Origin of the sequence: Methylobacterium tarhaniae (genome assembly GCF_001043955.1) — a bacterium.
GTDB lineage: Bacteria > Pseudomonadota > Alphaproteobacteria > Rhizobiales > Beijerinckiaceae > Methylobacterium > Methylobacterium tarhaniae.
Window position 1 is genome coordinate 1 of the sequence record NZ_LABZ01000026.1, and the last position, 56,562, is coordinate 56,562.

The following is a 56,562-nucleotide window of genomic DNA, read 5'->3' on the forward strand; positions in this document are numbered from 1 at the left end:
GGCCAAGGGGGCTTCGGAGGCCAAGGGGGCTTCGGAGGTCAAGGCGGCTTCGGGGGGCCCGGCGGGCCGGGTGGGTTCGGCCGACCGGGTGGCGAGGGGGGCGGGGGATTCGGGGGCGGAGGCCGTCGCTGAGGTGAATCGGCCGAATCGTCGGGCACCGCGACCCGGCCGTCAGGGCGCGAAAAAGCTTGGCCGTTGTGTCCGTGCCGCCACACCGCACTGCGAAACCTGGGTATCCGACGGCTCAGTTAACGGCCAAGTCGGGGGATGGAACGGCCAAGTCTCTTTCCCGCCGCATTTGAAACCGAGCAGGGTGGGCCTTCCCGTCGGTGCGGCAGCGCACCGGCTCCCTCCAGCAGGTTTTTGCATGCGCAAGCGCCTCCTCATCGCCGTCGCCGTCGCGGCGCCGCTCCCGGCCACGGCCCAGGTGAGCCCCGTTCGCGACAACATCGACGCGCTGATCGAGGCGCATGCCCGGGCCAACGGCGTTCCGGCGAGCTTCATCCACCGGGTGGTGAAGCGGGAGAGCGGCTACAATCCCCGCGCGGTCGGCCGTGGCGGAGCGATGGGCCTGATGCAGATCAAGCACGGCACCGCCCGGGCCCTCGGCTACAATGGCCCGGCCTCCGGCCTGCTCGATGCCAAGGTCAACCTGACCTATGGCGTCGCCTACCTCGCCGGCGCCTACAAGACCGCGCACGGCAACGAGGCCCAGGCCTACAGCTATTACGCCAGGGGCTACTACTACGCCGCCAAGCGGGCGGGCATCCGCACCGACGTGGCCGAGCTCGAGGCGCCGCCGGTCCGGGAGCTTCCCACCAACCCCCTCAACAAGTTCCTCGGCAGCGTCTTCGGCAGCCGCCAGGCCAGCACGACGGCCACCGCCTCCGCCGACCCGTCGGTCGTCGCCCTGTCGAGCGCCGTCGCCCAGCCCGGTGCCGCACCCCAATACACGCTGCCCCCGCCGGCGGCCCCGCAGGCTCCGGCCGCCTATCAGCCGGTCGCGGCGCAAGTGCAGGCGCCGGAGGCCGCGCCCGCCGCCGAACCGGTCGTCACCGTGCCGCTGCCGCCGGTCCGCCCGGCCTCCCTGGCGTTCCACGCCGCCCCGACCCCGCCGGCCGGTCCGGCCCTCGCCTATGCGGGCAATGCGGCCGTTGCCGGCCTGCCCTTCCCGACCTCCGGCCAGACGGTCAGCCTCGCGGCGAACCCGCCGGCCGGATCGGCTCCCGCCGCCCCGCCGGCCGCGACGACCCAGGTCGCCGCCCTGGCTCCGGCCGCCGCGCCGGCCGAGCCCGCGGTCGAGGCCGGCCCCGCGACGCCGCTGCCGCCGCGACGCCCGGTGGAGTTCCGCCACTTCGTCCTGCGCAAGCCCGCGCCTCCGGTGCCCCAGACCGCCGCGGCGACGCCCGAGCCGGCCGCCGCCGCGGTCAGCCAGTAGGCGTCGCATGATTTCAGGCTGATGGCGTCAGGCGATCCTGCCGGATCGCTTTCGCCATGCGAAAATCGGCCTCGCTCCAGCATGTGACGCCTACGGCTTGACCGCGCGGGCGGGTGATACGGCCGCCGGCCATATCAGACCAGCGCCCTCATGCATCGCCACGTCGATGCATGAGCGTTCGGCGCATCAGCGCCTGGCGCCTGCGGCGCAGACCCATTCGGGCTTAGCCAGCGCCTTCGAACAAGTCTGTTCGAGGGCGCCGCGGGATCAATCCTCCCCGACGAACAGGGCCCGCGCCTGGGCCGGCGTCGCGACGGCGATCCCGATGGCGTGTGCGAGGGCGGCAAGGCCCGCGACCTGCGCGGCGTTGTCCGGCGCCAGGCTCCCGTCAGGCCGCCAGAGATTGTTCTCGAACCCGACCCGTGCGTGCCCGCCGAGCGCCGCCGCGGCGATCAGGCAGGCCGCCTCCCTCGGCCCGAAGGCGCACAGGGCCCAGGGCAGGTCGAGGTGGTGCTCGGAATTCCAGGCGGTCAGGAACGGCAGCAGGTCCGCCGGGTCGGAGCGCTGGCCGACCGCGTAGCGGCCGAGCACGAACAGGACGCTCGCCCGTTCCAGCGGGATCAGACCCCGCGCCGCCAGTCCCTGGAAGCGGGTGACGTCGCCCGCATCGTACAGGATGTGCTGCACCAGCACCCCGGCCCGGGCCTGCTCGGCCAGGAAGGCGGCGGCGGCGCCCTCGTCCTCGGGCTCGGCGAAGAGCTCGCGCAGGGCGACCGAGAACGCCTCGGGTTTCAGCGCCCGCATCGCCGCCATCTGCTCGGCCGGGCTGTAGAGGCCCACCGCCTCGGTGGTGACCTGGCAGATCATCTCCGGCCCCGCCTCCCGGCGCACCGCCGCGAGCGCCGCCCGGTAGCGGTCGAGGTCGAGGGTGTGGCGGGCCTCCGCGTCCCGCACGTGCAGGTGGATCATCGCCGCGCCGGCCTCGCGGCAGCGGGCGGCGTCCAGGCCGATCTCCCGCGGGTCGATCGGCAGGGCGGGGTGGTCGGCCTTGGTGCGACGGGCACCGTTGGGCGCCACCGTGATGACGAGGGGGGATGCCATGCGTGTCTCGGTTTCGTCTCTCGCTTCTTGCTCTCGATTCCTGGTGGGCCATCCCGGTCGCGCGACGCCGCATCCTGCACCGCCCGCACCCCGCCGCCCAGGCGGCCATGCGTCCTCGGGCATGCGTCCTCGGGCATGTGTCCTCGTCAGATCGGACGATCCCGCCGGGAGCGCCGGTGCAGCGCGAGCACCAGGAGGGCGATGCCGAGGACCGTGACGACGCCCGACGCCGTGAGGATGCGGCGGATCAGGGGGGTGTAGATCCCGCTCTGCGGGTCGTAGCCGTAGCAGAGCAGCACCAGCCGGTCGGCAAGGCCGCCGACCCGGCCCTCGCCGGCCTCGACCAGGGCGAGGCGCAGGTCGCGGGCGGTCATCGCCAGGGGCGACAAGGCCCGGGCGACCCGGCCGTCGCCGGTCAGCACCAGGGCGCCGGCCGGATGGGCGTAGGATTCCGTGTCGCGGTCATACGCGTAGGCGTAGCCGAGGGCCCGGGTCACCGCCTCGACCGGTCCCGGCGCCCCGGTGAGCACCGCCGCGCTGGCGAGGAGGGGACCCTGGCCGAGCTGCCCGGCCACCATGGCGCGGGCGGTGCCGGCATCGGCCCGCGGATTGAGGCCGAGCGTCACCAGCCGGTAATCCGTTCCGGGCGCGAGGCCGGTGGCGGCGAGCGCCGTGCCCGCCACCGCGAGCATCGGGTCGCAGACGTTGCGGCAGGCATAGTCGAGGGGCATCAGCAGGGTAGGGCGCCCGGAGAGGGCTTCCCCGAGGCTGAGGCGCCGGCCGTCGGCGCTGTCCGTGAAGGCGGTATCGAGCGGCGCCCGCGCGCCGGGGGGCGGCGCCAGCCCGACGCCGGAGAGGTCCTTCGGCGTCAGGCCCGCCCCGGCAGGCCCGGCCAATCCGGCGAGGAGGGCCGCGAGGCCGAGGCGAGCAGGCGTTGTGCCGAGAACTCTCATGGCTTGCGTCGAATGGCTTGCGTCGGAGGCCCGGACCCCGCACCTTCGCGGGAGATAGGGCGGCCGCGCCTCACGGGCCTGGCGGACAAGAGGCCGCAGCAGCGACAGGGGCCGGGATGGACGAGATTCGCGACGCCGCGCAGCTGCGCGACCATATGGGCCCGGTCAGCCGCCTGGCCGAGGGCAAGGTGCTGACCCGGCTCGACGGGCATGCCCGCGCCTTCATCGCGCTCTCCCCGTTCCTGGTGGTCGCCACCGCCGACGAGCAGGGCTTCCCCGATGCGAGCCCGCGGGGCGACGCGCCGGGCTTCGTCCAGGTGCTCGACGATGCCACCCTGCTGGTCCCGGACCGGCGCGGCAACAACCGCGCCGACAGCTTCGGCAACCTGCTCGCCGCGCCGGGCATCGGCCTGATCTTCCTCGTGCCCGGCCTCACCGAGACCCTGCGGGTGAACGGCACCGCCCGCATCACCACGGATTCCGCCCTGCTGGCGCCGCTCGCGGCCCAGGGCAAGGTGCCGGCCACCGGGCTCGTCGTCACGGTGCGCGAGGCGTTCTTCCATTGCGGCAAGGCGGTGATGCGCGCGCGGCTGTGGGACCCTGCCGCCCAGGTGCCGCGCGAGAGCTTCCCGAGCCTCGGCCGCGTGCTCGCCGAGCAGACCGGGGCGATCGGCGTCGCCGAGGCCGAGCGGCTGATGGAGGAATCCTACCGGACCCGTCTCTATTGAGGCCTCTCGCGCCGACCGTGTCCGCTCGCCCCCATCCGCGAGCCGTGCGCGCGACGGAACCGGCGCCGCCGTGATAGTGTATCATACGGCGGCGCCCGTGCGGGTGCGTCCGCCGAGGTGAGGGACGATCGATGACAGGACAGGGGAGGCCCGGTCCCGTTCGGGTTCTCGTGGTCGAGGACGAGTACTTCATCGCTGACGACATCTCCCGGGCCCTGACCCGGCACGGCGTCGAGGTGGTCGGCCCGGTGCCGACGGTGCAGGAGGCCCGGGCGCTCCTGGCGTCGCAGACGCTCGATCTCGCGGTTCTGGACATCAACCTGCGCGGCGAGCTCGTCTACCCGCTGGTCGCCGAGCTGACCCGGCGCGGCGTGCCCATGGTCTTCGCCACCGGTTACGACAACGCGGCGATCCCGCCCGAGCACGGATCGATCCCCGCCTGGTCCAAGCCCTTCGACTACAACGTGCTGGCCGGCATGCTGCCCGTGCGGCGCCGCGCCTGAGACCGGACGTCCGTCGTCCCGGCGGCCGGCCACCGGTCGCGGCGGTGAAGCCGTGTCCCATCCGCGCGGGCGACGCCGACGGCTCCCGTCGCGGAGCGATCGGCCGGCGGTCGCCTGACGCCGTGTTTTGACGCACCGCAGCGGAACCGTCACGCTGCCACCCTGTTCTGCATCGGAGCGATCTCTGCCCCAGCGGCAGCACAGGAGACGGACTGAATGGCAGCAGAGAAGGAAACGAAGGCCTTTCCGGCCGCCGCGAGCACGCGGGTCCCGTTCGCGCTGGCCCTGTCGGCGCTGGCCGGATGCGCGGACTCGATCGGGTTCCTCGAATTCGCGCAGCTGTTCATGTCGTTCATGAGCGGCAACACCACCCGTCTCGGTGTCGCCGTGAGCCTGAGCGATTGGGGCAACGTCACCCGGGTCGGCAGCACCATCGCGCTGTTCTGCTTCGGGGCCTTCCTCGGCACGCTGCTCGCTGCGGCCGTCGGCTACTGGCGGCTCGCGGTGCTGCTCGGCCTCCAGGCGTTCCTGCTCTGCGTCGGCCTCGCCTTGCCGCGCGGGCCCGAGGAATTCCCGTTCCACGCCTACCCGATCGTGCTGGCGCTCGGCATGCAGAACGCCGTCCTCCAGGACGAGGAGGGGCGCAGCCTGGCGCTCACCTACGTCACCGGCGCGGTGGTGCGCTTCGGCACCGGTCTCGCCAACCTGCTGCTCGGCCATCCCGCGCCGTCCTTCTGGATCCAGGCCCCGCTCTGGGCCGCCCTCACCCTCGGGGCGATCGTCGGCGGCCTCCTGCACAGCCGCTTCGGCGAGAGCGCCTTCCTGGTCCCCGCCGTTCTGGCCGCATTGCTCGCGGTGATCGCCCTGGCGATGACGCTGGTCCACGGCGACGGGCCGCTCGTCTCCGGCACCAAGTCGCCGACGCCGGACGCCGCGGCGACGGCGCCGCCGGTGGTGTGACACCCGCCGGAGCGGCGCACGCCGCCCCGGCAAAGATTACGCACAGTTCATCGGGCGGAGACGACGGCGTAAGCCGGCGAGGTCCATAACGGCAGCGTCGCCGGACGCGGCGGCGCCCTCCTCCCCCCAGGGCGCTGCCGCGCTCCAAGGCCCCGAGGGCCGAGGCGCCGGGTCGTCATCGTCGCCCCCCAGACGACCCGGTGCACCGTGCCACGGCAGGCCGAGCCTCCGGCTCGGCCTGCCGACCCCCGGCGGCGATGCCCGGCGTGCCGCGCCTCCTCCAAAGAGGATCCTCCAAGAAGATCCTCCAAGAGGATCCTCTTTGGATGACCCCCGGAGAGCGGCGAGCCGGGCGGGGCCTGCCGGGTCCAGGGCGCCAGGATCCCGGCGAGGGAACCCTCCCGCGCGCCGGGGATCTGCCCTAGAATGTCCGATATGCGCCTCCTGATCATCGAGGACGACCGTGAGGCGTCCGCCTACCTCTCGAAAGCCTTCCGCGAGGCCGGCCACGTCGCCGACACCGCCGATGACGGGCTCGACGGCTACGCCCTGGCGCGCGAGGGAACCTACGACGTCCTGGTCGTCGACCGCATGCTGCCGAAGCTCGACGGGCTGTCGCTGATCCGGTCCTTGCGCGAGCAGGGCGTCGAGACGCCGGTGCTGATCCTCTCGGCCCTCGGCCAGGTCGACGACCGGGTGAAGGGGCTGAAGGCCGGCGGCGACGACTACCTGCCCAAGCCCTACGCCTTCTCCGAGCTGATGGCCCGCATCGAGGTGCTGGCCCGCCGCCGCGGCGGCGGTTCCGGCGCGGAGGCGACGAGCTACCGCGTCGGCGACCTCGAGCTCGACCGGCTGTCGCACCGGGTCGCGCGGGCCGGCCAGGAGATCCCGCTCCAGCCGCGGGAATTCCGCCTGCTCGAATACCTGATGCGCCATGCCGGCCAGGTCGTCACCCGCACGATGCTGCTCGAGCACGTCTGGGACTACCATTTCGACCCGCAGACCAACGTCATCGACGTCCACGTCTCCCGCCTGCGCGCCAAGGTCGACAAGGGCTTCGAGCGCCCGATGATCCACACGGTGCGGGGTGCCGGCTACATGGTCCGCGCCGGCGGCGAGGCGTGAGCGCGGCCGGAACGGGAGCGACCGACGGGGTGCTGGCGCGCCTCGGGGCGCTCTTCCGCACCACCGCCTTCAAGCTCTCGCTGGCCTATCTCCTGGTCTTCGCCGCCTTCGCGTTCTTCGCGCTGGGCTACGTCGCCTGGAATGCCCGGCGCGTCCTCGACGACCAGATCGTCTCGACCATCGAGGCCGAGATCAACGGCCTGTCCGACCAATACGCCTCGGGGGGCATCCGCCGCCTCGTCAGCGTGGTGGAGCGCCGCTCGCGCGAGCCCGGCGCCTCGCTCTACCTCGTCACGACCCCGGCCGGCGAGCACGTGGCCGGCAATGTCGAGGCCCTGCCTCCGGGAACGCTCGCCGAGCCGGGCCAGACCGAGACGCCCTATGCCCGCAACACCGACGGCGACCGGCTCGACCACCGGGCGATCGTGCGCATCTTCACCCTGCCGGGAGGCTTCCGCCTGCTCGTCGGCCGCGACGTCGAGGAGCGCGACCGCCTGCGGGCGGTGATCGGGCGCGCCTTCGCCTGGTCGCTGATGCTAGTGGTGGGCTTAGGCTTCCTCGGCAGCTGGTTCATCGCCCAACGCGTGCTCAAGCGCGTCGACCACATGACCGAGATCACCCGCGGCATCATGGCGGGCGACCTCGACGGGCGCCTCACGCTCGCCGGCACCGGCGACGAGCTCGACCGGCTGGCGAGCAACCTCAACGCGATGCTCGACCGCATCGGCGAGTTGATGCGCGGCATGCGCGAGGTCTCGGACAACATCGCCCACGACCTCAAGACCCCGCTCACCCGCCTGCGCAACAAGGCCGATGCCGCGCTCCGCGAGGGGCGCGACCCGGACGCCCTGCGGGCGGCTTTGGAAGCCAATATCGAGGAGAGCGACAACCTGATCCGGGTGTTCAACGCCCTGCTGATGATCGCGCGCCTCGAGGCCGGCAATGCCCGCGAGGGGCTGGCGGAATTCGACGCCGGGGCGGTCGCCCTCGAGGTCGCGGAGCTGTACGAAGCAGTGGCGGAGGAGCGCGGCGTTGCCCTGAAGACCGAGGTCGAGGACGGCCTGGTGCTGCACGGCAGCCGCGAACTGATCGGACAGGCGATGGCGAACCTGATCGACAACGCCCTGAAATACGGGCAGAAAACCGACCTGTCGGCCGAGGCGCCGGTGGTCTGCGTCGCGGCGGGGCGGGAGAACGGCGACGTCGTCCTGTCGGTCGCCGACCGGGGCGACGGCATCCCCGAGGCCGAACGCGGCCGGGTGCTGGAGCGCTTCGTGCGGCTCGAGACCGCCCGCACCCGGCCGGGCTTCGGCCTCGGCCTCAGCCTCGTCAACGCCGTCGCCCGCCTGCACCAGGGCAGCTTCGCCCTGGAGGACAACGCGCCGGGCCTGCGCGCCTCCCTGCGGCTGCCGGCCCTGCGCGACCAGGCCCCGCGGGAGGTCGCGGCGTGAGCGGGCCGCTTCGCGCGCGCCTGACCCGGGCGCCCCGCCTCGCCGAGCCGGAACGGGCCCGCGCCCGTCTCGACGAGCTCCTCGCCGAGGCGCCGGACCTCGCGCCCCTTCTCGGCGTCGACGGCCCGGCCCGCGACCTCCTCCTCGGCCTCGCCGACCATTCGCCGTTCCTGTGGGGTCTCGCCGCCCGCGACCCGGCCCGGCTGGCCGGCCTGCTGGAGTGCCCGCCCGAGGACGCGAACGCCGCGATCCTGGCCGACCAGCGCGGGGCCGGACTCGCCGGGGGCGACGTCGCCAGGACGCTCCGCCGCAACCGGGCCGCCCACGCGCTGCTGGTGGCGCTGACCGATATCGGCGGCGTCTGGTCGCTGGAGCAGGTGACGGCGGCGCTCTCCGATTTCGCCGATTCCTCGGTGAGCGCCGCCGTCGACGCGGCCCTCGTCCAGGCCGCCGGCACCGGCCGGTTCCGTCCGCCGGACCCGGCCCGGCCGCAGGAGGGATCGGGCCTGATCGTGCTCGGCATGGGCAAGCTCGGGGCCGGCGAGCTGAACTATTCGAGCGACGTCGACCTGATCGTGCTGTTCGATCCCGAGGCCGCTCCCCTGCGCGAGGGGGTCGAGGCGACGCCGTTCTTCAGCCGGATCGCGCAAACTGTGGCCAAGCTGCTGCAGGAGCGCACCGCCGACGGCTACGTCCACCGGGTGGATTACCGCCTGCGGCCCGATCCCGGCTCGACGCCGACCGCCCTGTCGCTCCCCTCCGCCTATACCTACTACGAGACGGTGGGGCAGAACTGGGAGCGTGCCGCCTTCATCAAGGCCCGGCCCGTCGCCGGCGATCGCGAGCGGGCCGACGGCTTCCTCGCCGAATTGCGGCCCTTCATCTGGCGCAAGTACTTCGACTTCGCCTCCATCGCCGACGTTCACGCGATGAAGCGGCAGATCCACGCCGTGCGCGGCCACGGCGCCATCGCGGTGGCCGGCCACGACATCAAGCTCGGCCGCGGCGGCATCCGCGAGGTCGAGTTCTTCGTCCAGACGCAGCAGCTCGTCTTCGGCGGCCGGCGCCCGTCGCTGCGCGGCCGGCGCACCCTGGAGATGCTGGCAGCCCTCCACGACGAGGGCTGGATCACCGCGGAGGCGCGCGACGAGCTCTCCGACGCCTACCGCTTCCTGCGGACCGTCGAGCACCGGCTGCAGATGGTGGCCGACGAGCAGACCCAGCGCCTGCCGGACGAGGCCCCGAAGCTCGCCCGCTTCGCCCGCTTCCTCGGCTTTTCCGACGAGGCCGCCTTCGGGCAGGCGCTGACCGCCGAGGCGCGCCGGGTGCAGGGCCATTACGCCCTCCTGTTCGAGGCCGAGCCGGACCTCGCGGCGGAGGTCGGCGACCTCGTCTTCACCGGCGTCGAGGACGACCCCGAGACCCTGGCGACCCTGCGCCGCCTCGGCTTCCGGAACCCCGAGCGGGCGACCGAGACGGTGCGGGGCTGGCATTTCGGCCGCCGACCGGCGGTGACGAGCCCGCGGGCGCGCGAGGTGCTGACCGAGCTGGTCCCGGCCCTGATCCAGGCCCTGTCCGGTACCGCCGACCCGGACGGGGCGCTCGCCGCCCTCGACCGCGCCTTCGGGCGGATGCCGGCCGCGGTCGAGCTTCTCACCATCCTGCGCTCGCACGAGCGGCTGCGGCTGCTCTTCGCCGACCTCCTCGGCACGGTGCCGCGGCTGGCCGACACGGTGGCCTTCAGCCCCCACGTCCTCGACGCGGTGATCGACCCCGCCTTCGTGGCGCCGGTGACCGAGGCGGATGCGCTCGCCGAGCAGTTCCGCACCGGCCTGGGCCGGCCCCGCGACCTCGAGGATTTCCTCGACCGCAGCCGCGACGCCGCCCGGCAGCTGCGCTTCGTCACCGGGGCGCGGCTCCTGTCCGGCATCCTGCCGCCCTCCGGTGCCGGCCGCGCCTATGCGGGCATCGCCGAGGCGGCCGTCGCCATGGCGCTCCAGGCGGTGGAGGCGGCCTTCGCGGAGGAGCACGGGCGGGTGCCGGGGGGCCGGTTCGCGGTGCTCGGCCTCGGGCGTCTCGGCTCGCGCCAGCTCACCGCCGATTCCGACCTCGACCTCGTCGTCCTGTACGATTTCGACCAGGGGCGGCGCGAGAGCGACGGCAAGCGCTCCCTCGACGCGGCGGTGTACTACAACCGCCTGACCCAGCGCCTCGTTGCGGCCCTCACCGTGCCGACCCGGCGCGGCCGGCTCTACGAGGTGGATTTGCGCCTGCGCCCGAGCGGCGGCCAGGGCCCGATCGCCAACCAGTGGCAGCGTTTCGCGGCCTATTGGCGCGAGGAGGCGGCCCTGTGGGAGCACATGGCGCTGACCCGGGCGCGGGCCATCGCGGGCGACGCGAGCCTGATCCGCGAGGCCGACGAGGTCGCCGCCTCGGTCCTGCGCCAGCCCCGCGACGCCGGCTTCGTCGCCGGGGAGGTGCGGGCGATGCGCGCCCTCGTCGCGCGCGAGAAGGGCGATCACGGCCCCCTCGACCTGAAGCTTGCCCCGGGCGGGCTCCTCGACCTCGATTTCCTGAGCCAGGCCCTGGTCCTGTCCCATGCGAGCGCGCATCCCGACCTCGTCGGCCTCGACGCGCCGGGGGTGCTGGAGCGCGCCGGTGCCCACGGCCTCGTCGAGGCGGGGCTCGCCGGCCGCCTCGTCACCGCCTACCGGCTCCTCGACGACGTGCATCACTGGCAGCGCCTGATGGTCGAGGGCGATTTCGGCCGTACCGCCCCGCCGGCGGCCCGCGCCCGCCTCGCCACGGCCCTCGGCCAGCCCGACGAGGCGGCCTTGATCGCGCAGCTCGCCGAGACCCGGACCGGGGTGCGGGAGGCGTTCGCGGCGATCCTGGGATGATTGTTCTGGCGCGGTTTCCCCTCTCCCGCGTGGGAGAGGGGACAGGGGTGAGGGTGGCGCGGGTTCCAGATAAGCCACCGAGCATCTCGGCGCCGAGATGCAGCGATTCCTGGCGACCGTGCGGGCGGCCTGAGGGCCGCGTCGTCCGGCTCGTCGGTTGCGCCCCGGTCCCGCCTCGCCGGGCGCGTGATTCGAGCGCAAGAAGCGGGATGAAGTGCCACCCCCCGGAGCCTTAAGGCTCGGTCCAGGAGGTGACCGCATGACCGCGTTCCGATGCATTCCCATCGCCACCGAGACGGCCGAGCGCTTCCGGGCGACCGGCATGGACGACCGCGGCAACCCGATCCGGCGGGTGGTCGCGACACCGGGAGGCGGCTTCCCGTGCCGGCACTGCCTGCGCCTGGCCGAGCCGGGCGAGGCGATGCTGCTCGGCTCCTACGACCTGCCGAAGCCGCTGGGGATCTACTGGACGCCGAGCCCGATCTTCCTGCACGAGGCGCGATGCCCCCGCGCCGAGGCCCTCGATGCGGTCGCGCCGATCGTGCGGGCGAACCCGCTCGTCTCGGTTCGCGCCTACGATGACCTGCACCAGTGCCTCTACGACCTCGGCCATGCCTGCGCCGGCGCGGAGGTCGACGCGCCCCTCGCGCGTGCGCTCGACGATCCCCGCACGGCCTTCGTGAACATCCACACGGCGCGGCCGGGCTGCCTGCTGGTCCGGGTCGAGCGGAAGCTGGTCGCGGATGAGGCCTGCGGACAATAGTACCGCGGCGCCGTCGAACAGACTCGTTCGAAGGCGCAGGCTCAGTCCGGAGGGGTCTGCGCCGCAGGCGCCAGGGGCTGATGCTCCGAATGCTGATGCATCGATCTGTCGTTGCATCAGCGCGCGGGCAGAAGACTTGCCGAGATCCGCGCGGGTGGCCCCGGCGCGGTTCTGACCGGAGCGGGTGCCGGTTACGCCTCGATCTCCGCCGCCGCGTCCCGGGCCTCGGCCGCGTCGTTGAGGCCGGGCCGCGGCAGGCGCACCAGCACGATCGTGCCGGTGCCTTCCTCGGAGCGGATGCGCAGACCCCCGCCGTGGAGCTCGGCGAGCGAGCGGGCGATGGCGAGGCCGAGGCCGGAGCCCTTGTAGCTGCGGGCGAAGTTGGTCTCGACCTGCTCGAACGGATAGCCGAGCTTCGGCAGGGCCGCCTTCGGGATGCCGATACCGCTATCCTCGACGAAGATGTGGACCGAATCGAGGGCGCGGCGCGTGCGCACCGCCACCCGGCCGGCCTCGGGAGTGAACTTCACGGCATTCTGGAGGAGGTTCACCAGGATCTGGTGCAGGGCGCGCTCGTCGGCCATCACCAGGGTGCCGGCGCTCATCTCGACGCTGACGGTGAGTCCCTTGGCCCGGGCCGGCTCGGCGATCAGCTTGAGGGCGCGCTCCAGCGCCTCGCTCACCGCCACCGGCTGCTTGGCGAGCTTCACCCGGCGGGCGTCGATCCGCGACATGTCGAGGATGTCGTCGATCACCGACAGCAGGTAGTGGCCGCTGGAGCGGATGTCGCGGCAATACTCGCGGTACTTCTCGGAGCCGAGCGACCCGAACACCTCGCTCTCCATCACCTCGGCGAAGCCCAGGATGGCGTTGAGGGGGGTGCGCAGCTCGTGGCTCATATTGGCCAGGAACTCGGACTTGGAGCGGTTGGCGCTCTCGGCCTGGGCCTTCTGGTCGAGGTAGCGCTCGGCCAGGTCGGCGAGCTGCTGGGTCTGGATCTCGAGGGTCCGGCGGGAGCGCTTGAGGTCCGCGATGGTGGCGATGAGCTGGCGTTCCGATTCCACGAGCCGCTCCTGGTGCCGTTTCAGGGCCGTGATGTCGGTGCCGACCGAGACGTAGCCGCCGTCCTTGGTGCGGCGCTCGCTGATCTGCAGCCAGCGCCCATCGGCGAGCTCGGCCTCGAAGGTGCGGGCTCCCGCTTCCGGGAACTCGCCGGCGGGGATCTCGCGCCGCACGGTCGGCAGGGCGGCGCGCCCCATGATGGCGTCGTAGCGGCGGCCGGGCTGGGCCTCGTCGGAGGTCAGGGCGTGCAGGCGTCGGAACTTCGAGTTGCACAGGACCAGGCGGTTCTGGGCGTCCCAGAGCACGAAGGCCTCGGACACCGCCTCGACGGCGTCGCGCAGGCGCATGTCGGCGGTGGCGGTGGATTCGGCGAGGCGGCGCTGCTCCGAGATGTCGATGACGATGCCGACGAGGTGCCGGCCGTTATCCTCCAGGTCCTGCACGATCTCCGCCCGGGCCTTGAGCCAGACCCACTCGCCCCCGGCGGCGCGGATGCGGAACTCGTGGTCGACGGTGGTGTCGCGGGCGGCGAGCTGGCGGGCGAGGCCGTAGAGATCGGTGTCGTCCGGGTGGACGAGGGCGTTGACGTCGCCGAAGGAGAGGAATTCCTGCTCCCGCACGTAGCCGAGGAGCTGGTACATCGAATCCGACCAGTAGATCCGGCCGCGCGGGATGTCCCAGTCCCACAGGCCGCAGCGGCCGCGGCCGAGGGCCGTGTCGAGGCGCTGGCGCACCTGCTCGCAGACCCGGTCGACGGCCCGCGCCCGGTCGGCCTGGAGCGCGTAGGCGAGGCCGGTGCAGACCACCACCAGCGTCACGGCGCCGACCAGCACCGCGGCGATGCGCGCCCGCCCGGCCCAGATTGCCGTCACCGAGTCGAGGGTCTGCACCACCGCGACCTGCGCGATGCCGACACCGCCCGGCACCGCCCGCACCGTCGCCAGCGCCCGCTCGCCGCTGCCGAGCACCACCGGGAGCACGCCGGCGCGCTCGCCCATGATGCCGAGCACATGCACCTCGCCGACGAGTTCGGTGAAGCTGCGCGGCAGGCCGGGCTGCTCGGGCAGGGCGGCCAGGATCGCGTCGTCAGCGCCGACCAGGAGGATGCTGCGGCCGGCCGGCAGGCCGCCGGGCGGCAGCAGGCGCACCAGGCGCTCGCGCAGGGCGGCCGGGGCCATCACCTCCGGCGCCGCCGCGCCGGCGGAGCGGGCGAGGGAGGTCGGCAGCGTTCCGGCCATCAGCCGGGCCACCAGGTCGATGTCGCGCCGCGCGTCGCCGACCACCTCCTCGCGATGGCCGGAGAGCTGCAGGGCCGTGACGATCCCGAGGCAGAGAAGAAACGCACCCAGCATCGCCGGGACGGCGAACCGGAGCCAGGATTCCGCATGGGCAAGGCGCTGGTGCGCGGCTTTCGAAACCCGGCTGATCCCGAGAATCGTCGCGGCACGCGCAGAGAAGGGGGCGGGATCCGCCTCCAGCATACCCAAACCCCCAACGGAACAGAAAGACAGATGCCGCGGAGGTTCCCGGCAGGCCCCCGAATCGAGCCTCAATCTGGCATTTCCACAAGCATTTTGTCCAGCGCTTCGCGTCTCGGAAATGAAGTGTTAACCAGTGATCGAAACGCCGGACAAATTCGCGGAATGCGCGATTCTGCTAGTTCGTACAGAGGTTTGTGCATTATCTCACCGGCGCGAGCGATCGCCCGGCGATGTCGCTGACGTCGGGGGAGAGGCCCGGGGTTTCGGCCACCCGCCGCAGGGCGGATTCGGCCTGCCGGCGGCGTCCGTCCTCGACCATACGCCAAGTATTGAAAGCAGTTAGCAGCCGCGCCGCGACTTGGGGATTTTTTCCGTCGAGGGCCAGCACCACCTCCGCCGTCAGGTCGTAGCCGGCCCCGTCCGGGCGGTGGAACTGGGTCGGATTGTTGAGGCTGAAGCTCGCGATCAGGGAGCGGACCCGATTCGGGTTGCCAAGGGAGAAGGCGGGGTGGCGCATCAGCCCGCGGACCCGATCGAGGGTGCCGGGCTCCGGGATCATCGCCTGCAGGGCGAACCACTTGTCGAGCACCAGGGGCTCGTGCCGGGAGGCCTCGCCGAAGCGGGTCAGCGCCGCCTCCCGGGCCTCGCCCGGCACCAGGCTCACGGTGGCGAGCGCGGCGAGGCGGTCTGTCATGGTCACGGCGGAATCGAGCTGGGCGACGGCCAAGGCCGTGCCGGTCTCCGGATCGGCCGCGGTCACGAGGTCGAGGGCGGCGTTGCGCAGGGCCCGCCGGCCGGCGCTGGCGGCGTCGGGGCTGAAGGGCGCGCCGGGCGCCTCGGCCAGCGCGTCGCGCAACGCGAGCAGCCGGGGCCCGAGGTCGCGGCCGAGCTGGACCCGCAGCGTCTGCCGCGCGCGCCAGATCGCGTCGGGATCGACCTCGGCGCCGATCGCCTGGGCGATCTCCTGCTCGCCCGGCAGCGTCAGGACCAGGGCCGCGAAGGCGGGATCGGCCAGGGCCTCGCCGTCGAGGAAGGTCGCGAGGGCACGGGTCAGCGCCTCGCCCTCCGGCCCGGCCCCGGGGCCGAGCGGCGCGCCGGCCCTCGCGCGGCCGACCAGCACCTCCATGGCGAGGCTCTGGGCCGCCTGCCAGCGGTTGAAGGCGTCGCCGTCATGGGCGAGCAGGGTCAGGCGCTCGTCCCGCGTGAGCGCGTGCTCGACCTTCACCGGGGCCGAGAAGCCGCGAAACAGCGAGGGCACCGGCGGCGCCGTCACGCCGGTGAAGACGAGGGTGTCCTCCGCCGTCTCGAGCACGAACACCCCGTCCCGCACCCGCTCGCTCACCGCCTCGACGGGGCCGCCGCCCGGGGCGACGAGTCCGAGGACGACCGGGATCACCAGGGGACGCGGCGCGGCCCCGGCGGCGGCCTCGGTGGCGATCACCGGCAGGCTCTGGCGGAAGGTCAGGGTGTAGGTCCGCGCGGCGGCGTCGTGGCGGCCCGACACCGCGACGGTCGGCGTGCCGGCCTGCTCGTACCAGCGGGAAAAGGCGGTGAGATCGCGCCCGCTCTCAGCCGCGAAGGCGGCGAGGAAATCCTCCACCGTGGCGGCCGTGCCGTCGCAGATGGCGAAGTAGCGGTCCATGCCGCGCCGGAAGGTCTCGGGGCCCAGGAGGGTGCGCAGCATCCGGACGATCTCGGCGCCCTTCTCGTAGACCGTCGCGGTGTAGAAGTTGTTGATCTCGCGATAGGCCTGCGGCCGCACCGGATGGGCGAGCGGGCCGGCATCCTCCGGGAACTGGCGGGCGCGTAGGGTGCGCACCTCGGCGATGCGGTGGACCGGGCGCGAGCGCTCGTCGGAGGAGAATTCCTGATCGCGGAAGACCGTCAGGCCCTCCTTGAGGCAGAGCTGGAACCAGTCGCGGCAGGTCACCCGGTTGCCGGACCAGTTGTGAAAGTATTCATGGGCGATGATCGCCTCGATGTTGGCGTAGTCCGCGTCGGTCGCGGTGTCGGGACTGGCCAGCACGTACTTGTCGTTGAAGATGTTGAGGCCCTTGTTCTCCATCGCGCCCATGTTGAAGTCGGAGACCGCGACGACGTTGAAGACGTCGAGGTCGTAGGCGCGGCCGAAGGTGCGCTCGTCCCACGCCATCGAGCGGGCCACCGCGTCGAGGGCGAAGTCGGCGCGGCCCTCCTTGCCGGGCTCGACATAGACGGCGACCTCGACGCTCCGCCCCTCCATAGTGGTGAAGCGGGAGCCGACCCGGCCGAGGCGGCCGCCGACGAGGGCGAACAGGTAGGCGGGCTTCGGATGGGGGTCGTGCCAGACCGCGTAGTGGCGGGTCAGGCCCAGCTCGCCCGCCGCCACCGGGTTGCCGTTGCCGAGCAGCACCGGCGCCTCGTGCCGCTCGGCCTCGATCCGCGTGGTGTAGACCGCCATCACGTCCGGCCGGTCGAGGAAGTAGGTGATGCGCCGGAAGCCGTCGGCCTCGCACTGGGTGCAGTAGACGCCGTTCGAGCGATAGAGCCCCATCAGCTTGGTGTTGGCACTCGGGTTCACCTGCGTCTCGATCTCGAGCACGAAGGGGCGCTGGGGAGGCTGGTGCAGGGTCAGCGCCCGGGGCGTGACCGCGATCGCGCCCGGCCCGGTCGGCTGCCCGTCGAGGGCGATCGCCAGCAGGGTCAGCTCGTCGCCGTCGAGGACGAGGGGCGCCCCGGGCTCACCGGCCGGGTTCGGCCGCAGGGCCAGCGTCGCGGTGACCCGGGTCTCGGTCGGATGCAGCCGCACGTCGAGGTCGACGCGGTCGATCAGGTAATCGCTCGGGCGGTAATCGGCGAGGCGAACGATCGTCTGCATGGGGTCCCTCGGCGGTCTCGCGGGGCGGGGGCGGGATTGAGCCTTTGCACGGCCGCCGGCCGCAGCGCAACGCGGGATCGGGCCCTCCCCGCCGGTCGCGCGGCGCCCTAGCTACGGTGCCGGATCCGGCGCCGCGTCAGCGCGCCTCGAACGAAGGATGGAGCGCCATGGAATACCTGCACACGATGGTCCGCGTCGCCGATCTCGACAAGGCGCTCGACTTCTACTGCAACAAGTTCGGCCTCCAGGAGGTGCGCCGCACCGAGAGCGAGAAGGGCCGCTACACCCTGGTGTTCCTGGCCGCCCCGGGCGACGCCGCGCGGGCCAAGGACACCAAGTCGCCGCTCCTGGAGCTCACCTACAACTGGGATCCGGAGGAGTATACCGGCGGACGCAACTTCGGTCATCTGGCCTATCAGGTCGACGACATCTACGCGACCTGCCAGAGGCTGCAGGATGCCGGCGTCACCATCAACCGCCCGCCGCGGGACGGCCACATGGCCTTCGTGCGCTCGCCCGACGGCATCTCGATCGAGATCCTCCAGAAGGGCGGGCCCAAGCCGCCGCAGGAGCCCTGGGCCTCGATGCAGAATACCGGCAGCTGGTAGCCGCCGGCGGGCGGGCCCGAGGCGGCCCGCCCCCCTCGCGGATCTCAGGCCCCGGATCTCAGGCCCAGGATCTCAGGCCTCTGCGGTCGGGGTGATACCGAGCTCCGCCAGCTTGGCGTGGATCGCCGTGACCGGGCGCTTGAGCTTGAGGCTCATGACCGAGGCCGGGACGCCCTCCCGCACCATGGCCTTGAGCTGCTGCACGGTCTCCAGGGTCCAGCCCGCCTCGATGTTCTCGCTCATCAGGGTTGCCTCCGTTCTCACGGCCGCGTCGGGGCGGCCTTGAGACCGGCAGGTAGGGAGGGCGGACCGGGCGGCAACCCGGGCCCCGCGCCCGCCACGGGTCACCCCGGCCTTGACGCCGCGTCCCTGCCGTCGCACATCGGCGCCGTCAGCCGGCCGGGCGGCCGCTCCGGTCCTGTCTGCGGGTTCGCCCGCGCGCGGGATCGGGGAGGAAAGTCCGGGCTCCATGAAGAGACGGTGCCGGATAACGTCCGGCGGGGGCGACCCCAGGGACAGTGCCACAGAGAGCAGACCACCGCGCGGGTTCTCACGAACCCTCCGCGGCCAGGGTGAAAGGGTGCGGTAAGAGCGCACCGCGGACGCGGCAACGCGGACGGCACGGCAAACCCCACCGGGAGCAAAACCGAATAGGGGCGGCACGCGCGAGCGATCGCGCACGGCCTTCTTCAGGCCCGTCGCCCGGGTTGGTTGCTCGAGGCGGCCGGCAACGGCCGTCCCAGAGGAATGGCCGCCACGTCCGGGGGATCCTCGCGGATCCTTCGGGCCATACAGAACCCGGCTTACAGGCCGGCTGATCCCCTTTTCTCGACGCATGGCGACAGGGCCGGCCCAGCTGAGATCACGCGGGCGCGAGGCATTCCCGAGGTAGAGCCCGCGCCGGCGGCCGAACAGGCAGGCCCGCCTCGACTTTCCGGTGACGCACCGGCTCATCACAAGCCTTCGTTAACCTTGCTGGTCTCTGATGGCACAGGGGCGGGTGCTGCCCGCCGCGTGTCCTCGCGTTGACGACCCCAGAGGCCCATGATACCCCGAGCCACCCCGTCCACGGCGATTCCCGCATCGGCGGCCGCAGCCTGCTCGCGCAGGCATGATGGTCGCGCGTCGATGCCGGGCGTGGGCAAAGCGGCGCCCTGGCGCCGACCCCGGCCGGCCTCGGCCCGGCTCGTGCGGACAGCGGAGCACCATGGATCGTCACGCCTCAAGGCGCGCCCGCCGCGCGGGATGGGCATTCGTCTCGGTCGAGTCGGGGCGCCGGTCGTGACCGAGGCCGCTCCCCACATCCCGGTCCTGCTGGACGAGGTCCTCTCCGCCCTGCGCCTCGGCGCCGGTCCGGCGGCGGTGATCGACGGCACCTTCGGGGCCGGCGGCTACACCCGGGCGATCCTGGCGGCGGATCCGCGCAACCGCGTGCTCGCCATCGACCGCGATCCCACCGCCATCGCGGCCGGCCAGGCCCTGGTCGAGGCGGAGGCCGGGCGCCTCGTCCTGGTGCAGGGCCGTTTCGGCGACCTCGACGCGATCGCGCGCGACACCGGCTTCGCGGAGGCCGACGGCGTCGTCCTCGATATCGGCGTGTCGTCGATGCAGCTCGACCAGGCGGAGCGGGGCTTCTCGTTCCGCCACGACGGCCCCCTCGACATGCGGATGGAGCGGGCGGGCGAGAGCGCCGCCGATCTCGTCAACGAGGCCTCCGAGGCCGCGCTGGCCGACGTGATCTACCATTACGGCGAGGAGCGCCGGGCCCGCGCGGTGGCCCGCGCCCTGATCGAGGCGCGCCGGCGCGGCCGCATCGAGACCACGGCGGCTCTGGCAGAGGTCGTCGCGAGCGTCGTGCGGGCCGAGCCCGGCAGCGGCATCCACCCGGCGACCCGGACCTTCCAGGCCCTGCGCATCGCGGTGAACGACGAGCTCGGCGAATTGCAGCGGGCGCTGCACGCGGCCGAACGCACCCTGCGGCCGGGCGGCCGCCTCGCGGTGGTCACCTTCCACTCGCTGGAGGACCGCATCGTGAAGCAGTTCTTCTCGGCCCGCAGCGGCCGGGCGGTGGCGGCCTCGCGCCACCTGCCGATGGCCTCGCAGCCTGCGCCCCGCAGCTTCACCCTGGCCACCAAGGGCCCGGTCGCCGCCGGGGAGGCCGAAGCCTACGCCAATCCCCGGTCCCGCTCGGCCAAGCTGCGCGCCGGAGAGCGCACCGACGCCCCCGCTCCGCCGCCGCTCACGGCGCTCGAGGCCCTGGCCTCCCTGCCCGAGCCCCAGACGCGGGGAGGGCGCCGGTGATCCGCCTCCTGCACCTTCTGGCGATCGCCGGGCTGATCGCCTCGGCCGTCTACGCCTACTCGATCAAGTACGACACGCTCTACCAGGCCGAGCAGGTCGCCAAGCTGAAGACCCGCCTGCGCAAGGAGCGCGACGCGATCGCGGTGCTGCGCGCCGAGTGGCAATTGCTCACCCGGCCCGACCGGCTCCAGGGCGCGGTCACCAAGTACCTCGACCTCGAGCCGATCGGCACGGCCCATCTCGGCCGCCTCGCCGACCTGCCGGCCAAGACCGACCGCGGCGACGAGATCGCCCGCAAGCTCGAGGCGCTCGGCCTCGGCGCCACGGCGACGCCCACCGCCAAGGAGCGCGCGCCCTCCACCACCGGCGCCACCGCCTCCCGCAGCGAGGAGCCGCGCACCACCGGCTCCACATCGACCCCCACCCCCACCCGCACCCCGACGGCCAAGAGGTAGGCGCCGTGACCCAGGACCAGGATTTCCAGGCTCACGACCCTCAAGGCTCCGAGGTCGATCCGCCGCAGGTGGCCGTCGAGGAGCCCGCCCGGCCGCGGCGGCGCCTCGCGGACCTGCTCCGCGGCGGCGTGACGGCGATGTTCCGCCTGTCGGTGGAGCGCAGCGCCGCCCGCGTCGGCCTCGTCGGGCTCGTCTTCGGCGCGGTGTTCCTGACCCTGATGGGCCGGCTCGTCAGCTTCGCCGTGCTGCCGGACGATCCGGGGACGGCGCAGGCGCGCCGGGCCGAGGCCGGCGGCACCACCCAGGTGCGGCCCGACATCGTCGACCGCAACGGCGAGATCCTGGCCACCGACATCCGCACCGTCTCGGTCTTCGCCGAGCCGAAGAACATCTACGACAAGGACGAGGCGGTCGAGCTCCTCACCGCCGTCCTGCCGGAGATCAACGCCCGCGACCTGCGCGAGAAGCTCTCGTCGAAGAAGGGTTTCGTCTGGGTCAAGCGCGAGATCACCCCGCGCCAGCAGGCCGAGGTGCACCGCCTCGGCATCCCGGGCGTCGGCTTCCTGTCCGACCACAAGCGGGTCTACCCGAACGGGACCGCCGCCGCGCACATCCTCGGCGTGACCAACCTCGACAATGTCGGCATCGCCGGCATGGAGAAGTACATCGACCGCCAGGGCCTGCGCGACCTCAACAGCCTCGGCTTCGTCGAGAAGTCGGCCGACATGGCGCCGGTCCAGCTCTCGATCGACCTGCGCGCCCAGCATGCCGTGCGCGACGAGCTGGCCTGGGGCATGGAGCATTACCGCGCCAAGGCGGCGGCCGGCCTGATCCTCGACGTCACCACCGGCGAGGTGATCGCGCTCGCCTCCCTGCCGGATTTCGATCCCAACGAGCCGAAGGACGCCCTCGATCCCGACCGGATCAACCGGATGAATGTCGGCGTCTACGAGATGGGCTCGACCTTCAAGGCGATGACCCTCGCCATGGCGCTCGATTCCGGAAAGTTCACCGTCAACTCGACCTTCGACACCCGCGGCGGCGTGCTGCATTGGGGCCGGCAGAAGATCCACGAGTATCACGGCACCAACCGGGTCATCACGATGCCGGAGGTGTTCACCCACTCCTCCAACATCGGCTCGGCCAAGATGGCGCTCGGCATCGGCGTGCCCGGCCACAAGGCCTTCCTGAAGAAGATGGGCCTGCTCGACCGGCTGCGCACCGAGCTGCCCGAGAGCGCCGAGCCGATCATCCCGCCGCGCTGGACCGAGATCAACACCATCACCATCGCCTTCGGCCACGGCCTGGCGGTGGCGCCGCTCCAGGCCTCCGCCGCGGTGGCGGCGATCGCCAATGGCGGCTTCCTGATGACGCCGACCTTCCTCAAGCGCAGCGAGGCCGAGGCGCGCGAGAAGGCGACGCAGGTGCTCTCGCCCCAGACCAGCGAGGCGATGCGCTACATCATGCGCCTCAACGCCACCGAGGGCTCGGCCAAGAAGGCGTCGATTCCCTACTACTATGTCGGCGGCAAGACCGGCACCGCCGAGAAGGTGATCCGCGGCCGCTACGTCAAGAACCGGCTGTTCACCACCTTCATGGCCGCAGCGCCGATGGACAAGCCGAAATACCTGTTCGTGACCATCATGGACGAGCCGCAGGCGGTGGCGGCGGAATCCGGCACCTACGCCACGGCGGCCTGGAATTCCGGCGTCGTCACCGGCCGGACGATCGCCCGCGTCGCCCCGATCCTCGGCCTGCCGCCGCAATTCGAGCCGCCGGTCAAGCCCTTCCCGCTGATGGTCAAGCTCGGCGCGTATCACATCGACAAGGTGGACGGGCGATGAGCCTCACCCTCGGCGACCTGTTCCCTGGAGCCGGCGCAGCCGCGAGCCTCCCCGTCGCCGGCCTCACCGCCGACAGCCGCAAGGTCGCGCCCGGCTTCGTGTTCCTGGCGGTGCCCGGCACCGCCGCCGACGGCCGGCTCTTCGCCGCGAAGGCCGCCGCGGCCGGCGCGGTCGCGATGGTGGCGCAGGGCGAGCGCCCGGCCGACCTGCCCGGCCCGGTCGCCTACCTCTCCGTCCCCGATGCCCGCGTCGCGCTGGCCGCGGCCGCCGCCCGGCTGCATCCGGGCCAGCCCGGGACGGTGGTGGCGGTCACCGGCACCAGCGGCAAGAGCTCGGTCGCCGATTTCGTGCGCCAGATCTTCGGCCGCCTCGGCCGGGAGGCGGCGAGCCTCGGGACGTTGGGGGTGATCACCACCTCGGGCGCCGCCTACGGCTCGCTCACCACCCCCGACCCGATCACTTTGCACCGGACCCTCGACCGGCTCGCCCGCGACGGCGTCACCGAACTGGCGATGGAGGCCTCCTCCCACGGCATCGAGCAGAGCCGCCTCGACGGGGTGCGCCTGGCGGCAGCCGGCTTCACCAATCTCGGCCACGACCATCTCGATTATCACTGCACGCCGGAGGCCTATCTCCAGGCGAAGCTCCGGCTGTTCACGACCCTGCTGCCGCAGGACGGCACGGCGATCGTCAATGCCGACGGCCCGCACAGCGCGGCGGTCATCGCGGCGGTCCGGGACCGCGGCGTGCGGCTCGTCACCACCGGCCGGGCCGGGGAGGGAATCCGCCTCGTCTCCGCCCGCACCGAGGGTTTCGCGCAGCGGCTCGCCATCGCGGTCGCGGGCGCGACCCATTCGGTCGACCTGCCTCTCGTCGGGGCGTTCCAGGTCGAGAACGCGCTCCTCGCCGCCGGCCTCGTGCTCGCGACCCCGGCCGGGGCCGGGCGCGAGGCGGAGGTGGTCGCGGCTCTGGGCCATCTCGCCGGCGTGCCGGGGCGGCTGGAGCGGATCGGCACCGTGCGGGACGCGCTCTGCATCGTCGATTACGCCCACAAGCCCGATGCGCTGGCCAACGTCCTCGACGCGCTCCGCGCCTTCACCACCGGGCGCCTCGTCTGCGTCGTCGGCTGCGGCGGCGACCGCGACCGGGCCAAGCGCCCGCTGATGGGCCGCATCGCGGCCGAGAAGGCCGACCGGGTCATCGTGACCGACGACAATCCCCGCAGCGAGGACCCCGCGACGATCCGCGCGGCGATCCTGGCGGCGGCCCCGGGAGCGGAGGAGATCGGCGACCGCGCGGAGGCGATCCGGGCTGCGGTGCGCGACCTTCGGGCCGGCGACGTGCTGGTGGTGGCCGGCAAAGGTCATGAAACCGGCCAGATCATCGGCGACCGGACGCTGCCCTTCTCCGACCGCGACGCGGTCCTGAGCGCGATCGAGGACACCCGCGCATGACCGAGCCCCTCTGGACCCTGGATGACGCCGCCGCCGCCATGGGCGGCCGCGTGGTCGCGGACGATGCCGCGGCGCGAAACCTGTCCGGGATCTCGATCGACACCCGCACCCTCAAGGTCGGGGACCTGTTCTTCGCCATCAAGGGCGAGGCCCGCGACGGCCACGACTTCGTGCGCGACGCGCTGACCCGCGGCGCCGGCGCCGCGGTGGTGGCCGAGGAGCGCGCGGCCGACCTCGGCGCGGCCGGGCCGCTGATCGCCGTGCCGGCGCGGGGCGAGGCGCGGGACGAGGATGTCGTGCTCGCCGCCATGCGCGACCTCGCGGTCGCGTCGCGCGCGCGGACGGCCGCCCGGGTGCTCGCCGTCACCGGCTCGGTCGGCAAGACCGGCACCAAGGAGGCCTTGCGCCACGTGCTCGCGGCGCAAGGCACCACCCACGCCTCGGTCGCCTCCTACAACAACCATTGGGGCGTCCCCCTGACCCTGAGCCGGATGCCGGCATCGAGCGAGTTCGGGGTGTTCGAGGTCGGCATGAACCATGCCGGCGAGATCGCGCCCCTGACCCGGCTGGTGCGGCCCGAGATCGCGATCGTCACCACGGTCGAGCCGGTGCATATCGAGCATTTCCGCTCGTTGTCGGGCATCGCCGACGCCAAGGGCGAGATCTTCTATGGCCTGGAGCCCGGCGGCGTCGCGATCATCAACCGCGACAACCCGAACTTCGAGCGGCTGAAGGCGCATGCGCTCGCCTCCCGGGCCGGCCGGGTGGTGAGCTTCGGCGAGCACCGCGAGGCCGACGTGCGGGCCGAGCGCATCGTGATGCGCCCCGACCTGTCGATCGTCGACGTGCGGGCGATGGGCCTTCCCGTCACCTACCAGCTCGGCACCCCGGGCCGCCACACGGCGCTGAACTCGCTCGCCGTCGTCGCCGCCGTGCAGGCCCTCGGCGCCGACCTGGCGCTCGCCGCGCTCTCCCTGGCGCAGCTGCGCCCGCCGGCCGGGCGGGGCGCCCGCTCGATGCTGCGGGTCGGCCACGGCGAGGCGCTGCTCGTCGACGAGAGCTACAACGCCAACCCGGCCTCGGTGCGGGCGGCGCTCAGCACGCTCGCGGGCGTCGAGACCGGCGGCCGGCGCATCGCGGTCCTCGGCGACATGATGGAGCTCGGCGCGGACGCCCCCCGCCTGCACCGCGAGCTGGCCCAAGCGGTCGAGGAGCACGGCATCGACCTCGTCTTCACCGCCGGCCCGCTGATGCAGGAGCTGTTCGACGCGCTGCCGGCCTCCCGGCGCGCCGGCGCCCGGCAAAGCTCGGCCGAGCTCGTCGATCCGGTGGTCGAGGCCCTGCGGCCCGGCGACGCCGTGATGGTCAAGGGCTCGAACAGCACCCGCATGGGCCGGATTGTCGAGGCGCTCAAAGCCCGCTACGGCGGGGCCAACGACCAGGATCTCGCCGTCGGCCGATCCGGCTGAGCCACCTTCGAAGGACTTCTGACGCAGCGGCGCGGGTGTGAGGCCGGCGCTGCCGCTCGCCCACGATCGGATGCCCCCGGGATGCTCTACCTCCTCTCCGACCTGAGCGGCGTGTTCTCGCCGCTCAACGTCTTCCGCTACATCACCTTCCGGACCGGGGGGGCGCTGTTCACGGCCGGCTTCTTCGTGTTCTGGTTCGGGCCCTGGATCATCTCGCTCCTGCGCCTGCGCCAGGGCAAGGGCCAGCCGATCCGCGAGGACGGCCCGCAATCGCACCTCCTGACCAAGCGCGGCACGCCCACCATGGGCGGGCTGATGATCCTGGCCGGCGTGATGGTGGCGGTCCTGCTCTGGGCCAACCCGCGCAACCACTACGTCTGGATCGTCATGATGGTGACGCTGGGCTTCGGCGCGATCGGCTTCTACGACGATTACCTCAAGGTCACGAAGCAGAGCCACAAGGGTTTCTCGGGCAAGTTCCGCCTCGCCCTGGAGGCGCTGATCGCGGTCGCCGCCTGCGTCGCGGTGGCCGAATACTCGGCGCCGGGCCTCGCCTATCGGCTCGCCTTTCCGGTCTTCAAGGACGCGATCATCAATCTCGGCCTGTTCTACGTCGCCTTCGCGGGCTTCGTGATCGTCGGCGCGGGCAACGCGGTCAACATCACCGACGGCCTCGACGGGCTGGCCATCGTGCCGGTGATGATCGCCGCGGCGACGTTCGGGGTCATCGCCTATCTCGTCGGCAACGTGATCTACGCCTCGTATCTCCAGGTGAACTACGTCCCGGGCACCGGCGAGCTGGCGGTGGTCTGCGGCGCCTTGATCGGGGCGGGACTCGGCTTCCTATGGTTCAACGCGCCGCCGGCCCAGATCTTCATGGGCGATACCGGCTCGCTGGCCCTCGGCGGGCTCCTCGGCACCGTCGCGGTGGCGACCAAGCACGAGATCGTGCTCGGCATCGTCGGCGGCCTGTTCGTGCTGGAGATCCTGTCCGTCATCATTCAGGTCGCCTCGTTCAAGCTCACGGGCAAGCGCGTCTTCCGCATGGCGCCGATCCACCACCACTTCGAGCAGAAGGGCTGGAAGGAGCCGCAGGTGGTGATCCGGTTCTGGATCATCGCGGTGGTGCTGGCCCTGCTCGGCCTGGCGACGCTGAAGCTGCGGTAGGGGACCGGCCGGGTCACACCTTGCAATCTCCGCCGACGCTTGGAAGGAAGGCGCTTTCCCTCTCCCGCACTTGCGGCGATACCGGGCAGGCCCGGGATCGCCTGGAGAGGGATCCCGCGCCATTCGATGCATCCGGCGGACACCGCATGACACCCTCCACCACCTTCGCCGGCCAGACGGTGGCCTTGTTCGGGCTCGGCGGCTCGGGCCTCGCCACGGCGCTCAGCCTCAAGGCCGGCGGCGCCCGGGTGATCGCCTGCGACGACAACCCGGCGCGGATGGAGGCGGCGCGCGAGCAGGGCATCGAGACCGGCGACCTGCGGCAGGCCGAGTGGAACGACGTCGCGGCGCTCGTCCTCGCCCCCGGCGTGCCGCTCACCCATCCGGCGCCGCACTGGACGGTGGAGCGTGCCAAGGCGGCCGGCGTGCCGGTCGTCGGCGACATCGAGCTGTTCTGCCGCGAGCGGGCCGCGACCGGCCCCGACGCGCCCTTCGTCGCCATCACCGGCACGAACGGCAAGTCGACCACCACGGCGCTGATCGCCCATGTCCTTTCCGCCGCCGGCCGCGACGTGCAGATGGGCGGCAATATCGGCACGGCGATCCTGTCGCTGGAGCCGCCCTCGCCCGACCGGGTGCACGTGATCGAGCTGTCCTCGTTCCAGATCGACCTGACGCCGTCGCTGGCGCCCACGATCGGCGTGCTCCTCAACCTCACGCCCGACCACCTCGACCGCCACGGCGACATGCCGCATTACGCCGCCATCAAGGAGCGGCTGGTGACGGGCGCCGCCCACGCGGTGGTCGGGATCGACGACGAATGGTGCCGGGCGATCGCCGCGCGCCGCGCGGGGCCGTTGACCCGGGTTCACGTCGGCGAGGCGGGGGAGGGGCCGGGCATCCTCGCCCGCAACGGCATCGTGATCGACGGGCGCCGGGAGCCGGCCGAGCCGGTGGCGGACCTCGCCGGCATCGGATCGTTGCGCGGTGCTCATAACTGGCAGAACGCGGCCATCGCCTACGCCGTGGCGACCCAACTCGGCGTCACGTCGGAGGCCTTCGCGGCGGCGCTCGCGACCTTCCCCGGCCTGCCGCACCGGATGGAGGAGGTCGGCCGGCGCGGCGCCGTCCTCTTCATCAACGATTCGAAGGCCACCAACGCCGATTCGACCGAGAAGGCGCTCTCGGCCTTCCAGCGCATCCACTGGATCCTCGGCGGCAAGCCGAAGGAGGGCGGGATCGCGAGCCTCGCGCCGTACTTCCCGCGCGTCGCCCATGCCTACCTGATCGGCGCCGCGACCGAGGACTTCGCCGCCACCCTCGACGGGCAGGTGCCGTTCAGCCGCTGCGGCACGCTGGCTGCCGCCGTCGCCGAGGCCGCGGCGGCCGCGGAGGGGGATATTGCCGGCGAGCCGGTGGTGCTGCTCTCGCCGGCCTGCGCCTCCTACGACCAGTTCCGCAGCTTCGAGGATCGCGGCGACCAGTTCCGCGATCTCGTGCGAGCCCTGCCGGGCCTGAAGCCTCCGGGCGCCTGACGCGCCGTTCCCCGGGCCGGCAAATCGGCGTATGCCGCTTCGCGCCGGCCCGACGCATCCCACGCCATCGTGCCGGCCCTTTCATGCGCTTCCCACGCGGTGCCATGCTGCCCTCCCAACGCCTCCTGCCCGCCGAGACCCCGGGCGCGTCCGGCCACGCGCCGCTCCGGCCCGGTCCGCGCAAGATCATCAGCTGGAACCTGCTGCGGCGGACCGGCGCGACCGTCGACGCCCTCGAGGCGCTGATCGCGCAGGAGAAGCCGGACCTGCTCTTGATGCAGGAAGCCACCGTCGACATCACCGAGCTGCAGGCCCGGGTCGGCGGGCACTATGCCTGGGCGCCGCTGCCGCGGCGCATCCATGGCCTGGCGATGTGGAGCCCGACCCCCTGGGCGACCCCGCCCAGGGTGATCACCCTGCCGTCCGGCGCCCTGATCGACCGGGTCTGCCAGATCCTCGATCTCGGGCCCTTCGGGGTCGCCAACGTCCACCTCTCGCACGGCCAGGTGCTCAACCGGCGCCAGCTGCGCCGCATCGCCCAGCACCTGCCCGTCCGGGCCGCCGTGCTCGGCGACTACAACATCGTCGGGCCGGCCCTGCTGCCGGGCTTCCAGGATGTCGGGCCGCGCCACCCGACCCATGCCATGGTCGATCTCGTGCCCCTGCGCCTCGACCGCTGCCTGGTGCGGGGGCTCACCTGCCGCGGCCAGGCGGTGCTGCCGCGGGGCGCCTCCGACCACCGGCCGATCGTGGTCCATCTCGAGCCCGGCAACCCGCAGGGCAAGCGCCAGCCCCGACGAGAGACTCTTCGCGATCGGATCGAGGCGTTTCGCGACCGGGCCGAGGATCTCCGCAAGCGGGCGCCGCTCAAAGATATGGCAGCAGCAATCGCACGGCGGCGTCGCGCAGGCGCACGGCCATTCCGCGAGAGTTGAGGTCCTGCGCCGTCAGGCGCTGCTCCATCTTGGCCCGCATCAGCCCGTCGAGGTCGGCGGCGAAGTCGGTATCGTAGACCTCGACGTTGAGCTCGAAATTGAGCCGGAAGCTGCGGCTGTCCCAGTTGGCGCTGCCGATGAAGCACCAGGCCTCGTCCACCACCATCAGCTTCGAGTGGTCGAAGGGCGGCCGGTCGAGCCAGATCCGCACCCCCGCTTCCAGGAGCGGCCCGACATGGGCCCGCGTCGCCCAGTCGACCACCCGGTGGTTGCTCGCCTGCGGGATGATGACGTCGACGGTGACGCCGCGCATCGCCGCGAGGCCCAACGCCGTCAGCAGCGTCTCGCTCGGCAGGAAATAGGGCGTGGCGAGGCGCACCGAGCGCCGGGCGGTGGCGACCGCCTCCAGCACCACGAACTCGATCTTCTCGATATCCGCATCGGGCCCCGAGGTGACGACCCGGGAGAACGACGGGCCGGCCGGCGGGATCTCCGGGAACCAGGCCGGCCCCTCCAGGTCCTCGCCCTTCACGAAGGCCCAGTCGCGCCAGAAGGCTTGCGCGAGCTGGCCGACCACCGGCCCGTCGATGCGGAAATGGCTGTCGCGCACCGGGTCGGGCGGGTTCTTCGCCATGACGTTCTCGTCGGCGATGTTGACCCCGCCGACGAAGCCGACCCGGCCGTCGATCAGCAGCAGTTTCTTGTGGGTGCGCAGGTTGAGGAACGGCATCCGCCAGGGCAGGGCGGAGTGCATGAACAGGCCGGCTGGAATGCCGAGTGCCCGCAGGCGCCGGTACATCGCCGGGAAGAAGTAGCCGCTGCCGATGCCGTCGATCAGCACGCAGACCGCGACGCCGCGGGCCCGCGCGGCCGAGAGGGCGTCCGCGAAGGCCCGGCCGCTGTCGTCGTCGCGCATGATGTAGCTCGACAGGGCGACGCTGGTCGTCGCCTCGCCGATCGCCGCCAGCATCGCCGGATAGGCCTCGTCGCCGTGGCGATAGCGCTGGATGCGGTTGCCGGCCACCAGCGGCAGGCCGCTGATCCGCTGCACCGCCTGCTTGAGCGGCTGGAACGCGTCGGGCACCTCGGCCACCGGAGGCGGCGGAGCGCCGGGCCGGGGGCCGGGCAGGACCGGCAGGCGCCGGGCGCGCCGGCTCACCCGGTTGATGCCGAACATCACGTAGAGCAGGCTGCCCAGGAGCGGCGAGAGCCAGGCGAGCCCGATCCAGCCGATCGCCGCGCTGACCTCGCGCTTGCGCATCAGCGCGTGCACCGTGACGACGACCGCGATGGCGAGGCCCAGCGGCGCCAGCACGTCGGCCCGGATCGAGGTCAGGATCCCGAGCCAGCGGTAGATCTCGTGTTCCACACGGCCTCCTGCCGCCGCGTCCGCGCCGCCTTCACGGTCGGGATACGGGAGGACGGACCCGGAATCCACTTGAGCGGGCCAGCCGTCCACCGCGACCATGAAAAATCCCCCGCCCCGGTGGGGGCGAGGGATCGCGTCTCGGGTGCCTGTGCGGCCGGTCAGGCGCTCAGCGCTTCCTTGGCCCGCTCCGCCCGCTTGCGGTCGTTCGGGTCGAGCACGGCCTTGCGCAGGCGGATCGACTTCGGGGTCACCTCGACCAGCTCGTCGTCCTGGATCCAGGCGAGCGAGCGCTCGAGGGTCATGCGGATCGGCGGGGTCAGGCGCACCGCCTCGTCCTTCGAGGTGGTGCGGATGTTGGTGAGCTTCTTGCCCTTGAGCACGTTCACCTCGAGGTCGTTCTCGCGGTTGTGCTCGCCGATGATCATGCCCTGGTAGACCTTCCAGCCCGGCTCGATCATCATCGGGCCGCGATCCTCGAGGTTCCACAGGGCATAGGCCACCGCTTCGCCCTGCTCGTTCGAGATCAGCACGCCGTTGCGGCGGCCGGCGATCTCGCCCTTGAAGGGCTCGTAGGCCTTGAACAGCCGGTTCATGATCGCGGTGCCGCGGGTGTCGGTGAGCAGCTCGCTCTGGTAGCCGATCAGGCCGCGGGTCGGGGCGTGGAAGACGAGGCGCAGGCGGTTGCCGCCCGACGGGCGCATCTCGAGCATGTCGCCCTTGCGCTCGGACATCTTCTGGACGACCGAGCCCGAATGCTCCTCGTCGACGTCGATCACCACTTCCTCGATCGGCTCGAGGATCGAGCCGTCCTCGGCCTTCTCGAACACGACGCGGGGACGGGACACCGCGATCTCGAAGCCCTCGCGGCGCATGGTCTCGATCAGGATCGCGAGCTGCAATTCACCGCGGCCCGAGACGTAGAACGAGTCCTTGTCGGCGGCTTCCTCGATCTTGAGCGTGACGTTGCCCTCGGCCTCCTTGAACAGGCGGTCGCGGATCATCCGGCTCGTGACCTTGTCGCCCTCGGTGCCGGCCAGCGGCGAGTCGTTGACGATGAACGACATCGTCACGGTCGGCGGGTCGATCGGCTGGGCCTGGATCGGCGTCTCGACCTGCGGGTCGCAGAAGGTGTCGGCGACGGTGCCCTTCACCAGACCGGCGATCGACACGATGTCGCCCGCCTCGCCGACCTCGATCGGCTGACGCTCCAGGCCGCGGAAGGCCAGGATCTTCGAGACGCGGCCGGTCTCAACGACCTTGCCCTCGCGGTCGAGGACCTTGACCTGCTGGTTCGGCTTCACGGTGCCCGAGGCGATGCGCCCGGTGATGATGCGGCCGAGGAAGGGGTTCGACTCGAGCAGGGTGCCGAGCATCCGGAACGGGCCGTCCTCGGTCTTGGCCTGGGGCACGTGCTCCAGCACCAGGTCGAACAGCGGGGCGAGCCCGTCGGCCTGGTTGCCCTCCGGCGAGGTCGCCATCCAGCCGTTGCGGCCCGAGCCGTACAGGATCGGGAAGTCGAGCTGCTCGTCCGTGGCGTCGAGCGCCGCGAACAGGTCGAAGACCTCGTTGACGACCTCGTTGATGCGGGCATCCGGCCGGTCGACCTTGTTGACCGCCACGATCGGGCGCAGGCCGATCTTGAGTGCCTTCGAGACCACGAACTTGGTCTGCGGCATCGGGCCCTCGGCCGCATCGACGAGCACGATCACGCCGTCGACCATCGACAGGATCCGCTCGACCTCGCCGCCGAAATCGGCGTGGCCGGGGGTGTCGACGATGTTGATGCGGGTGTCCTTCCAGACCACCGAGGTGGCCTTGGCCAGGATGGTGATGCCGCGCTCCTTCTCGAGGTCGTTCGAGTCCATCGCCCGCTCCTCGACCCGCTGGTTCTCGCGGAACGAACCGGATTGCTGGAGCAGCTTGTCGACCAGGGTCGTCTTGCCGTGGTCGACGTGGGCGATGATGGCGATATTGCGCAGCTTCATGGGATGTCCGAAGCAAACAAAGCCCGGCACGCCGCGGGCCGCCAGGATGGCAGCCGGACGCATCGAGCCGGGGGAAAACTGTTGCGTCGCAATATAAGGTGTGGCGCCACTTCGCAAGAGCCCCCTCGGCGAGAGGGCATCCGCCTCCGGGTGGGTCACTCCGCCGCGGCGGAGACGGGGTCCGTCCCGCGATCGAGGCCCCCGCGATCGGAGCCATGGGCTTGCCGCTCCAGCAGGACCGCCCGGCGCTCGGCGATGGCGCGGCGGGCCTGGTCGAGGCCCAGGGTGAAGGCCGCCACCCCGGCATTGTCGATGGCGCCGGCCCCCGCCCGGTCGAGCGCGGCGGCCAGGATCTCGTCGGCCTGCCGCTCGAGGTCGGCGAGCGCCAGCTCGTCCTCGACGTCCCGGCTCGCCCGGACGATGGCCAGCAGCTGGCGCAGGAGCGCCATGTCCCGGGCCCGCGACCGGTTGGCGGCCCGCGACACCAGGGTGGCGGCGGCGGAGCCCAGGATCGAGATGCTCATCACGAGCAGGTAGAACCAGTCGCCGTAGCGCTCGAAGAAGCTCTCGACCTCGCCCTCGTAATAGGCCTGCGCCCCGGGATGCACCGGCAGGGACGCGCTCTTCGAGGTGTCGGGCGCCTCGATCTGGTTGGCGAGCGGCACCTCGACGGCGAGGCCGGGCCGGTTGACGAAGAGGAGCCGCGTCAATTCCGACACCGCCGAGTCGGGCAGGTGGGCCTGGGCCACCAGCCGGTGGCTGACCCCGACGGTGGTGACGGTCTCGGTCGGGCGCGGCGGCGTGCCGCCGAAGGTGCCGCGGGCGACCTCGACGCTCTCCAGGGCCGGCCAGCGTCGGGCCAGCACCGCCGCCTCGCCGATCGGAATGAAGGTCGGCGTGCCGCCGGCCGAGGTCCCGTCGCCCTTGGTGATGCTCGCCATCACCTCGCCGGCGGTGCGGCCGGTGAGCGGGCTCACCACCATCACGGCGTCGACCCGGCCCTCGCGCAGCGCCTTCCCGGCCTCGTGCCCGTCGCCGAGGGGGATCGTGGTCACCGCGTCGGGCGGCACCTCGTAATGTTCGAGGATGTGGGCGAGCAGCCGCACGTTGCCCGCCGGGTTGCGCACGATCCCGATCCGCTTGCCGCGCAGGTCCGGCACCGCCGACAGGGCCGGATCCGTCGCCAGGAGCAGCACCGCGTCGCGGTGCAGGATCGCCACGGTCTGGGTGTTCGCCGGGATGCCGACATCCGAGCGCACCACCGCGAGGTCGGCCTTGCCGTGCTCGGCCGCCCCGGCGCTCTCGGCGACGCCGCTCGTCGCCACCGGCCGCAGGCGCACGTCCTCGTGGGTGCGGGTGAGGGACTGCGCCACCGCGGCGACGAGGCGCGCATCCTCGCTGCCGGACGGCCCGACCGCGACCCGCAGGGTCGTCGGCTGCCCGAGCCACTGATAGGCGAGAAGGCCCGTCGCCACGAGGGCGAGGAGAGCCGCGAGGACGATGGGGACGTGGCGCCGCATACACCTTCACCTTGGGCCTTCACCTTGGTGAGCGGGGCCCGGTTCGGCAATTCGGCCGATTGGCGCGGGGGCCGGTCCGCCTGGACGCCCTGTGCGCCTGGACACGTTGCGCACGCATGGCCGTCGACACGCCTTCTCATCTCGCGACGGATCATCCGCGCCGCGCAGCGACGGAGGGGATGCCGGAGGACTCGCTCGACGAGACGGCCAGGGCGATGGAGGCCATCCGGCTCCTCGTCGCCGACGACATGCCGGTGGATGCCTGGCTTCAGGAAACCTTGGCCCTTGATGACGATGACGCGGCCGGAACCGCCGTCCGGTTCCCCGGCCCACCCGTCGCCGAGATCATCGGGAGAGGAGATATCGGGCCGACGACGTCGCGATCCGGGGTCGCCATCCGTGGCTGCCGCGAAGTTGGATGACGAGCCGGAGCTGCGAAGGGCTCGAAGCCGCGCCCTTGCTCGGTCATGCCGGGTGCCCCGGTCCGGCGAGCGATGCAGGGCCCGACGGGCGGCGAGCATTTCCCGCCGCCCCGGATGGTGCCCGCCAGGGCCCGGTCACAGCGCGACCCGGAACCCCACTGCGATCGCCGCCACGATCGCGGCCCCCAGCGCCGGGCCCACGGCCGCGATCACCAGGGCGCCGGGATGGTAGCCCGGGGCCGCGAGGTAGCGCTGATGCGCGTTCTTCTCCTGCCGGAGCAGCGGCGCTGAAAGGCGCGCCGCTGCTCCGGGCGTCCAACCCTGTCGCATGATGCCATCCTCGCCCGCTTGTGCCGGCCCGTCCGGGCGGCGCGAGACCTGTTGTGTGGGACCCATCAGGCGCCGGGCGGCGTGAAGAGGTGGTGAATCCGATCCCTCGGATTCTCCGCGTCGTGAATCGAGCGTTAGCGGGGGCGCGCGAGTGCCTGGGGCGGGGCCCGGGCGACGCCGTGCGGCTGCGAGGGTGATGCGGAGGCCGCCGCGGCGATGCCCATCCATGGCATGGGCCCACCCGCGATTTCCGCCGATGCCGCGGGATTAGATTTCCCTGTCAAACGTGCGGGAGATGGCTGTAGACAGGACCAGTCGAGGAAGCCCGGTCACGGGAGGAACGAGCATGGCAGGTCCGGTCCACGGCCCGCAGGGGTCGAAGGCCGCCACGGTGTTGCGCGTCACGAGCGGCAACTTCCTGGAGATGTTCGATTTCTTCCTGTTCGGCATCTACGCGAGCCACATCTCGAAGGCGTTCTTCCCGGCCGGGAACGAGTTCGCCTCCCTGATGCTCACCTTCATGACCTTCGGCGCCGGCTTCCTGATGCGGCCGCTGGGCGCGATCTTCCTCGGCGCCTATGTCGACCGGATCGGCCGGCGCCAGGGCCTCATCGTGACCCTCGGCATCATGGCCGCCGGCACGGTGCTGATCGCCTTCGTGCCGTCCTACCAGACCATCGGCCTCGCGGCGCCGTTCCTGGTGCTGATCGGGCGCCTGCTCCAGGGTTTTTCCGCCGGCGTCGAGCTCGGCGGCGTGTCGGTCTACCTCGCCGAGATGGCGACGCCCGGGCGCAAGGGTTTCTACGTCTCCTGGCAATCCGGCAGCCAGCAGGTCGCCGTGATGGTGGCGGCGCTGATCGGCTACGGCTTGAGCCACGCCCTGATGCCGGCCCAGATGTCCGAGTGGGGCTGGCGCATCCCGTTCTTCATCGGCTGCCTGATCGTGCCGTTCCTGTTCTACATTCGGCGCTCGCTGGAAGAGACCCAGGAATTCCTGCACCGCAAGCACCGCCCGTCGCTGCCCGAGGTCTTCAAGTCCCTGGGCGAGAACTGGAAGGTCGTGCTGCTCGGCATGCTGCTGGTGGTGATGACCACGGTGTCGTTCTACACCATCACGGTCTACACCCCGACCTTCGGCAAGTCCGTGCTCAAGCTGTCCGAGACCGACAGCCTGATCGTCACCTTCTGCACCGCCTTGTCGAACCTGATCTGGCTGCCGGTGATGGGCGCCCTGTCCGACAAGATCGGCCGCAAGCCCATCCTGCTGGTGTTCTCGGCCCTCGCGCTGCTCACCGCCTATCCGGTGCTCGCCTGGCTCACCTCCAACATCTCGTTCACCAACATGCTGATCGCATTGCTGTGGCTGTCCTTCCTGTATGGCAGCTACAACGGCGCGATGGTGGTGGCGCTGACCGAGATCGTCCCGGCCCATGTCCGCACCACCGGCTTCTCGCTCGCCTACTCGCTCGCCACGGCTTTGTTCGGCGGCTTCACCCCAGTCGTCTCGACCTGGCTGATCGAGAGGCTCGACAACAAGGCGGCGCCGGGCCTGTGGATGGCTTTCGCGGGGGCCTGCGGCCTCGCCGCCACCCTGCTGATCTACCGCCGCGGCGCGCCCGCCGCCGCCGGGGTCCCGGGCAATGCCCGCCCGGTAGCCGGCGAGTAGTCGGCCCCTTCTCAGGCCAGGAGCCCGTCGAGGGCGCGGATCACCCGCACCGGTGCGAGACCCGGGTATTCGTCGGGCTGATCCGTCCGGTTGACCCAGACCGGGGCGAAGCCGTAGGCCGCCGCCCCGGCGATGTCCCAGCGGTTCGAGGACACGAAGACGATCCGCTCCCGCGCGACGCCGAGGCGCTCCGGCGCCAGGTCATAGGCGCGGGGAGAGGTCTTGAAGGTGCCGGCGGGATCGACCGACAGCACCGCATCGAGCCGGCTTTCAAGCCCGGCCGCCCGCAAGGCCGCGTCGAGCATGGCGCCGTCGCCGTTCGACAGGATCGCGGTCCTCAATCCGGCGCGGCGCAAGGCGTCCAGCGTGGCGGGCACCTCCGGATAGGCGTCGAGCGACCGGTAGGCCTCGAGGAGATCCGCCCGCAGGCCGCGATCCACTCCCGGATGCAGGGCGAGCGCGACGTCGAGGGCCCGCTCGGTCAGCGTCCAGAACGGCGCGTAGCGCCCGCACAGCGACAGCACCCAGGAATATTCGAGCTGCTTCTGCCGCCAGGTCCCGGACAGCGTCTGGGCCTCCGGGCCGATCGCGGCGGCGTGGCGCTGCACGGCGGAGTGGATGTCGAGCAGGGTACCGTAGGCGTCGAAGACCACGGCATCGGCGCGGTCGAGCGGGGCGGGGAGGGTCATCGCGGGGCCTCGTTGCGTCGGGGACTGGCTGGTGCCCGCCAACGCGCGGGCCGTCGCACCGGGTTCAATGCGGAGTCTCGTCGACTCCACGCGAACGTTCTTCCGATCCGCGACCCATCCTGAGGCTCCCTTCGGTCGCACCTCAGGATGAGGTCCTGGGTAGGCTGAACGGATATCGAGGGCCGCAGAGCCTCACACCCGCCGCAGCCGCACCCCGAACAGCCGCAGGGCCACCAGCAGCGTCGCCGCGTAGGCGACGAGCCCGGCCATCCCCAAGGCCGCCAGCACCGCGAGCTCGCGGAACCGTGGCAGGGACGGCATCACCCGGTCGATCAGCGGCAGGCCGCCGAGCGTGCAGGCGGCGAGCACGATGCAGGCGGCGAGCACCCCGCAGGCGGTGACGATCAGCGTGCGGCTCGGCGCCGTCCAGCCGCGGCCATAGGCGAGGCAGAACAGGATCAGCACGTTGACCCAGACGCCGGCAGCGGTGGCGAGCGCCAGGCCCATCACCCCGAGCGGTCCGGTGAGCACCAGCTTCAGCCCCACATTGACGGCGACCGCGGTGAGCGAGGCGACCACCGGCGTACGGCTGTCCTGGCGGGCGTAGAAGCTCGCCACGATGCTGCGGATCAGCACCGCCGCCGGAAGCGCCAGGCCGTAGGCCGCCAGCACCGCGCCGGAGCGGGCCGCCGCCTCGGCGTCGAAGGCGCCGCGCTGGAACAGGGCGGTCATGATCAGGTCCGGCACCAGCAGGAACGCCACCGCGAAGGGCGCCGAGAGGGCGAGCGAGAAGCCGGTGGCGCGGTTCTGGGCCGCGTGGGCGCCGTCCGCGTCGCCCGCTGCGACCCGCCGGCTCATCTCCGGCAGCAGGACGGTGCCGGCGGCGATGCCGATGACCCCGAAAGGCAGCTGGTAGAGCCGGTCGGCATAGTAGAGCGCCGAGACCGCGCCGGTCGGCAGGAACGAGGCGATGATCGTGTCGGCGAACATCGCGATCTGCACGCCGGCCGAGCCGATCACCGCCGGCCCGAGCATCGCGAAGAAGCGGCGCATGCCGGCGTCGCGCAAGGTGGGCCGCACGAGGGACGGCGCGAGGCCCGCCCGCCGGGCATCGGCCCAGACGAGGAGGAACTGCAGCACTCCCGAGACCGCCACGCCCCAGGCCGCGGCGTAGCCGGCATTCGGGAACAGGAAGGCGAGGCCGAGAGCCGCGAGCAGCGACAGGTTGAGCAGCACCGGCGCGGCCGCCGCGGCGGCGAAGCGCCTGCGGGCGTTGAGAATGCCCGAGAGCAGCGTCACCAGGGTGATGAACAGCAGGTACGGGAAGGTGATGCGGGTCAGCGTCACCGCGAGGGCGAATTTTTCCGGCTCGTCGGCGAAGCCGGGGGCGAGGGCCCGCACGATCGCCGGCATCAGCGGCAGGGCGAGCGCCAGCAGCGCCACCTGGACCAGCAGCATCAGGGTGAAGACCCGGTCGGCGAAGGCCCGCGCCGCGCCGGCCTCCGCGTCGAGGGAGGCGTAGGTCGGCACGAAGGCGACGTTGAAGGCGCCCTCGCCGAAGATGGCCCGAAAGTGGTTCGGCAGCCGGAAGGCCACCACGAAGGCGTCGGCGATCGGACCGGCGCCCATCACGGCCGCCATGACCACGTCGCGCAGGAAGCCGGTGGCCCGGGAGACCAGCGTCCAGCCGCCGACCGAGAGGATGCTGCGAATCATGCGGCGGTCAATAGCACAGGGCTGATGCCGGAAGCGGGACGGGCAAGCCTCACGCGGCGCCGGAATAGCGCGTGCGCCGCTCGCGGCGATCGTCCCGCACCGCCCGGTCGTGGCCCTGCGCCGCCGGGCCGATCCGCTCGGCGACGACGTAGAGCGGGCGCCGTTTCACCTCGGCGAAGATGCGGCCGATATACTCGCCGATGATGCCGAGCGACATCAGCTGCACGCCGGAGAAGAACATCACCGAGACGATCAGCGAGGCGTAGCCCGGCACGTCCGGGCCGCGCAGCAGGGTGTCGGCGACGAAGTAGAGCGCGGTGAGGAAGGCGACGCCCGCGATGGCACCGCCCAGATACGTCCAGACCCGCAGAGGCACGGTGGAGAACGAGGTGATGCCGTCGAAGGCGAAGCGAAAGAGCTTGCGGAAGCTCCATTTCGAGGCGCCGTGCTGGCGCTCCTCGACCTGGTAGGGCACGCCGACCGAGCGGAAGCCGATCCAGGAATACAGCCCCTTCGAGAAGCGGGCCCGCTCGGGCAGCGAGCGCAAGACCTCGACGCCCTTGCGGTCGATGAGGCGGAAATCGCCGGCGCCCTCGGGCAGCGGCATCTCGCCGAAGCGGGCGAAGAGCCGGTAGAACAGCCGGGCGAAGCCGCGCCGCATCGGGCTCTCGTCGTCCCGGTCGGTGCGCTGGGCGTAGACCATCACGTTGCCCTCGCGCCACCGCTCCCAGAAGGTCGCGATCAGCTCGGGCGGGTGCTGCAGGTCGGCATCCATGATGACGACGGCGCGCCCCTCGGCATGGTCGAGACCCGCCGCGATGGCGATCTCCTTGCCGAAGTTGCGGCTGAACGAGACCGCGCCGATGCGCGGCTCGGCGGCATGGTGGGCGGCCACCACCGCGGCGGTGTCGTCGTGGCTGCCGTCGTCGACGAACACCACCTCCCAGGCCGGCGTCAGGCGCTCCAGCACCGGACCCAGGCGGGCCAGCAGCGGGGCGACGTTGGCGCTCTCGTTGAAGACCGGTATGACGACGCTCAGGTCGACCGGCTCGCGGTGTCTGAACAGCTCCACGGCGCTGTCCCTCGTTTCGGTGTCGGTGCGCCGGCGGGGGCCGGCAGCGGGCGGTCACAAGGCCGGTGCGGGCACCGGCGGCTCTTACGCTCGAGATCTACGCGATGCTTCCTGAACGGCACCCGGTCGTGCTCTGCGCCGACGATTACGGCCTGAGCCCGGGCGTCAGCCGGGGCATCCTCCACCTGGCGCGGATCGGCCGCATATCAGCCGCCGGGTCGATGACCAACATCCCGGCCTTCCCGGACGCGGCGCCGGCCTTGCGGGAGCTTCGCGGCTCGGTCGGCCTCGGCCTCCACCTCACCCTCACGACAGGCGCGCCCCTCGGGTCCCTGCCGCGCCTCGCGCCGGGCGGGCGCCTGCCGCCCCTCGGGCGGCTGCTGCGGCTCACGCTGTCGGGCCGGTTGAAGCCCGTGGACGTTCGCCCCGAGATCGAGCGCCAGCTCGACGCCTTCGTGGCGGCGATGGGCCATCCGCCGGATTTCGTCGACGGGCACCAGCACGTCCACGTCCTGCCGGGGGTGCGGGCTGCGCTCCTCGCGGCGCTTCGGGCGCGGGGTTGGCGCGGCTGGCTGCGCGACCCGGGCGACCGCCTCGGCGCGATCCGGGCCCGGCCGCAGGCCCGCAAGGCCCTCGTGGTGGCGGCGCTCGGCCTCGGGTTCGGTGACGCGGCCCGGCGGGCCGGCTTCTCCACCAACCGCGGCTTCTCCGGCTTCTCGGATTTCGCGGAGGGGGAGGGGTTCGGGGAGGCCTTCGAGCGGAGCTTCCGGGCGCTCGGTCCGGCGCCGGTGGTGATGTGCCATCCGGGAGAGATCGACGACGGCTTGCGCGCCCTCGACCCGGCGGTGGCGAGCCGGCCGCTGGAACTGGCTTACCTCGGATCGGAGCGGTTCGGGGCGTTCTTGGAGCAGCAAGGTCTGCGGCTGGTGCCGGAGCCTGAGCATGCTCCGGCGCACGCTCGGACTGCTCGACCGACGTGACGCCTCCACCGTCACCCCGGGGCCGCGCAGCGGAACCCGGCATGACGTTCAGAGAGAGGGAAACCGTCGCCCCTCACATTGCGCCGCGCCCACCGGCATAGAAAAACCCCCTCGCCCGGGAGGGGGTTCTCGAGCGATTATACCGACGCTCCTTCGCACAGACGTGTTCGAAGGCGCTGGCTAAGCCCGAATGGGTTTGCGCCGCAGGCGCCAGGCGCTGATGCGCCGAACGCTGATGCATCGACCTATCGATGCATCAGCGCGATAGTCTTGCTATCCAGCGCCGATCAGGCGATCGCCTCGCCGTACATCTTCTCGACGTGCTCCCAGTTCACCAGGTTCTCGATGAACGCCTTGAGGTAGTCGGGACGGCGGTTGCGGTAGTCGATGTAGTAGGAGTGCTCCCACACGTCGACGCCGAGGATCGGCTTGGCGCCGTGCACCAGCGGGTTCTCGCCGTTGGGGGTCTTCATGATCTCGAGCTTGCCGTTCTTCACGGCGAGCCAGGCCCAGCCGGAGCCGAATTGCGACACGCCGGCCTGGATGAAGTCGGCCTTGAACTTGTCGGTGCCGCCGAGATCCTCGGCGATCTTCTTCTCCAGCGCACCCGGGATCGCGCCGCCGCCATTCGGCTTCATCCACTGCCAGAAGTGGATGTGGTTGTAGTGCTGGCCGGCGTTGTTGAACAGCGGCTGGTTCTGGCCGTAGGAGGCCTTCACCACCTCCTCGACGCTCTTGCCGGCGAGCTCCGAACCCTCGAGGAGCTTGTTGCCGGTGTCGACATACGCCTTGTGGTGCTTGTCGTGGTGGAACTCCAGGGTCTCCTTCGACATGTAGGGCTGCAGCGCGTCGTAGGCGTAGGGGAGTTCGGGCAGCGTGAAGGCCATCGGCGTGTCTCCGGATCGCACGGGTTTGGCGCGGCGGTTCCGGGGAGGCGCCGCCGCGGCACCCGCGTCTACCTAAGTCGGCCCTGCGCCCGCGGCAACGCCGCCGGCCCATCGGGTCTCCGGTCATTCCGATCTTTGCGCGCGGGTCCTTCTCTGCGCGCGGGTCCTGGAGGCCGGGAGACCCGGCCTTCGAGGGGGAAGTGCGAAGACCCCCGAAAATTCAAGCGCGGCGATTTTGCAAAAGCGGCCGGCGCCTTTAAGTCTGGGCCGTCGCGGGCGGGCGGGGCGGCGGCCCCAGACCGCCCGTTCGGCTGCTCAAGCCGCCTGCCTCGTGCCGCCAGTCCGAGAATCCGATGATCGTCGCGTTGTCCGTGCTCGCCCTCCTGATGCTGATCGGCGGTCTCGCCGCGATGATCCAGGGCATCCCCTTCGTGCGGCTCGAGGTCGGCTGGACGATGGTGATCGCCGGGACCGTCGGGGCCAGCGGCGGGGCCGTGCTGCTCGGGATCACCGCCGCGGTCGCCCGGCTCGCGCGCATCGAGCGCGCCCTGGTCGAGCGCGCCTCGACCCCGCAAGCCATTGCGGAGCCTGCCGCGGCCGCGCCCGGCATCGCGCCGGTCCGGGCCGCTCGCAGCGAGCCGGTCCTGCCGCCGATCCCGTTCCCGGCCGCGCCCCCGCTCGCGCACGAGCCGCGCCCGGCGGAGCCGACGGGCCTCGACGGCGGGGCGGCGCTCGCGGCCGGCGCTGCCGTGGCGGCGGCCGGCCTCGCGGCGAGCGAGCTGCGCCTGACCCGGGCCGAGGATCCGGACCTGCCGAGCCATGAGCCGTCGCCGCAGGCACCTTTGCCGCAAGATCCCTCGCTGCAAGATCCTCCGCTGCAAGAGCCCCCGCTGCAGGACCGCCCTCCGCACGAGCCCGCACCGCCCGCCGGGGAAGTCCGGCCGATGGCCGCCGGGATGCGCGAGGACGCGCCGTCCGCCCCTCCGGCCGCGGAGCCTCCGCCTGCCCCCGAGCCGGTCGTCGAGACGTCCGAACGGGAGGAGGCCGCCCGGCCAGAGGAATTCCCGCACCAGGAACCCTCGCGAGGGGACATTCCCCAAGACGACCGTTTCGAGGAGCCGCCCGGCAAGACGGTGATCGGCACCTACGATTCCGGCGGGAATACGTACACGATGTATGCCGACGGCACGATCGATGCCGACACGCCGGCCGGACGTTTCCATTTCGCGTCGATCGAGGAGCTGAAGGTCTTCCGCAGCGCCGGCGGCGAGGGCGCGGCCCGCAGCGCCTGAGCGGGCCCGAGGGCTACGCAGATTTTGCAAAAGTGGTCGCCGGTTTTGCGACAAAGATCTGCGACCGAACAAGAACCTGAGCGGACGAAGCGTTGGCTTGCCAACGCAAGTCTGCTGAGGCCGTCGCGCCATCGTACCGACAGGTCGATGCGAAGGCGCCGCGGTCCTACAGGGCCGCCAGGGGGTTGAGCGCGGCGTTGCGTGCCGGCAGCGGCGCCAGCATGGTCAGGGTGAGGCCGCCGGGCGCGTAGTCGGTGGCGACCTCGGCCTGGACCTGGGCGGTGAGCACCCGTTGCAGCAGGCGCGAGCCGAAGCCCTGACGGGTCGGCGGCGCCACTGCGGGACCGCCGGATTCCCGCCAGTGAAACCGTAGGCGCGGCCGGCCCGGGCCGGGCTCGAGGCGCCAGCGGATCTGCACCCGGCCGGCCCGGTTCGAGAGCGCCCCGTACTTGGCGGCGTTGGTGGTCAGCTCGTGGATCGCCATGCCGATCGGCACCGCGATCTCGGAAGGCAGGTCGACCGCCGGCCCGTCGAGCTCGATGCGACCGCCGGTGCCGGGCCGCATCTCGCCGTCGGCATAGGGGCGCAGCTCGTTCTCCAGGAGCCCGCGCAGGGAGGCGGTCTGCCACACGTCCTCGGTCAGCACCGAATGGGTGTGGGCCAGCGACATGATGCGGCCGACGAAGGCCTCGTAGAAGCTGTCGATGCTCGACGCCGTGCGGGCGGTCGAGCCGACGATCGCCTGCACGGTGGCGAGCGTGTTCTTCACCCGGTGGTGCAGCTCGCGGATCAGCAGCGACTGGCGCTCCTCGGCCAGCCGCCGGTCGGTGATGTCGGCGACGACGCCGATCAGGCGCCGCGGCAGACCGGCCGGTCCGTCGCGCTCGAAGCGGCCGGCCATCTCGATCGTGCGCCAGACCTTCCCGCCGCCCTCGTCCGGGCGTCGGATGCGCGTCGTCGCGTGCAGCACCCCGTCGCCGTGGAGCGCCGCGGCCACCGACCGGCGGAACGACACCTTGTCCTCCGGGTGGACCACCATGCGGAAGAACTCGCGCATGCTGATGGTGCCGTCCTGCGGCCGGCGGCCGAAGATCTCCCACATGCGCTCGTTCTCCCAGAGCGACTGGTCGTCGAGCACATGCCATTCGAAGATGCCGAGGGCCGCCACCGTCGTCGCGACCCGCAGCCTCTGCTCGCGGTCGTGGAGGGCGCGCCGCGCCTCCTCGCGGGCGGTCACGTCCTGGAGCACGCCGATCATGCCGGTGGGTGTCCCGTCGGGTGACAGGGTCGCCTGGCCGCGGGCGGAGATCCAGGCCTCCTGGCCGTCATTCGCCCGGCGGACGCGCATCTCGACCGCGTAGGGGATCGCCTTGGCCACGGCATCCTGCACCGTGGCCCGCATCCGGTCGAGGTCGTCGCGGGCGACCATCTCCTGCAACTCGGCCCAGTTCGGCGTCGCGCCGGCCGGATAGCCCAGGATCGCGGCGGCCCGGTCCGACAGGGTGACGCGATCGTCGTCCGCGCTCCAGCTCCATTCGCCGAGGCCGGCGGAGGCGAGCGCCAGATGGGTCTGCTCGGCCCGGGCGGCGGCCCCGTCCGCGACGGCCTCGACCGCGACGGTCCGGCACCCGTCCCGTTCCGGCCCTGCCCGGAGCCGCACCCGGACCGGCGACCCGTCGGCCCGGCGCCACCAGGTCTCGCCCGCGCGGTCCCGGGTCACGGAACCCTGCGGATGGTCGAGGTCGGCGAGGCACCGGCCGACCAGGGCGCCCGCATCCGTGCCGAGCAGCGCAGCCAGGGCCGGGTTGGCGGCGAGGATGCGCTGGTCCGGCCCGCTCAGGCAGGCCAAGCCGACCGGCGCGCCCTCGAAGGCGAAACGGGGGAAAAGCTCGTCCGGTCGGCCGGCGGCGGCGTCGGGCCTCTGGTCCAATGCGGCGCAATCCTGGTGAACGGGGTGACGGAGGACGGGGCTCCCGCTTCCCCGCGCGACGTCCCGAGCCGACATGCCCCGCCCGGCCCGGCTTGGCGGTTCCGCGGGAAAACCATGCCTCTCCGCGCGTCCGGCGGCAAGGTCGCCCGTCCGCGCCCCGCGCGCGGTGCGCCGGGGCACGTCCTGGACGGGATGGCGCGAGCCCCGGCCTCAGCGGGCCGGCATATAGCGGATGGCCGCGATCAGGATGCCGCCGAGCGCCACCAGCATGGCGCCGAGCTTGATCGTCATCCGCTGCTCGAGAAGCTTCATCTCCGACCGGACGGCGGCGAATTCCGTCTTCATTTCCGACCGGACGGTGGCGAACTCGTTCCTGGTCTCGACCTTGAAGGCCGCAAACTCGGCCCTGGTCTCGGATTGGAAGGCTGCGATCTCGGACCGGACGGCCACGAACTCGGCCTTGACCGACGCTTCGAGGCTCTGCAGGTCGGCGCGGGTCGGCAGGCCGCCCTGGACGGCCTCGGCGAACACCTCGGACAGGCCCTCGGCCTGCTCGGTGGAGAGGTGGGCCCGCTCCCGGAGGGCGCGGGCGAATTTCAGGGTGTCGAAGGCGACCGCGGTCATGGCCTCCAGCCTAGCATGCGTCGGGGTGACGCGACAGGAGCCCGCAGGTTGTCCTCTGCGCCCCTACACCCGCTCGAAGGTCAGGTAGGTCGGCTTTCGCCCCTCGGCGGTGGTCTTGGCCTCGTAGCGGGTGCCGGGCCATTCCGGCCAGGGCGTGGTCCAGTCGGCGGAGCGCGTCGCGGTCCAGCGCAAGGATGGGCAGCGGGCGGCGCGGACCAGGGTCCAGCCGACGTAGTCGTCGATGTCGGAGGCGAAGCGGAACTCGCCGCCGGGCACGAGCACCCGGGCGATCTCGCTCAAGGCTTCGGCCGAGACGAAGCGGCGCTTGCGCTGCCGGCGCTTCGGCCAGGGGTCGGGATAGAGCAGGAACACGCGCCCGATGCTGGCATCGGGCAGGCGCGGCAGCAGCTCCATCGCGTCCCGGTCCCAGAGGCGGACGGTGTCGATCGCCTCGTCGTCGAGGGTGCGCAGCAGCTTCACCACGCCGTTGACGAAGGGCTCGCAGCCGATGATGCCGGTGCCGGGATTGAGCCGGGCCTGCGCGGCGAGGTGCTCACCGCCGCCGAAGCCGATCTCGAGCCAGGTCTCGGCGACCGGGCGGGGAAAGACGGAAGCCGGATCGAGGCGGCCGCTCTCGGGCAGGCGCAGGCGAGGCAGCAGGCCGGCCAGGCGTTCCTCCTGGCCGGGGCGCAGGCGCTTGCCCTTGCGCCGGCCGTAGAAGGCGCGGGCCCGCTCGGGCCCTGCGTCGGTGTCGTGGTCGTCCATGATGTCCCGGTGCGAAGAGGGGCGTGTTCGCGTCCCGTTAGCACCGGGGCACGGGATCAGGCCAGGGCGCTCTTGAGCTGGCCGACGAGGTCGGTCCGCTCCCACGAGAAGCCGCCATCCGCGTCCGGCTCGCGGCCGAAATGGCCGTAGGCCGAGGTGCGGGCGTAGATCGGCTTGTTGAGGCCGAGATGGGTGCGGATGCCGCGGGGCGACAGGTCGACGAGCTGGCCGAGGACCGCCTCGAGCTTCGCCTCGTCCACCTCGCCGGTGCCGTGCAGGTCGACGTAGATCGACAGCGGCTTGGCGACGCCGATGGCGTAGGCGAGCTGGATCGTGGCCTTGCGGGCGAGGCCGGCGGCGACGACGTTCTTGGCGAGGTAGCGGGCCGCGTAGGCCGCCGAGCGGTCGACCTTGGTCGGGTCCTTGCCCGAGAAGGCGCCGCCGCCGTGGGGCGCCGCGCCACCGTAGGTGTCGACGATGATCTTGCGCCCGGTGAGACCGCAATCGCCGTCGGGGCCGCCGATCACGAACTTGCCGGTCGGGTTGACGTGCCACACCGTCTGGTCGGTGACCCAGGACTCGGGCAGAGCCGCCCGGATGTAGGGCTCGACGATCTCGCGCACGGCCGCAGAGTCGAGCGACTCGTCGAGGTGCTGGGTCGAGAGCACGATCTGGGTCGCCTCGACCGGGCGGCCGTCGACGTAGCGCACGGTCACCTGGCTCTTGGCGTCCGGCCCGAGCTTGGCGGCCGCGCCGACCTTGCCCTTGCGGGCATCGGCCAGATCCTTGAGGATCTTGTGGGCGTAGTAGATCGGCGCCGGCATCAGGGCGGGCGTCTCGTCGGACGCGTAGCCGAACATGATGCCCTGGTCGCCCGCGCCCTCGTCCTTGTTGCCCGCGGCGTCGACGCCGACGGCGATGTCGGCGGACTGGGCGTGCAGGTGGATGGCGACGTCGTTGTTCTTCCAGTGGAAGCCGTCCTGCTCGTAGCCGATGTCCTTGACGGCTTCGCGGGTCAGCTCCTCGAGGTTCTTGAAGGTGACCGAATCGGGGCCGCGCACCTCGCCCGCGATCACGATGCGGTTGGTGGTCGCCAGGGTCTCGACGCCGAGGCGGGCCTCCGGCATCACGGCGAGATAGGCATCGACCACGGTGTCGGAGATGCGGTCGCAGACCTTGTCCGGATGACCTTCGGACACCGACTCGCTGGTGAACAGGTAGTTGGAACGCGGCATAGCTTGCGAAGCCCCCAGGATCCCGTCGAGCGCGGCACACCGGCCGAGGTTGCCCGACACTTCGATGGCGGGGTTCTGGCAGCCGGAATCCCGAACGTCAATCTGAAGGACCGGAGTCGTTCGCTTTATCGAACGATTGTTGCCCGGAGAGCGCATGGTCGACGGCGCGCACGAGACTGCCCAGCGCCTGGCGGCGATCCTCGTCGAGATGGGTGTCGGCGGCCCGCGCCACGGCCTCGGCGAAGCCGGTCCAGCCCGACAGCGCCTCCAGCCGCGCCTGCGGCCGGTCGCTCAGCCCCGGCTGCGGCAGGTCCCGGCCCGGCATGCCCTCGAAGAAGAAGCCCACCGGCACGCCGAGGACCCGCGCGAGCGTGTCGAGGTCGGTCGCGCTCAGGCGGTTGGCGCCCTTCAGGTATTTGCCGAGTTGCGAGAGCGAGACCTCGAGAGGGCCGGCCAGGGCCTCCCGGCTGAGGCCGGCGCGCAGGCGCCGCTCCTCGATGAGGCTGCCGATATGGACGTCCCGTTGGTCCGCAGGTTTCCCGGCCATCTCCCGGCTCGCAGGTCTGCCCGCGCGTCGCGCCGCGGCGTGGAAGGCGACGGGGGATTGTTGATTCCCGATGGTTGACATCACGTAAATGCCCGCGCTTTGGGCGAACGCTTCATTCGTCATAGCGGATGACGCAGCGTGCGCCGGACCGCGCGGCACCGCCGGTCTCGTCACTGCCGCTGCGGGTCCCACCCGGCCTTAACGAATGGTCGGGAAAGTGGACCGTGTTCGCTCCTGCGCTCCTGCCGGAGTCGATCCCGCTTGCCGATCCACCGCGCCGATGCTGCCTCTGCCGGACATCACGACCCTGCGCCTGTGCAGCGTCCTCGCCACCAGCGCCTTCGCGGCGGTGTTCCTGGTACTGTGTGCCGGACGCCGGGGCGAGACGCATTGGCCATGCTGGGCGGCGAGCGCCGGCGGCTACGCAGTGATCCTGATCTGCTTTTCCGTGGACTCTCACCCCCTCGTGACGGCCGCGCTCTTTGCCGCTCTGGGTGCGACCATCACGCTCCTTCTCGACGGCGTCCGGCGATTCGAGGTGGGGCGCGGGGTCCCGCTCCGGCTCTGGGCCCTGGGGCTCTCGCCGGGCCTCGCCTATGCCCTGCCGCTCCTGTTCCTCGGCCTGTCTCCCGGCGATGCCGGGGCGTGGCCCTGCCGGCTGCTCGGCACGGCGCTGACCGCCGTCAACACCGCCATCGTCGGCGGCCTCCTGTTCCTCGGCCGCTCCCACGCCCCGAGCCTGGGGCGGCGCATCGCCGCGGTGGCCCTGTTCGGCTACCTTCCCTCCTACGCGGCGGGCCTCTTCTTCGAGGCGACGGGGATCGGCTCGATCAAGCTCGCCGCCCTGTTGCCGATGCTCTCCGACCAGCTCCTGCTCGGGGTCCTCTATCTCGGTCTCCTGGCGATGCCGGGTGAGCGGGCGCAGGCGCGGCTGCGCCTCCTCGCGGAGCGGGATCCGTTGACCGGCGCCCTGAACCGGGCCGGGCTCGCGGCGCGCCTGCCGGGCGCCCCGCCGGTCGGCACGGCGGTGATCCTGATCGACGTCGACCACTTCAAGACGCTCAATGACGGCCATGGCCATGCCGTCGGCGACGCGGTGCTCAAGGCGCTGGTGGCTGCCGTCACGGCTCGGCTGCCCTCGTCGCGCGACCTCGTGGTCCGGCTCGGCGGCGACGAGTTCGCGATCGTTCTGCGCGGCACGGCGCTGCCGCAGGCGCAGGCTCTCGCCGAGGGGGTGAGGGCGGCGTCCCGTGCGGTGCCGGGTCTCCCCGACTGGACGGTGAGCCTCGGTGTGGCCATGAGTCGCCCGGAGGATCGCGCGCTCGCAGAGACGATGGCGCGGGCTGACGCTGCCCTCTACCATGCCAAGCAGACGGGCCGGGACAGGGCCGCGTGAGGATCGTGGTGTCCCGTCCGGGTCCTCTCGTCGGTCCTGCAACGGTGCCGCGCATTTAGGGCGATGCTCTCGACCACCGACATTTTCCTGCGCCTCGGCGCCGCGGTTCTCGCCGGGGGCCTGGTCGGCATCAACCGCGAGATGCACGCGAAGCCTGTCGGCGTGCGGACCCTGGGCCTGGTGGCCCTCGGCGCGGCCCTGGTGACCATGGCCGGGGCCGGCTTCTCCGGCGAGGACACCGACGCGAATGCCAGCCGGGCGATCCAGGGGACCATCACGGGGATCGGCTTCCTCGGCGCCGGCGTGATCCTGAAGGGCGCCGGCAACCGGGTCCACGGCCTCACCACCGCCGCGGCGATCTGGGTCACGGCAGCGCTCGGCATCGTCTGCGGCCTCGGAGCCTATCGCCCGCTGGCGCTCGGCACGGGCTTCTTCCTCGCGATCCTGCTGGTCGGCGGCATCATCGACCGGGCCATCGAGGAACGGCTGAACAGGCGCAAGGGCGGCAGGCCGCCAGGGGATGCCGACGCCGATGCCGGATGAGGGCGCCGGCCCGGCCGCGCCTGCGCCCAAGGCCTGCGGTCAGCCGCTCGGCTTCTGCAGGGTGCGGCTCAGGTCGATCAGCTCGCGCTGCACCTGCCTGTCGATGTCGGCCGGCCCGTCGCCGGCGATCGCCAGCACGATGCGCTGGCGAGCCGCTTCGAGGAAGGCGGTGGCGTAACGCCGGTCGCCCCTCAGATACAGCGATCCGAGCTTCTTCTCCCGCCAGACGATCGCGATGATGAACTCGCCCGGTGCGACCTCCTCCAGGTCGACCTGGAGGTGAGAGGCCTGGGGCGGGATACCGTCTTGCACCATGATGCCGGGATCGATCGCGGGAGAAGGGGCCGGCCGAAGCCGGTCGAGCGTCGCAGCCCATACCGCGAAATCGGGTCGCCGGGTACCGCGATCTCGCGACGCGACCCCATCGTACCTCCGGCCCACCCGACGCCTCGGACGGACCGGCCCGCCTCCCGGCAAAAAAGAAGCCGCCCTCGCGAGCGGCCTCAGTCAGGGAGGAAACGCCCAAGGAGGGCAGCAGCACCACGGGCGTCCCGGGATGCTGCACTGCAACAACTCATGCTGCGCTGCATCGTTCCGAATTCATTTTGGAAAGGTGAGGCGTCCGCAAAGGGTTCGGACCGGGGCGGACGCCTCATCGCCGAGGAGATCGCGAGATGAGAGCGTCTCGCCTCGGACCAATGCGTGCCCGCCAGGACCGTTCCCGCCCCCTCCATAGAACTCATGGGGAGTATGTGCGTTGGCCCCTGGCGGCGACAGGAGACGGACGTGCCATGGCTCTACCGAGCGACAAGCCCGAGCGCACCACGAACCGCGTGCGGCCCGCTTTGCTGGGGTTGGCGCTCATCGCGCTGGTGATCGCCCTCGTCGGCTATGCAGCCCTGTTCACGCCACATTGACGGCGAGGTCATGCATCGACGGAGGTGACGATGTCCCGTGAGGACCAGAGACAGGGGGGCCGGAGGCCGGCCGATGAAAGGCCCGTCGTCCAGCCGTCGCGCGGGGCGGACCCGACCGCGATCGGACCGCCTCCGGCCGGGGCCGAGATCGCTCCGGACGGTGCGGTCACGTCCGACCTGCCGGATGCCGCGCGACAGGACGAGGGCGCGCGGCCGGACGGGGGAGGAGGGAGCTGACGGGCTGCCCGGCGGGCAGATCTCGGGGACGGGGCCGGCTGGCCGAGCGGCCTTCGCCTCCGCCGGCCGAGGTCGCCGGACCTGCGCCGGCGAGCACGATCACCGCGGCACTGAGCACGGAGGTTCTTCGCGTGGGAACGTCCTCCGGTTCCGAGGGGCCCCGGCACGAGGCGCGGTCGATGGCGCCGAAGGCAAGATCTGTCGATCGGCTCGAGTCGATCCGATGATGCGCGTCGGCGCGAGGCCGGAACAGCGAGAAGCCCTCTTCTCGCGGTGCGAAATCTCCGCGCTCGCGGGGTGGCGGGCCGCGTCGGCGATACGACCCGTCGCCGAATGTCCGGCAGGAAGAATGGGGAACGGCCAGAGATCGTCGTGAGTTGGGAGGCATCAATGAAAGGCGGCCAAGAATGGATATCTGGCGACTGATTGACCGCGACCATGCGAACATCACTCAGCTCATCCGCGAGATCCCGAACGCGCTCAACGGTCCCGGTGTGGTGAGAAGCCGGGAGCGGCTACTGTCCGATCTCATCGACGAGCTGCACGTCCATGCCGTTGCGGTAGATGCCGGCCTGATGACTTTGCTCGAGCGGCATGAGGAGGGCCGGGCCTTGGTCGGCGAGCTGCGGCGCGAGCACCGGCAGGCCGCGGCGCAGCTCGATGCGCTCGCGCAGTCGAACCCCGGCCGGGTGGCCGGCTGGCTCGACCGGTTCGAGGACGTGACCTACCTGGTGGACCAGCACCTGCACCGGCACGGCCACGAGCTCCTGCCCCTGGCCCGCCGTCTCCTCTCGGACCAGGACATCGACGAGGCGACGACGGCGTTCGTCCGCGCGAAGGGGCGGGCGCTGCGCGCCGACGGGCGGGGCCCGGGCGCCGCGGCCGGATCGGGCGAGCTCGCCCTCGCGGTGACCGTCGGCCTCGTCGCGGCCGGCGCCGCGTGGCTGGCCTGGCGTTCCGGTCTTCTGCGGGGCGCCGCAGGGGCTGAGCGCGGACGCGACGATCACGACCTGAGCCGAGGGCAGCCCCGGTCCGATCGCGCCGCGAGTTCCGCGCCCGGCCAGCGCGTGCCCGGAGAAAACCTGCGCGCGCGGCAGGACCGTCTGCTGGACGAGGCGATCGAGGAGACGTTTCCCGCGAGCGACCCGATCTCGCCGAAGAGGATCACCCGCTGACGCATCGGGTCGATCGCCGCGCGGTCGGACGAGGCACGACGACCCGCAGGTCGTCGTGCCGCAGGGCGCGGGCGATCTCGCCCCGAACTTCGTCCTGCGACGGACGTCGTCGCAGGACACCCGATCAAGCCGAGGGCCATGGCCATGAGCTACGACACCGACGTTCCCCCACACCTGTCGGCGCAGCGCGCCGACGAACCGGCACCGGTCGATGCCCCGAAGCCCAACACGGCGATGCTCAAGGGCGACATCGATTCCGGTCGCAGCGGCGACAAGGTCGAGGTGTTCGATCCCGGCATGGCGATGCTCGGGACCTGCGAGGAGGCGGGCGGCAACGCCCTGTCGCCGAAGGATATCGCCCGGGCCCGCTTCGCCGAGATCAAGGAGCGCTGGCGCCTGTCTCCCCGCAAGCCGGGCTATGCCCACCGGCACGTCGATCCGACGCTGGCCCTGTATGTCGGGTTCATCGGCGCTGCCGGGTTGGGCCTCTCCGCCGCGATCTGGTTCGTCAGAGCCGCCATGTGAGTTCCATGCCCAGGCGCGCCTCCGCCCGATCCGCGAGGCCGGATGACGCAGGACCGTGACCGGCCTTGCGGCGGGGGCGAGGTCAGGCCCGCCGGAGCGCCAGGGCCGCGCGGAACGGCGCCGCCAGGAGCGTGAACAGGGCGCCGACCGTCAGGACGAGGACGACGGAGAGGAGGGCCCCGAAGATGCCGATGAAACGCATGCCGCCTCGCAGATCGATGTCGGGCCGCATCGGCGGCCGGGTCGGAGGGCAGGAGGCGCCGCAAAGAAGGCGGGAGTGAGGACTCGCCGTCACGCTCAAGCTTGAATCGCCGGACCCGCGACGATCGGCTCGCATTCCCGCTCCGGCTGTGGGTAACGCCTTCGGATCCTCGCCTCGGAGGATGCCCCGCAAGGGAGGCCCGGCCAGGACCGCATCGTTGCGCCGATGGCCGTCTCCGCAGGCTCGGAGGGCCCGACGGGCAGGGCGGATCCGGGTGATCGCATCCGGATGCACGAAGCGGCCATGCAGGCTCCCGCGGCCGCCGTCACCACGATGACCATCGCCGAACGACAATCCATCCATCGTCGGGGTCGGGCAGCCATGTCGCGACACGCAGAACGCCCGCCGGAGGGTTGGGACCTCGGCGGGCGCGCCACTCTGTGGATTGGGGAATCCGCTGCTGGTCCGAGAACGTGCCGGCGGCGGCGATGGTTCCTGAGCGGCCGGGCGGGCCTGGGAGAGCCGACGCTTCGGCCGGATGCGGTCCGGATAGGCGGGGAGAAGCCGTGATGGAGCGGCGAGGGGGCGGGGTCCACGCGGGCGGCGGCCTGCCCGCGACCGGAAGGAACCAGTGCGGCAGCCGGAACCGGGTCGGTTGACGGCGGGAGGCTGATGCGACCGGCACGCCTGATGAGATTTCCGGCCAGCGCAACGGCTTGGCGAGGTGTGGCGTCCCCGGCAGGGCTCGAACCTGCGACCCCAGGTTTCATACCACTTCGGCTTTCGCCGCCGCCGCGAGGCGTTCGTGGTCTGGACTATCCCTTCACCGTAGGTCCGCAGGTTCCTGCGAGACCCCTTAGGTGCCGCCCGTCTAGTCTCTACACCTTCCCGGCCTGGCGGGCCGGGCTTGGCTCGGGATCGGCGTGAGCTTGTCGCGGCTCGACGCTTTCCCCGACTTTGAGCGGATCCGCCGCGCGGTTTCCCGGCGCGACGCCCAATTCGGTTTAGGAAACCTGTGCTCTGTCCAGCTGAGCTACGGAGACCCACGGCGAGCCTCTTATCATCTCGGTCGTCATCCGCCAACCTGCCGATGGCCGGTCGGTCAGGCCTCCACCACGGGCATCCACCATGAGAGCACGGATCGCGGCGGGCCTCGGCCTCGCGCTCCTCGCCGGTGCGGCGGGGGCGGCGAGCCCGCGCGGGCGCGAGCCGCCGGCCTGCCGGGGCCGAATCGCCGGGCAGGACCGGATCGAGGCGGTCGCCGCGCGGGGCGAGCTCGTCCTCGCCTCCGGGCGGCGGGCCCGCCTCGACGGCCTGCGCTGGCCCGAAGAGGCCGCCTCCGCCGAGGCGGCGCGGGCCTGGCTCGCCGGGTTCGCCGGGCGCCCGCTCGCCACCCGCGAGGCGCCGGAGCCGGACCGCTGGGGCCGAATCACCCTGGACGCCGCCACCCTGGACGAGGAGCCGGTCGACCTCGCCGGAGGGCTCGTCGCGGCCGGCCTGGTCCAGGTCGATGCCGGGGAGGGCGACAGCCTGTGCCGCTCGGGCCTGCTGGCCCTGGAGGATGCGGCCCGCCGCGCCGGGCGCGGGCTCTGGGCCGCAGGGCCGCCGGTGCCGACGGACGAGGTGGCGCGGCTCTCGGCGCTGGTCGGTCGCTTCGTGGTAGTCGAGGGGCGAGTACGCAACGTCGGCGAGCGCCCGCGGCGGACCTATCTCAACTTCGCCCCTTTCGGCACGGACGGTGTAACGGTCACGGTGTCGAAACGCACTTGGCGGATCATGCTGGAACGTGGTTTCTCTTCCGTCGCGCTTCGGGGGCGGCGCGTGCGGGCTCGCGGCATCGTCGAGCTGTGGCGCGGTCCGACCCTGGATATCGGCGCGGCCGAGATGATCGAGTTGCTGGACGAGGAGCAGGCGCAGCGGCGCTGATCGCCATGGGGTGGCCTTTCACGCGAACACAGCCGGCCGGGCCTGCGGCGGGCCGGATCCGGCCTGCGGCACGCCCGGGATCCGGGGCAGCGGCCTTGCGGCCTGCGGCAGCCTTGCGGCCTGCGGCGGCCTTGCCGGCGGCCGTCCTGGCGCTGCTGGTCGCTGCCTGCACGTCCGACCAGACCGGCGCGCTGGCCCCGGTGGCGGCCGTCGTGCCGCCGGAGGCGCCGCGCACCACCGGGCGCGACCGGCCGGCCAACGACGCCGACCACGCCAAGCTCGTGGCCTCGTTCGGCGGCGAGTACCGGGCGCCCTCCGCCCTGCGGCTCGTCAGCGACGTCACCGACCGCCTGGTCAAGGCGACGGAGCGCCCGGACGAGACCTACGCGGTGACCCTGCTCGATTCGCCCGTGGTCAACGCCTTCGCGCTGCCGACCGGCCGTCTCTACGTCACCCGCGGGCTCCTGGCGCTCGCCGACGACACGTCGGAACTCGCCGCGGTGCTGGCGCATGAGATCGCCCACGTGACCCTGCGCCACGCCAGCGCCCGCACCGAGATGGCGTTGCGCTCCGAGCTCGTCAGCAAGGTCGTGGCCGACGTGCTCAACGACCCGGCGACCGGCGCCCTGCTGCAGGACCAGTCCCGCTTCGTGCTGGCCCGCTTCTCGCGCACGCAGGAATTCGAGGCCGACCAGACCGGGGTGCGCACGCTGGCGCGCGCGGGCTACGACCCGTTCGGCGCCGCGCGCTTCCTCACCGCGCTCAACCGCACCACGGCGCTCCGCGCCGGGGGCGGGCTCAACGCCGAGCCCGACATGCTGGCGACCCATCCGAGCACGCCCGAGCGCATCACCCAGGTGACCCAGGCCGCGCGGCGCATCGGTGCGCCGGGCCTCGGCGTCGACGACCGCAACCGCTATCTCGCGGCGATCGACGGCATCGCCTACGGCGACAACCCGGCCGACGGGCTGATCCGCGGCCGGCGCTTCATCCACCCGCGCCTCGGCGTCGCCTTCGAGGCGCCGGAGGGGTTCGGGCTCGACAACACCGCCCGCGCGGTGCTCGGCACCACGCCGGACGGCAACCGCCGTCTCCTGTTCGACGCCGTCGAGACCAATGCCGGCCAGGGCCTCGAGGAGGTGCTGAAGGCGACCTGGAACGACGCGATCGAGACCGGCAGCTTCGAGAACCGGATGCTGAACGGCTTCCCGGCCGTCACCGCCGTGTCGAAGGGCAAGGAGTGGTACTTCCGCCTCGCCGCCGTGCGGGTCGGCACCAACACCTTCCGGATGATCATGGCCGCCAAGGGCGGCACCGACCCGGAGCCCGCCTTCGGCCGCTGGCTCGCCAGCATCGCCCTGGTGACACCGGAGGAGGCGCGCAGCCTCCGGCCCCTGCGCATCCAGATCGTCACCGCGGCACCCGGCGACACCGCCGAGAGCCTGGCGCAACGCATGACGGCGGTGGACCGGCCGCTCGAACGCTTCCACGTGCTCAATGGCCTCGACAAGGGCGTCCCGGT

The 56,562-nt window shown here is 72.0% G+C and carries 47 protein-coding genes and 1 other RNA gene (1 of these 48 only partly in view); 29 read left to right on the forward strand and 19 right to left on the reverse strand.

Annotated features, from left to right (window positions below; genetic code table 11):
* The first annotated feature begins 367 nt into the window (after positions 1–367).
* Positions 368–1,438: a lytic transglycosylase domain-containing protein gene (locus VQ03_RS30875; protein WP_053078412.1), complete on the forward strand. Its 1,071-nt coding sequence runs from the start codon at positions 368–370 to the stop codon at positions 1,436–1,438.
* Between the two features lie 267 nt (positions 1,439–1,705).
* Here the strand turns inward: VQ03_RS30875 and VQ03_RS04800 are convergent, their stop codons facing one another.
* Positions 1,706–2,539 (reverse strand): beta-keto acid cleavage family enzyme, encoded by an 834-nt coding sequence (locus tag VQ03_RS04800; protein ID WP_048449730.1) that lies wholly within the window; start codon positions 2,537–2,539, stop codon positions 1,706–1,708.
* A gap of 146 nt (positions 2,540–2,685) precedes the next feature.
* A complete protein-coding gene (locus VQ03_RS04805; protein WP_048449731.1) occupies positions 2,686–3,492 on the reverse strand; it encodes a thioredoxin domain-containing protein in 807 nt (268 codons plus the stop codon).
* Between the two features lie 116 nt (positions 3,493–3,608).
* Between VQ03_RS04805 and VQ03_RS04810 the strand changes: the two genes are divergently transcribed.
* From VQ03_RS04810 to VQ03_RS04840, 7 genes are all read left to right on the forward strand, one after another.
* Positions 3,609–4,220 carry a pyridoxamine 5'-phosphate oxidase family protein gene (locus VQ03_RS04810; protein ID WP_048449732.1) on the forward strand — a complete coding sequence of 204 codons (612 nt, stop codon included), beginning with the start codon at positions 3,609–3,611 and terminating at the stop codon, positions 4,218–4,220.
* A 131-nt stretch (positions 4,221–4,351) separates the two neighbouring features.
* Positions 4,352–4,723, forward strand: coding sequence for a response regulator (locus VQ03_RS04815; protein ID WP_048449733.1), 372 nt, complete (start codon positions 4,352–4,354; stop codon positions 4,721–4,723).
* A 216-nt stretch (positions 4,724–4,939) separates the two neighbouring features.
* Positions 4,940–5,683, forward strand: a complete 744-nt coding sequence (locus VQ03_RS04820) for a YoaK family protein (protein WP_048449734.1) — start codon at positions 4,940–4,942, stop codon at positions 5,681–5,683.
* A gap of 435 nt (positions 5,684–6,118) precedes the next feature.
* Entirely contained in the window at positions 6,119–6,808 is a 690-nt protein-coding gene (locus VQ03_RS04825; protein ID WP_048449776.1) for a response regulator transcription factor, read from the forward strand.
* On the forward strand, positions 6,805–8,259 hold the full coding sequence (locus VQ03_RS04830; protein WP_048449735.1) for a sensor histidine kinase: 1,455 nt from the start codon (positions 6,805–6,807) through the stop codon (positions 8,257–8,259). The genes VQ03_RS04825 and VQ03_RS04830 overlap by 4 nt, the downstream gene beginning before the upstream one ends.
* Positions 8,256–11,159, forward strand: a complete 2,904-nt coding sequence (locus VQ03_RS04835; protein ID WP_048449736.1) for a bifunctional [glutamine synthetase] adenylyltransferase/[glutamine synthetase]-adenylyl-L-tyrosine phosphorylase — start codon at positions 8,256–8,258, stop codon at positions 11,157–11,159. Before VQ03_RS04830 ends, VQ03_RS04835 begins: the two co-directional genes overlap by 4 nt.
* Positions 11,160–11,418: 259 nt before the next feature.
* A complete protein-coding gene (locus VQ03_RS04840; protein WP_048449737.1) occupies positions 11,419–11,922 on the forward strand; it encodes a DUF1203 domain-containing protein in 504 nt (167 codons plus the stop codon).
* Between the two features lie 191 nt (positions 11,923–12,113).
* Here the strand turns inward: VQ03_RS04840 and VQ03_RS04845 are convergent, their stop codons facing one another.
* Together VQ03_RS04845 and pepN are read right to left on the reverse strand one after the other, a co-directional pair.
* The gene (locus tag VQ03_RS04845) at positions 12,114–14,465 is read right to left on the reverse strand and encodes a PAS domain-containing sensor histidine kinase (protein WP_048449738.1); all 2,352 of its coding nucleotides are present in this window, start codon (positions 14,463–14,465) and stop codon (positions 12,114–12,116) included.
* 199 nt (positions 14,466–14,664) lie between these two features.
* On the reverse strand, positions 14,665–17,322 hold the full coding sequence (gene pepN, locus VQ03_RS04850) for an aminopeptidase N (protein ID WP_048449739.1): 2,658 nt from the start codon (positions 17,320–17,322) through the stop codon (positions 14,665–14,667).
* Positions 17,323–17,489: 167 nt separating this feature from the next.
* Between pepN and gloA the strand changes: the two genes are divergently transcribed.
* Complete coding sequence (gloA, locus tag VQ03_RS04855; RefSeq protein WP_048449740.1) at positions 17,490–17,930, forward strand: lactoylglutathione lyase; 441 nt, start codon at positions 17,490–17,492, stop codon at positions 17,928–17,930.
* 72 nt (positions 17,931–18,002) lie between these two features.
* On the opposite strand, the gene VQ03_RS32735 is transcribed toward gloA, so the two are convergent.
* On the reverse strand, positions 18,003–18,173 hold the full coding sequence (locus VQ03_RS32735) for a hypothetical protein (RefSeq protein WP_157063963.1): 171 nt from the start codon (positions 18,171–18,173) through the stop codon (positions 18,003–18,005).
* A 148-nt stretch (positions 18,174–18,321) separates the two neighbouring features.
* Between VQ03_RS32735 and rnpB the strand changes: the two genes are divergently transcribed.
* The 9 genes from rnpB to VQ03_RS04895 all read left to right on the forward strand — a co-directional run bounded on the left by rnpB (position 18,322) and on the right by VQ03_RS04895 (position 29,090).
* Positions 18,322–18,752, forward strand: an RNA gene (gene rnpB, locus VQ03_RS30880) — RNase P RNA component class A.
* 423 nt (positions 18,753–19,175) lie between these two features.
* The gene (rsmH, locus tag VQ03_RS04860; RefSeq protein ID WP_048449741.1) at positions 19,176–20,231 is read left to right on the forward strand and encodes a 16S rRNA (cytosine(1402)-N(4))-methyltransferase RsmH; all 1,056 of its coding nucleotides are present in this window, start codon (positions 19,176–19,178) and stop codon (positions 20,229–20,231) included.
* Positions 20,228–20,686, forward strand: a complete 459-nt coding sequence (gene ftsL / locus VQ03_RS04865; RefSeq protein WP_048449742.1) for a cell division protein FtsL — start codon at positions 20,228–20,230, stop codon at positions 20,684–20,686. Before rsmH ends, ftsL begins: the two co-directional genes overlap by 4 nt.
* A 68-nt stretch (positions 20,687–20,754) precedes the next feature.
* A complete protein-coding gene (locus VQ03_RS04870) occupies positions 20,755–22,530 on the forward strand; it encodes a peptidoglycan D,D-transpeptidase FtsI family protein (RefSeq protein WP_048449777.1) in 1,776 nt (591 codons plus the stop codon).
* Positions 22,527–23,984 carry a UDP-N-acetylmuramoyl-L-alanyl-D-glutamate--2,6-diaminopimelate ligase gene (locus VQ03_RS04875; RefSeq protein WP_048449743.1) on the forward strand — a complete coding sequence of 486 codons (1,458 nt, stop codon included), beginning with the start codon at positions 22,527–22,529 and terminating at the stop codon, positions 23,982–23,984. Before VQ03_RS04870 ends, VQ03_RS04875 begins: the two co-directional genes overlap by 4 nt.
* Entirely contained in the window at positions 23,981–25,453 is a 1,473-nt protein-coding gene (locus tag VQ03_RS04880; protein WP_048449744.1) for a UDP-N-acetylmuramoylalanyl-D-glutamyl-2,6-diaminopimelate--D-alanyl-D-alanine ligase, read from the forward strand. The genes VQ03_RS04875 and VQ03_RS04880 overlap by 4 nt, the downstream gene beginning before the upstream one ends.
* An 81-nt stretch (positions 25,454–25,534) precedes the next feature.
* A complete protein-coding gene (gene mraY, locus VQ03_RS04885; RefSeq protein ID WP_048449745.1) occupies positions 25,535–26,620 on the forward strand; it encodes a phospho-N-acetylmuramoyl-pentapeptide-transferase in 1,086 nt (361 codons plus the stop codon).
* 146 nt (positions 26,621–26,766) lie between these two features.
* On the forward strand, positions 26,767–28,155 hold the full coding sequence (gene murD / locus VQ03_RS04890; protein WP_048449746.1) for a UDP-N-acetylmuramoyl-L-alanine--D-glutamate ligase: 1,389 nt from the start codon (positions 26,767–26,769) through the stop codon (positions 28,153–28,155).
* Positions 28,156–28,259: 104 nt separating this feature from the next.
* Positions 28,260–29,090 carry an endonuclease/exonuclease/phosphatase family protein gene (locus tag VQ03_RS04895; RefSeq protein ID WP_083467777.1) on the forward strand — a complete coding sequence of 277 codons (831 nt, stop codon included), beginning with the start codon at positions 28,260–28,262 and terminating at the stop codon, positions 29,088–29,090.
* Here the strand turns inward: VQ03_RS04895 and VQ03_RS04900 are convergent.
* The 3 genes from VQ03_RS04900 to VQ03_RS04910 all read right to left on the reverse strand — a co-directional run bounded on the left by VQ03_RS04900 (position 29,023) and on the right by VQ03_RS04910 (position 33,964).
* Positions 29,023–30,459, reverse strand: coding sequence for a phospholipase D-like domain-containing protein (locus VQ03_RS04900; protein ID WP_048449747.1), 1,437 nt, complete (start codon positions 30,457–30,459; stop codon positions 29,023–29,025). The two genes, VQ03_RS04895 and VQ03_RS04900, sit on opposite strands and share 68 nt — an antisense overlap.
* A gap of 158 nt (positions 30,460–30,617) precedes the next feature.
* Positions 30,618–32,444, reverse strand: a complete 1,827-nt coding sequence (typA, locus tag VQ03_RS04905; protein WP_048449748.1) for a translational GTPase TypA — start codon at positions 32,442–32,444, stop codon at positions 30,618–30,620.
* A 155-nt stretch (positions 32,445–32,599) separates the two neighbouring features.
* Positions 32,600–33,964, reverse strand: a complete 1,365-nt coding sequence (locus tag VQ03_RS04910; RefSeq protein ID WP_048449749.1) for a TAXI family TRAP transporter solute-binding subunit — start codon at positions 33,962–33,964, stop codon at positions 32,600–32,602.
* A 116-nt stretch (positions 33,965–34,080) separates the two neighbouring features.
* On the opposite strand from VQ03_RS04910, the gene VQ03_RS04915 reads away from it, so the two are divergent.
* Complete coding sequence (locus tag VQ03_RS04915; protein ID WP_157063965.1) at positions 34,081–34,386, forward strand: hypothetical protein; 306 nt, start codon at positions 34,081–34,083, stop codon at positions 34,384–34,386.
* 135 nt (positions 34,387–34,521) lie between these two features.
* Here the strand turns inward: VQ03_RS04915 and VQ03_RS04920 are convergent, their stop codons facing one another.
* On the reverse strand, positions 34,522–34,716 hold the full coding sequence (locus VQ03_RS04920) for a hypothetical protein (RefSeq protein ID WP_048449751.1): 195 nt from the start codon (positions 34,714–34,716) through the stop codon (positions 34,522–34,524).
* Between the two features lie 346 nt (positions 34,717–35,062).
* On the opposite strand from VQ03_RS04920, the gene tcuC reads away from it, so the two are divergent.
* Positions 35,063–36,382, forward strand: a complete 1,320-nt coding sequence (gene tcuC / locus VQ03_RS04925) for an MFS transporter (protein WP_048449752.1) — start codon at positions 35,063–35,065, stop codon at positions 36,380–36,382.
* Positions 36,383–36,393: 11 nt separating this feature from the next.
* On the opposite strand, the gene VQ03_RS04930 is transcribed toward tcuC, so the two are convergent.
* From VQ03_RS04930 to VQ03_RS04940, 3 genes are all read right to left on the reverse strand, one after another.
* Positions 36,394–37,071, reverse strand: a complete 678-nt coding sequence (locus tag VQ03_RS04930; protein ID WP_048449753.1) for a haloacid dehalogenase type II — start codon at positions 37,069–37,071, stop codon at positions 36,394–36,396.
* A 192-nt stretch (positions 37,072–37,263) separates the two neighbouring features.
* Positions 37,264–38,787 carry a murein biosynthesis integral membrane protein MurJ gene (gene murJ, locus VQ03_RS04935; protein ID WP_048449754.1) on the reverse strand — a complete coding sequence of 508 codons (1,524 nt, stop codon included), beginning with the start codon at positions 38,785–38,787 and terminating at the stop codon, positions 37,264–37,266.
* Between the two features lie 49 nt (positions 38,788–38,836).
* On the reverse strand, positions 38,837–39,859 hold the full coding sequence (locus VQ03_RS04940) for a glycosyltransferase family 2 protein (protein ID WP_048449755.1): 1,023 nt from the start codon (positions 39,857–39,859) through the stop codon (positions 38,837–38,839).
* Between the two features lie 104 nt (positions 39,860–39,963).
* On the opposite strand from VQ03_RS04940, the gene VQ03_RS04945 reads away from it, so the two are divergent.
* The gene (locus tag VQ03_RS04945; protein ID WP_048449756.1) at positions 39,964–40,839 is read left to right on the forward strand and encodes a ChbG/HpnK family deacetylase; all 876 of its coding nucleotides are present in this window, start codon (positions 39,964–39,966) and stop codon (positions 40,837–40,839) included.
* Between the two features lie 287 nt (positions 40,840–41,126).
* On the opposite strand, the gene VQ03_RS04950 is transcribed toward VQ03_RS04945, so the two are convergent.
* A complete protein-coding gene (locus tag VQ03_RS04950) occupies positions 41,127–41,726 on the reverse strand; it encodes a superoxide dismutase (protein WP_048429540.1) in 600 nt (199 codons plus the stop codon).
* Between the two features lie 353 nt (positions 41,727–42,079).
* Here VQ03_RS04950 and VQ03_RS04955 point away from each other — a divergent pair, with 353 nt between their 5' ends.
* Complete coding sequence (locus tag VQ03_RS04955; RefSeq protein ID WP_048449757.1) at positions 42,080–43,018, forward strand: hypothetical protein; 939 nt, start codon at positions 42,080–42,082, stop codon at positions 43,016–43,018.
* Between the two features lie 166 nt (positions 43,019–43,184).
* Here VQ03_RS04955 and VQ03_RS04960 read toward each other — a convergent pair whose 3' ends face one another.
* The 5 genes from VQ03_RS04960 to VQ03_RS04980 form a co-directional block, all read right to left on the reverse strand.
* Positions 43,185–44,948 carry a sensor histidine kinase gene (locus tag VQ03_RS04960; protein ID WP_048449758.1) on the reverse strand — a complete coding sequence of 588 codons (1,764 nt, stop codon included), beginning with the start codon at positions 44,946–44,948 and terminating at the stop codon, positions 43,185–43,187.
* A gap of 210 nt (positions 44,949–45,158) precedes the next feature.
* Positions 45,159–45,572, reverse strand: coding sequence for a DUF1640 domain-containing protein (locus VQ03_RS32740; protein ID WP_157063966.1), 414 nt, complete (start codon positions 45,570–45,572; stop codon positions 45,159–45,161).
* Positions 45,573–45,635: 63 nt separating this feature from the next.
* A complete protein-coding gene (gene trmB / locus VQ03_RS04970; protein ID WP_048449759.1) occupies positions 45,636–46,337 on the reverse strand; it encodes a tRNA (guanine(46)-N(7))-methyltransferase TrmB in 702 nt (233 codons plus the stop codon).
* A gap of 56 nt (positions 46,338–46,393) precedes the next feature.
* On the reverse strand, positions 46,394–47,572 hold the full coding sequence (metK, locus tag VQ03_RS04975) for a methionine adenosyltransferase (protein WP_048449760.1): 1,179 nt from the start codon (positions 47,570–47,572) through the stop codon (positions 46,394–46,396).
* A 97-nt stretch (positions 47,573–47,669) separates the two neighbouring features.
* Positions 47,670–48,242 carry a helix-turn-helix domain-containing protein gene (locus VQ03_RS04980; RefSeq protein WP_245291969.1) on the reverse strand — a complete coding sequence of 191 codons (573 nt, stop codon included), beginning with the start codon at positions 48,240–48,242 and terminating at the stop codon, positions 47,670–47,672.
* A 157-nt stretch (positions 48,243–48,399) separates the two neighbouring features.
* Between VQ03_RS04980 and VQ03_RS04985 the strand changes: the two genes are divergently transcribed.
* Entirely contained in the window at positions 48,400–49,515 is a 1,116-nt protein-coding gene (locus VQ03_RS04985; RefSeq protein WP_053078413.1) for a GGDEF domain-containing protein, read from the forward strand.
* Positions 49,516–49,578: 63 nt separating this feature from the next.
* Positions 49,579–50,058 (forward strand): MgtC/SapB family protein, encoded by a 480-nt coding sequence (locus VQ03_RS04990; protein WP_048449762.1) that lies wholly within the window; start codon positions 49,579–49,581, stop codon positions 50,056–50,058.
* 39 nt (positions 50,059–50,097) lie between these two features.
* On the opposite strand, the gene VQ03_RS04995 is transcribed toward VQ03_RS04990, so the two are convergent.
* The gene (locus VQ03_RS04995) at positions 50,098–50,373 is read right to left on the reverse strand and encodes a hypothetical protein (RefSeq protein WP_048449763.1); all 276 of its coding nucleotides are present in this window, start codon (positions 50,371–50,373) and stop codon (positions 50,098–50,100) included.
* A gap of 476 nt (positions 50,374–50,849) precedes the next feature.
* Here VQ03_RS04995 and VQ03_RS34970 point away from each other — a divergent pair, with 476 nt between their 5' ends.
* From VQ03_RS34970 to VQ03_RS05015, 5 genes are all read left to right on the forward strand, one after another.
* Positions 50,850–50,975: a hypothetical protein gene (locus VQ03_RS34970; protein ID WP_280948439.1), complete on the forward strand. Its 126-nt coding sequence runs from the start codon at positions 50,850–50,852 to the stop codon at positions 50,973–50,975.
* A 644-nt stretch (positions 50,976–51,619) separates the two neighbouring features.
* Positions 51,620–52,387 (forward strand): hemerythrin domain-containing protein, encoded by a 768-nt coding sequence (locus tag VQ03_RS05000; protein ID WP_048449764.1) that lies wholly within the window; start codon positions 51,620–51,622, stop codon positions 52,385–52,387.
* Positions 52,388–52,531: 144 nt separating this feature from the next.
* The gene (locus VQ03_RS05005) at positions 52,532–52,912 is read left to right on the forward strand and encodes a hypothetical protein (RefSeq protein WP_048449781.1); all 381 of its coding nucleotides are present in this window, start codon (positions 52,532–52,534) and stop codon (positions 52,910–52,912) included.
* Positions 52,913–54,242: 1,330 nt separating this feature from the next.
* Positions 54,243–55,040 carry a hypothetical protein gene (locus VQ03_RS05010; protein WP_048449765.1) on the forward strand — a complete coding sequence of 266 codons (798 nt, stop codon included), beginning with the start codon at positions 54,243–54,245 and terminating at the stop codon, positions 55,038–55,040.
* Between the two features lie 5 nt (positions 55,041–55,045).
* Positions 55,046–56,562, forward strand: partial view of a M48 family metalloprotease gene (locus tag VQ03_RS05015; RefSeq protein WP_083467780.1) — the 5' portion only. It continues 37 nt past the right edge of the window; only the first 1,517 of its 1,554 coding nucleotides appear in the window; the start codon lies at positions 55,046–55,048; its stop codon lies off the right edge, out of view.

Bases quoted from the DNA above. Each gene is read 5' to 3' on its own strand.
- VQ03_RS30875 (WP_053078412.1), top strand. From the start codon at position 368: ATGCGCAAGCGCCTCCTCATCGCCGTCGCCGTCGCGGCGCCGCTCCCG.
- VQ03_RS04800 (WP_048449730.1), bottom strand. From the start codon at position 2,539: ATGGCATCCCCCCTCGTCATCACGGTGGCGCCCAACGGTGCCCGTCGC.
- VQ03_RS04805 (WP_048449731.1), bottom strand. From the start codon at position 3,492: ATGAGAGTTCTCGGCACAACGCCTGCTCGCCTCGGCCTCGCGGCCCTC.
- VQ03_RS04810 (WP_048449732.1), top strand. From the start codon at position 3,609: ATGGACGAGATTCGCGACGCCGCGCAGCTGCGCGACCATATGGGCCCG.
- VQ03_RS04815 (WP_048449733.1), top strand. From the start codon at position 4,352: ATGACAGGACAGGGGAGGCCCGGTCCCGTTCGGGTTCTCGTGGTCGAG.
- VQ03_RS04820 (WP_048449734.1), top strand. From the start codon at position 4,940: ATGGCAGCAGAGAAGGAAACGAAGGCCTTTCCGGCCGCCGCGAGCACG.
- VQ03_RS04825 (WP_048449776.1), top strand. From the start codon at position 6,119: ATGCGCCTCCTGATCATCGAGGACGACCGTGAGGCGTCCGCCTACCTC.
- VQ03_RS04840 (WP_048449737.1), top strand. From the start codon at position 11,419: ATGACCGCGTTCCGATGCATTCCCATCGCCACCGAGACGGCCGAGCGC.
- VQ03_RS04845 (WP_048449738.1), bottom strand. From the start codon at position 14,465: ATGCTGGAGGCGGATCCCGCCCCCTTCTCTGCGCGTGCCGCGACGATT.
- pepN (WP_048449739.1), bottom strand. From the start codon at position 17,322: ATGCAGACGATCGTTCGCCTCGCCGATTACCGCCCGAGCGATTACCTG.
- gloA (WP_048449740.1), top strand. From the start codon at position 17,490: ATGGAATACCTGCACACGATGGTCCGCGTCGCCGATCTCGACAAGGCG.
- VQ03_RS32735 (WP_157063963.1), bottom strand. From the start codon at position 18,173: ATGAGCGAGAACATCGAGGCGGGCTGGACCCTGGAGACCGTGCAGCAG.
- rsmH (WP_048449741.1), top strand. From the start codon at position 19,176: ATGGGCATTCGTCTCGGTCGAGTCGGGGCGCCGGTCGTGACCGAGGCC.
- VQ03_RS04875 (WP_048449743.1), top strand. From the start codon at position 22,527: ATGAGCCTCACCCTCGGCGACCTGTTCCCTGGAGCCGGCGCAGCCGCG.
- VQ03_RS04880 (WP_048449744.1), top strand. From the start codon at position 23,981: ATGACCGAGCCCCTCTGGACCCTGGATGACGCCGCCGCCGCCATGGGC.
- mraY (WP_048449745.1), top strand. From the start codon at position 25,535: ATGCTCTACCTCCTCTCCGACCTGAGCGGCGTGTTCTCGCCGCTCAAC.
- murD (WP_048449746.1), top strand. From the start codon at position 26,767: ATGACACCCTCCACCACCTTCGCCGGCCAGACGGTGGCCTTGTTCGGG.
- VQ03_RS04895 (WP_083467777.1), top strand. From the start codon at position 28,260: ATGCTGCCCTCCCAACGCCTCCTGCCCGCCGAGACCCCGGGCGCGTCC.
- typA (WP_048449748.1), bottom strand. From the start codon at position 32,444: ATGAAGCTGCGCAATATCGCCATCATCGCCCACGTCGACCACGGCAAG.
- VQ03_RS04910 (WP_048449749.1), bottom strand. From the start codon at position 33,964: ATGCGGCGCCACGTCCCCATCGTCCTCGCGGCTCTCCTCGCCCTCGTG.
- VQ03_RS04915 (WP_157063965.1), top strand. From the start codon at position 34,081: ATGGCCGTCGACACGCCTTCTCATCTCGCGACGGATCATCCGCGCCGC.
- VQ03_RS04920 (WP_048449751.1), bottom strand. From the start codon at position 34,716: ATGCGACAGGGTTGGACGCCCGGAGCAGCGGCGCGCCTTTCAGCGCCG.
- tcuC (WP_048449752.1), top strand. From the start codon at position 35,063: ATGGCAGGTCCGGTCCACGGCCCGCAGGGGTCGAAGGCCGCCACGGTG.
- VQ03_RS04930 (WP_048449753.1), bottom strand. From the start codon at position 37,071: ATGACCCTCCCCGCCCCGCTCGACCGCGCCGATGCCGTGGTCTTCGAC.
- murJ (WP_048449754.1), bottom strand. From the start codon at position 38,787: ATGATTCGCAGCATCCTCTCGGTCGGCGGCTGGACGCTGGTCTCCCGG.
- VQ03_RS04945 (WP_048449756.1), top strand. From the start codon at position 39,964: ATGCTTCCTGAACGGCACCCGGTCGTGCTCTGCGCCGACGATTACGGC.
- VQ03_RS04950 (WP_048429540.1), bottom strand. From the start codon at position 41,726: ATGGCCTTCACGCTGCCCGAACTCCCCTACGCCTACGACGCGCTGCAG.
- VQ03_RS04955 (WP_048449757.1), top strand. From the start codon at position 42,080: ATGATCGTCGCGTTGTCCGTGCTCGCCCTCCTGATGCTGATCGGCGGT.
- VQ03_RS32740 (WP_157063966.1), bottom strand. From the start codon at position 45,572: ATGACCGCGGTCGCCTTCGACACCCTGAAATTCGCCCGCGCCCTCCGG.
- trmB (WP_048449759.1), bottom strand. From the start codon at position 46,337: ATGGACGACCACGACACCGACGCAGGGCCCGAGCGGGCCCGCGCCTTC.
- metK (WP_048449760.1), bottom strand. From the start codon at position 47,572: ATGCCGCGTTCCAACTACCTGTTCACCAGCGAGTCGGTGTCCGAAGGT.
- VQ03_RS04980 (WP_245291969.1), bottom strand. From the start codon at position 48,242: ATGACGAATGAAGCGTTCGCCCAAAGCGCGGGCATTTACGTGATGTCA.
- VQ03_RS04985 (WP_053078413.1), top strand. From the start codon at position 48,400: ATGCTGCCTCTGCCGGACATCACGACCCTGCGCCTGTGCAGCGTCCTC.
- VQ03_RS04990 (WP_048449762.1), top strand. From the start codon at position 49,579: ATGCTCTCGACCACCGACATTTTCCTGCGCCTCGGCGCCGCGGTTCTC.
- VQ03_RS04995 (WP_048449763.1), bottom strand. From the start codon at position 50,373: ATGGTGCAAGACGGTATCCCGCCCCAGGCCTCTCACCTCCAGGTCGAC.
- VQ03_RS34970 (WP_280948439.1), top strand. From the start codon at position 50,850: ATGGCTCTACCGAGCGACAAGCCCGAGCGCACCACGAACCGCGTGCGG.
- VQ03_RS05000 (WP_048449764.1), top strand. From the start codon at position 51,620: ATGGATATCTGGCGACTGATTGACCGCGACCATGCGAACATCACTCAG.
- VQ03_RS05005 (WP_048449781.1), top strand. From the start codon at position 52,532: ATGAGCTACGACACCGACGTTCCCCCACACCTGTCGGCGCAGCGCGCC.
- VQ03_RS05010 (WP_048449765.1), top strand. From the start codon at position 54,243: ATGAGAGCACGGATCGCGGCGGGCCTCGGCCTCGCGCTCCTCGCCGGT.